67 protein-coding genes, 1 rRNA gene and 1 riboswitch (1 of these 69 running past the window's edge) are annotated in these 55,940 nt (G+C 38.0%); of the genes, 28 read left to right on the forward strand and 40 right to left on the reverse strand.

What is annotated here, in order from left to right; all coding sequences use genetic code 11:
* Positions 1–60: ribosomal RNA gene (locus tag AC4NPH_RS20850) — 16S ribosomal RNA — on the reverse strand; the annotation flags it as partial.
* Between the two features lie 353 nt (positions 61–413).
* Between AC4NPH_RS20850 and AC4NPH_RS20855 the strand changes: the two genes are divergently transcribed.
* The 3 genes from AC4NPH_RS20855 to AC4NPH_RS20865 all read left to right on the forward strand — a co-directional run bounded on the left by AC4NPH_RS20855 (position 414) and on the right by AC4NPH_RS20865 (position 3,228).
* Positions 414–608: a hypothetical protein gene (locus AC4NPH_RS20855; protein WP_013059575.1), complete on the forward strand. Its 195-nt coding sequence runs from the start codon at positions 414–416 to the stop codon at positions 606–608.
* Between the two features lie 236 nt (positions 609–844).
* Positions 845–2,431, forward strand: a complete 1,587-nt coding sequence (locus AC4NPH_RS20860; RefSeq protein WP_013059576.1) for an AMP-binding protein — start codon at positions 845–847, stop codon at positions 2,429–2,431.
* Between the two features lie 119 nt (positions 2,432–2,550).
* Positions 2,551–3,228, forward strand: coding sequence for an MgtC/SapB family protein (locus AC4NPH_RS20865; protein WP_013059577.1), 678 nt, complete (start codon positions 2,551–2,553; stop codon positions 3,226–3,228).
* 26 nt (positions 3,229–3,254) lie between these two features.
* Here the strand turns inward: AC4NPH_RS20865 and AC4NPH_RS20870 are convergent, their stop codons facing one another.
* From AC4NPH_RS20870 to AC4NPH_RS20900, 7 genes are all read right to left on the reverse strand, one after another.
* Positions 3,255–3,863 carry an NAD(P)-binding protein gene (locus tag AC4NPH_RS20870; protein ID WP_013059578.1) on the reverse strand — a complete coding sequence of 203 codons (609 nt, stop codon included), beginning with the start codon at positions 3,861–3,863 and terminating at the stop codon, positions 3,255–3,257.
* Positions 3,844–4,611, reverse strand: a complete 768-nt coding sequence (locus tag AC4NPH_RS20875; RefSeq protein ID WP_098314885.1) for a sirohydrochlorin chelatase — start codon at positions 4,609–4,611, stop codon at positions 3,844–3,846. The genes AC4NPH_RS20870 and AC4NPH_RS20875 overlap by 20 nt, the downstream gene beginning before the upstream one ends.
* A gap of 13 nt (positions 4,612–4,624) precedes the next feature.
* The gene (gene cobA / locus AC4NPH_RS20880; protein ID WP_013059580.1) at positions 4,625–5,404 is read right to left on the reverse strand and encodes a uroporphyrinogen-III C-methyltransferase; all 780 of its coding nucleotides are present in this window, start codon (positions 5,402–5,404) and stop codon (positions 4,625–4,627) included.
* 91 nt (positions 5,405–5,495) lie between these two features.
* Entirely contained in the window at positions 5,496–6,095 is a 600-nt protein-coding gene (cysC, locus tag AC4NPH_RS20885) for an adenylyl-sulfate kinase (RefSeq protein ID WP_013059581.1), read from the reverse strand.
* A gap of 12 nt (positions 6,096–6,107) precedes the next feature.
* Positions 6,108–7,259 carry a sulfate adenylyltransferase gene (gene sat / locus AC4NPH_RS20890; RefSeq protein ID WP_013059582.1) on the reverse strand — a complete coding sequence of 384 codons (1,152 nt, stop codon included), beginning with the start codon at positions 7,257–7,259 and terminating at the stop codon, positions 6,108–6,110.
* Positions 7,260–7,311: 52 nt separating this feature from the next.
* Positions 7,312–8,391: a sulfate permease gene (cysP, locus tag AC4NPH_RS20895; protein WP_013059583.1), complete on the reverse strand. Its 1,080-nt coding sequence runs from the start codon at positions 8,389–8,391 to the stop codon at positions 7,312–7,314.
* A 19-nt stretch (positions 8,392–8,410) separates the two neighbouring features.
* Positions 8,411–9,124, reverse strand: a complete 714-nt coding sequence (locus AC4NPH_RS20900; RefSeq protein ID WP_025601286.1) for a phosphoadenylyl-sulfate reductase — start codon at positions 9,122–9,124, stop codon at positions 8,411–8,413.
* A 254-nt stretch (positions 9,125–9,378) separates the two neighbouring features.
* A riboswitch (SAM riboswitch) is annotated at positions 9,379–9,481 on the reverse strand.
* Between the two features lie 312 nt (positions 9,482–9,793).
* On the opposite strand from AC4NPH_RS20900, the gene cdaS reads away from it, so the two are divergent.
* The 3 genes from cdaS (at position 9,794) to AC4NPH_RS20915 (ending at position 11,757) form a co-directional block, all read left to right on the forward strand.
* A complete protein-coding gene (cdaS, locus tag AC4NPH_RS20905) occupies positions 9,794–10,420 on the forward strand; it encodes a sporulation-specific diadenylate cyclase CdaS (protein WP_013059585.1) in 627 nt (208 codons plus the stop codon).
* 97 nt (positions 10,421–10,517) lie between these two features.
* The gene (locus AC4NPH_RS20910) at positions 10,518–10,901 is read left to right on the forward strand and encodes a VOC family protein (RefSeq protein WP_013059586.1); all 384 of its coding nucleotides are present in this window, start codon (positions 10,518–10,520) and stop codon (positions 10,899–10,901) included.
* Between the two features lie 67 nt (positions 10,902–10,968).
* Positions 10,969–11,757 (forward strand): potassium channel family protein, encoded by a 789-nt coding sequence (locus AC4NPH_RS20915; protein ID WP_013059587.1) that lies wholly within the window; start codon positions 10,969–10,971, stop codon positions 11,755–11,757.
* Between the two features lie 9 nt (positions 11,758–11,766).
* Here the strand turns inward: AC4NPH_RS20915 and AC4NPH_RS20920 are convergent, their stop codons facing one another.
* From AC4NPH_RS20920 to AC4NPH_RS20930, 3 genes are all read right to left on the reverse strand, one after another.
* Positions 11,767–12,171 (reverse strand): YugN-like family protein, encoded by a 405-nt coding sequence (locus AC4NPH_RS20920; RefSeq protein ID WP_013059588.1) that lies wholly within the window; start codon positions 12,169–12,171, stop codon positions 11,767–11,769.
* A 379-nt stretch (positions 12,172–12,550) separates the two neighbouring features.
* The gene (locus tag AC4NPH_RS20925) at positions 12,551–13,900 is read right to left on the reverse strand and encodes a glucose-6-phosphate isomerase (RefSeq protein WP_013059589.1); all 1,350 of its coding nucleotides are present in this window, start codon (positions 13,898–13,900) and stop codon (positions 12,551–12,553) included.
* A 245-nt stretch (positions 13,901–14,145) separates the two neighbouring features.
* On the reverse strand, positions 14,146–14,394 hold the full coding sequence (locus AC4NPH_RS20930) for a hypothetical protein (protein ID WP_231101676.1): 249 nt from the start codon (positions 14,392–14,394) through the stop codon (positions 14,146–14,148).
* Between the two features lie 214 nt (positions 14,395–14,608).
* Between AC4NPH_RS20930 and AC4NPH_RS20935 the strand changes: the two genes are divergently transcribed.
* Genes AC4NPH_RS20935 through mnhG form a run of 7 tightly spaced genes read left to right on the forward strand, consistent with a single transcriptional unit; the run spans position 14,609 to position 20,362 of the window.
* Positions 14,609–17,014, forward strand: a complete 2,406-nt coding sequence (locus AC4NPH_RS20935; protein WP_098314884.1) for a Na+/H+ antiporter subunit A — start codon at positions 14,609–14,611, stop codon at positions 17,012–17,014.
* On the forward strand, positions 17,011–17,433 hold the full coding sequence (locus AC4NPH_RS20940; protein ID WP_013085301.1) for a Na(+)/H(+) antiporter subunit B: 423 nt from the start codon (positions 17,011–17,013) through the stop codon (positions 17,431–17,433). Before AC4NPH_RS20935 ends, AC4NPH_RS20940 begins: the two co-directional genes overlap by 4 nt.
* Positions 17,433–17,774, forward strand: a complete 342-nt coding sequence (locus AC4NPH_RS20945) for a Na(+)/H(+) antiporter subunit C (RefSeq protein WP_013059592.1) — start codon at positions 17,433–17,435, stop codon at positions 17,772–17,774. Before AC4NPH_RS20940 ends, AC4NPH_RS20945 begins: the two co-directional genes overlap by 1 nt.
* Entirely contained in the window at positions 17,764–19,248 is a 1,485-nt protein-coding gene (locus AC4NPH_RS20950; RefSeq protein ID WP_013059593.1) for a Na+/H+ antiporter subunit D, read from the forward strand. Before AC4NPH_RS20945 ends, AC4NPH_RS20950 begins: the two co-directional genes overlap by 11 nt.
* Before the next feature lie 6 nt (positions 19,249–19,254).
* Positions 19,255–19,731 (forward strand): Na+/H+ antiporter subunit E, encoded by a 477-nt coding sequence (locus tag AC4NPH_RS20955; RefSeq protein WP_013059594.1) that lies wholly within the window; start codon positions 19,255–19,257, stop codon positions 19,729–19,731.
* Positions 19,732–20,016 (forward strand): Na(+)/H(+) antiporter subunit F1, encoded by a 285-nt coding sequence (locus AC4NPH_RS20960; protein ID WP_013059595.1) that lies wholly within the window; start codon positions 19,732–19,734, stop codon positions 20,014–20,016. It begins immediately after the preceding gene.
* Positions 20,000–20,362, forward strand: a complete 363-nt coding sequence (gene mnhG, locus AC4NPH_RS20965) for a monovalent cation/H(+) antiporter subunit G (protein WP_013059596.1) — start codon at positions 20,000–20,002, stop codon at positions 20,360–20,362. Before AC4NPH_RS20960 ends, mnhG begins: the two co-directional genes overlap by 17 nt.
* A gap of 44 nt (positions 20,363–20,406) precedes the next feature.
* Here mnhG and AC4NPH_RS20970 read toward each other — a convergent pair whose 3' ends face one another.
* Positions 20,407–21,570: an iron-containing alcohol dehydrogenase gene (locus AC4NPH_RS20970; RefSeq protein WP_013059597.1), complete on the reverse strand. Its 1,164-nt coding sequence runs from the start codon at positions 21,568–21,570 to the stop codon at positions 20,407–20,409.
* 220 nt (positions 21,571–21,790) lie between these two features.
* Here AC4NPH_RS20970 and AC4NPH_RS20975 point away from each other — a divergent pair, with 220 nt between their 5' ends.
* Positions 21,791–22,021 carry a DUF378 domain-containing protein gene (locus AC4NPH_RS20975; RefSeq protein ID WP_013059598.1) on the forward strand — a complete coding sequence of 77 codons (231 nt, stop codon included), beginning with the start codon at positions 21,791–21,793 and terminating at the stop codon, positions 22,019–22,021.
* 36 nt (positions 22,022–22,057) lie between these two features.
* Here AC4NPH_RS20975 and yugI read toward each other — a convergent pair whose 3' ends face one another.
* From yugI to AC4NPH_RS20990, 3 genes are all read right to left on the reverse strand, one after another.
* A complete protein-coding gene (gene yugI, locus AC4NPH_RS20980) occupies positions 22,058–22,459 on the reverse strand; it encodes a S1 domain-containing post-transcriptional regulator GSP13 (protein WP_013059599.1) in 402 nt (133 codons plus the stop codon).
* 207 nt (positions 22,460–22,666) lie between these two features.
* A complete protein-coding gene (locus tag AC4NPH_RS20985) occupies positions 22,667–23,827 on the reverse strand; it encodes an aminotransferase (protein ID WP_013059600.1) in 1,161 nt (386 codons plus the stop codon).
* Positions 23,827–24,327 (reverse strand): Lrp/AsnC family transcriptional regulator, encoded by a 501-nt coding sequence (locus AC4NPH_RS20990; RefSeq protein ID WP_013059601.1) that lies wholly within the window; start codon positions 24,325–24,327, stop codon positions 23,827–23,829. Before AC4NPH_RS20990 ends, AC4NPH_RS20985 begins: the two co-directional genes overlap by 1 nt.
* A 158-nt stretch (positions 24,328–24,485) precedes the next feature.
* Between AC4NPH_RS20990 and AC4NPH_RS20995 the strand changes: the two genes are divergently transcribed.
* Positions 24,486–25,334 (forward strand): alpha/beta fold hydrolase, encoded by an 849-nt coding sequence (locus AC4NPH_RS20995; RefSeq protein ID WP_013059602.1) that lies wholly within the window; start codon positions 24,486–24,488, stop codon positions 25,332–25,334.
* 168 nt (positions 25,335–25,502) lie between these two features.
* Positions 25,503–26,675 carry a MalY/PatB family protein gene (locus tag AC4NPH_RS21000; RefSeq protein ID WP_491938917.1) on the forward strand — a complete coding sequence of 391 codons (1,173 nt, stop codon included), beginning with the start codon at positions 25,503–25,505 and terminating at the stop codon, positions 26,673–26,675.
* A gap of 35 nt (positions 26,676–26,710) precedes the next feature.
* On the opposite strand, the gene AC4NPH_RS21005 is transcribed toward AC4NPH_RS21000, so the two are convergent.
* Positions 26,711–27,235 carry a superoxide dismutase family protein gene (locus tag AC4NPH_RS21005; RefSeq protein WP_013059604.1) on the reverse strand — a complete coding sequence of 175 codons (525 nt, stop codon included), beginning with the start codon at positions 27,233–27,235 and terminating at the stop codon, positions 26,711–26,713.
* A 103-nt stretch (positions 27,236–27,338) separates the two neighbouring features.
* Positions 27,339–27,536, reverse strand: a complete 198-nt coding sequence (locus AC4NPH_RS21010) for a hypothetical protein (protein ID WP_078082210.1) — start codon at positions 27,534–27,536, stop codon at positions 27,339–27,341.
* An 85-nt stretch (positions 27,537–27,621) separates the two neighbouring features.
* Here AC4NPH_RS21010 and kapB point away from each other — a divergent pair, with 85 nt between their 5' ends.
* Positions 27,622–28,002 carry a kinase-associated lipoprotein KapB gene (gene kapB, locus AC4NPH_RS21015; protein ID WP_013059606.1) on the forward strand — a complete coding sequence of 127 codons (381 nt, stop codon included), beginning with the start codon at positions 27,622–27,624 and terminating at the stop codon, positions 28,000–28,002.
* Between the two features lie 36 nt (positions 28,003–28,038).
* Here kapB and kapD read toward each other — a convergent pair whose 3' ends face one another.
* Positions 28,039–28,653 carry a 3'-5' exonuclease KapD gene (kapD, locus tag AC4NPH_RS21020; RefSeq protein ID WP_013059607.1) on the reverse strand — a complete coding sequence of 205 codons (615 nt, stop codon included), beginning with the start codon at positions 28,651–28,653 and terminating at the stop codon, positions 28,039–28,041.
* Positions 28,654–28,997: 344 nt separating this feature from the next.
* Positions 28,998–29,381 carry a hotdog fold thioesterase gene (locus tag AC4NPH_RS21025; protein ID WP_013059608.1) on the reverse strand — a complete coding sequence of 128 codons (384 nt, stop codon included), beginning with the start codon at positions 29,379–29,381 and terminating at the stop codon, positions 28,998–29,000.
* A gap of 106 nt (positions 29,382–29,487) precedes the next feature.
* Between AC4NPH_RS21025 and AC4NPH_RS21030 the strand changes: the two genes are divergently transcribed.
* The 3 genes from AC4NPH_RS21030 to AC4NPH_RS21040 all read left to right on the forward strand — a co-directional run bounded on the left by AC4NPH_RS21030 (position 29,488) and on the right by AC4NPH_RS21040 (position 30,877).
* Positions 29,488–29,856, forward strand: a complete 369-nt coding sequence (locus AC4NPH_RS21030; RefSeq protein ID WP_013059609.1) for a YuzC family spore coat inner layer protein — start codon at positions 29,488–29,490, stop codon at positions 29,854–29,856.
* Between the two features lie 176 nt (positions 29,857–30,032).
* Entirely contained in the window at positions 30,033–30,569 is a 537-nt protein-coding gene (locus AC4NPH_RS21035; RefSeq protein ID WP_013059610.1) for an HD domain-containing protein, read from the forward strand.
* A gap of 116 nt (positions 30,570–30,685) precedes the next feature.
* Positions 30,686–30,877, forward strand: coding sequence for a hypothetical protein (locus AC4NPH_RS21040; RefSeq protein WP_013059611.1), 192 nt, complete (start codon positions 30,686–30,688; stop codon positions 30,875–30,877).
* Positions 30,878–30,928: 51 nt separating this feature from the next.
* Here AC4NPH_RS21040 and AC4NPH_RS21045 read toward each other — a convergent pair whose 3' ends face one another.
* Together AC4NPH_RS21045 and AC4NPH_RS21050 are read right to left on the reverse strand one after the other, a co-directional pair.
* Positions 30,929–32,248 (reverse strand): Na+/H+ antiporter family protein, encoded by a 1,320-nt coding sequence (locus AC4NPH_RS21045; protein ID WP_029319220.1) that lies wholly within the window; start codon positions 32,246–32,248, stop codon positions 30,929–30,931.
* 267 nt (positions 32,249–32,515) lie between these two features.
* Complete coding sequence (locus tag AC4NPH_RS21050) at positions 32,516–34,009, reverse strand: leucyl aminopeptidase (RefSeq protein ID WP_029319223.1); 1,494 nt, start codon at positions 34,007–34,009, stop codon at positions 32,516–32,518.
* A gap of 245 nt (positions 34,010–34,254) precedes the next feature.
* On the opposite strand from AC4NPH_RS21050, the gene AC4NPH_RS21055 reads away from it, so the two are divergent.
* Positions 34,255–34,731, forward strand: coding sequence for a divergent PAP2 family protein (locus AC4NPH_RS21055; RefSeq protein ID WP_013059614.1), 477 nt, complete (start codon positions 34,255–34,257; stop codon positions 34,729–34,731).
* 42 nt (positions 34,732–34,773) lie between these two features.
* Here AC4NPH_RS21055 and spsC read toward each other — a convergent pair whose 3' ends face one another.
* From spsC to AC4NPH_RS21070, 3 genes are all read right to left on the reverse strand, one after another.
* Positions 34,774–35,421 (reverse strand): stationary phase survival protein SpsC, encoded by a 648-nt coding sequence (spsC, locus tag AC4NPH_RS21060; RefSeq protein ID WP_041816630.1) that lies wholly within the window; start codon positions 35,419–35,421, stop codon positions 34,774–34,776.
* 81 nt (positions 35,422–35,502) lie between these two features.
* Entirely contained in the window at positions 35,503–35,826 is a 324-nt protein-coding gene (locus AC4NPH_RS21065) for a YuiB family protein (RefSeq protein WP_013059616.1), read from the reverse strand.
* 122 nt (positions 35,827–35,948) lie between these two features.
* Complete coding sequence (locus AC4NPH_RS21070) at positions 35,949–37,163, reverse strand: NAD(P)/FAD-dependent oxidoreductase (protein ID WP_025752690.1); 1,215 nt, start codon at positions 37,161–37,163, stop codon at positions 35,949–35,951.
* 493 nt (positions 37,164–37,656) lie between these two features.
* On the opposite strand from AC4NPH_RS21070, the gene AC4NPH_RS21075 reads away from it, so the two are divergent.
* Positions 37,657–38,649, forward strand: coding sequence for an NAD(P)/FAD-dependent oxidoreductase (locus tag AC4NPH_RS21075; protein WP_013059618.1), 993 nt, complete (start codon positions 37,657–37,659; stop codon positions 38,647–38,649).
* A gap of 26 nt (positions 38,650–38,675) precedes the next feature.
* Here AC4NPH_RS21075 and AC4NPH_RS21080 read toward each other — a convergent pair whose 3' ends face one another.
* The 4 genes from AC4NPH_RS21080 to AC4NPH_RS21095 form a co-directional block, all read right to left on the reverse strand.
* Entirely contained in the window at positions 38,676–39,194 is a 519-nt protein-coding gene (locus AC4NPH_RS21080) for a hypothetical protein (RefSeq protein WP_013059619.1), read from the reverse strand.
* 149 nt (positions 39,195–39,343) lie between these two features.
* Positions 39,344–39,709, reverse strand: coding sequence for a HesB/IscA family protein (locus AC4NPH_RS21085; protein WP_013059620.1), 366 nt, complete (start codon positions 39,707–39,709; stop codon positions 39,344–39,346).
* Positions 39,710–39,784: 75 nt separating this feature from the next.
* Positions 39,785–40,639 carry a diaminopimelate epimerase gene (gene dapF, locus AC4NPH_RS21090; RefSeq protein WP_013059621.1) on the reverse strand — a complete coding sequence of 285 codons (855 nt, stop codon included), beginning with the start codon at positions 40,637–40,639 and terminating at the stop codon, positions 39,785–39,787.
* 301 nt (positions 40,640–40,940) lie between these two features.
* Positions 40,941–41,180, reverse strand: a complete 240-nt coding sequence (locus tag AC4NPH_RS21095; RefSeq protein WP_013059622.1) for a YuzB family protein — start codon at positions 41,178–41,180, stop codon at positions 40,941–40,943.
* A gap of 382 nt (positions 41,181–41,562) precedes the next feature.
* Between AC4NPH_RS21095 and AC4NPH_RS21100 the strand changes: the two genes are divergently transcribed.
* Positions 41,563–42,627 (forward strand): NAD(P)/FAD-dependent oxidoreductase, encoded by a 1,065-nt coding sequence (locus tag AC4NPH_RS21100; RefSeq protein ID WP_013059623.1) that lies wholly within the window; start codon positions 41,563–41,565, stop codon positions 42,625–42,627.
* 43 nt (positions 42,628–42,670) lie between these two features.
* On the opposite strand, the gene AC4NPH_RS21105 is transcribed toward AC4NPH_RS21100, so the two are convergent.
* Positions 42,671–42,997, reverse strand: coding sequence for a YuzD family protein (locus AC4NPH_RS21105; RefSeq protein WP_013059624.1), 327 nt, complete (start codon positions 42,995–42,997; stop codon positions 42,671–42,673).
* Between the two features lie 193 nt (positions 42,998–43,190).
* On the opposite strand from AC4NPH_RS21105, the gene AC4NPH_RS21110 reads away from it, so the two are divergent.
* The gene (locus AC4NPH_RS21110; RefSeq protein WP_013059625.1) at positions 43,191–43,421 is read left to right on the forward strand and encodes a NifU family protein; all 231 of its coding nucleotides are present in this window, start codon (positions 43,191–43,193) and stop codon (positions 43,419–43,421) included.
* 89 nt (positions 43,422–43,510) lie between these two features.
* Here AC4NPH_RS21110 and thrB read toward each other — a convergent pair whose 3' ends face one another.
* The 5 genes from thrB to yutH all read right to left on the reverse strand — a co-directional run bounded on the left by thrB (position 43,511) and on the right by yutH (position 49,130).
* On the reverse strand, positions 43,511–44,425 hold the full coding sequence (gene thrB / locus AC4NPH_RS21115) for a homoserine kinase (RefSeq protein WP_013059626.1): 915 nt from the start codon (positions 44,423–44,425) through the stop codon (positions 43,511–43,513).
* Entirely contained in the window at positions 44,419–45,480 is a 1,062-nt protein-coding gene (gene thrC, locus AC4NPH_RS21120; protein WP_025752680.1) for a threonine synthase, read from the reverse strand. The genes thrB and thrC overlap by 7 nt, the downstream gene beginning before the upstream one ends.
* Positions 45,480–46,781 (reverse strand): homoserine dehydrogenase, encoded by a 1,302-nt coding sequence (locus AC4NPH_RS21125; RefSeq protein ID WP_013059628.1) that lies wholly within the window; start codon positions 46,779–46,781, stop codon positions 45,480–45,482. Before AC4NPH_RS21125 ends, thrC begins: the two co-directional genes overlap by 1 nt.
* Positions 46,782–47,021: 240 nt before the next feature.
* The gene (locus tag AC4NPH_RS21130; RefSeq protein ID WP_013059629.1) at positions 47,022–48,011 is read right to left on the reverse strand and encodes a 2-hydroxyacid dehydrogenase; all 990 of its coding nucleotides are present in this window, start codon (positions 48,009–48,011) and stop codon (positions 47,022–47,024) included.
* Positions 48,012–48,128: 117 nt separating this feature from the next.
* Positions 48,129–49,130, reverse strand: coding sequence for a spore coat putative kinase YutH (gene yutH, locus AC4NPH_RS21135; RefSeq protein ID WP_013059630.1), 1,002 nt, complete (start codon positions 49,128–49,130; stop codon positions 48,129–48,131).
* A gap of 176 nt (positions 49,131–49,306) precedes the next feature.
* Between yutH and AC4NPH_RS21140 the strand changes: the two genes are divergently transcribed.
* Positions 49,307–49,807 (forward strand): phosphatidylglycerophosphatase A family protein, encoded by a 501-nt coding sequence (locus AC4NPH_RS21140; RefSeq protein WP_013059631.1) that lies wholly within the window; start codon positions 49,307–49,309, stop codon positions 49,805–49,807.
* A 36-nt stretch (positions 49,808–49,843) separates the two neighbouring features.
* Here AC4NPH_RS21140 and AC4NPH_RS21145 read toward each other — a convergent pair whose 3' ends face one another.
* Positions 49,844–50,614 carry a TIGR01457 family HAD-type hydrolase gene (locus AC4NPH_RS21145; protein ID WP_491938920.1) on the reverse strand — a complete coding sequence of 257 codons (771 nt, stop codon included), beginning with the start codon at positions 50,612–50,614 and terminating at the stop codon, positions 49,844–49,846.
* 74 nt (positions 50,615–50,688) lie between these two features.
* Entirely contained in the window at positions 50,689–51,126 is a 438-nt protein-coding gene (locus AC4NPH_RS21150) for a DUF86 domain-containing protein (RefSeq protein ID WP_013059633.1), read from the reverse strand.
* Between the two features lie 161 nt (positions 51,127–51,287).
* On the opposite strand from AC4NPH_RS21150, the gene AC4NPH_RS21155 reads away from it, so the two are divergent.
* Positions 51,288–51,554, forward strand: coding sequence for a DUF3055 domain-containing protein (locus tag AC4NPH_RS21155; protein WP_013059634.1), 267 nt, complete (start codon positions 51,288–51,290; stop codon positions 51,552–51,554).
* 48 nt (positions 51,555–51,602) lie between these two features.
* Here the strand turns inward: AC4NPH_RS21155 and AC4NPH_RS21160 are convergent, their stop codons facing one another.
* Complete coding sequence (locus AC4NPH_RS21160; protein WP_013059635.1) at positions 51,603–51,878, reverse strand: YutD family protein; 276 nt, start codon at positions 51,876–51,878, stop codon at positions 51,603–51,605.
* A gap of 196 nt (positions 51,879–52,074) precedes the next feature.
* Between AC4NPH_RS21160 and AC4NPH_RS21165 the strand changes: the two genes are divergently transcribed.
* A complete protein-coding gene (locus tag AC4NPH_RS21165; protein WP_013059636.1) occupies positions 52,075–52,716 on the forward strand; it encodes a YhcN/YlaJ family sporulation lipoprotein in 642 nt (213 codons plus the stop codon).
* A gap of 38 nt (positions 52,717–52,754) precedes the next feature.
* On the opposite strand, the gene lipA is transcribed toward AC4NPH_RS21165, so the two are convergent.
* Positions 52,755–53,654 (reverse strand): lipoyl synthase, encoded by a 900-nt coding sequence (lipA, locus tag AC4NPH_RS21170; RefSeq protein ID WP_013059637.1) that lies wholly within the window; start codon positions 53,652–53,654, stop codon positions 52,755–52,757.
* A gap of 316 nt (positions 53,655–53,970) precedes the next feature.
* Between lipA and AC4NPH_RS21175 the strand changes: the two genes are divergently transcribed.
* A complete protein-coding gene (locus AC4NPH_RS21175; protein WP_013059638.1) occupies positions 53,971–54,972 on the forward strand; it encodes a M23 family metallopeptidase in 1,002 nt (333 codons plus the stop codon).
* 30 nt (positions 54,973–55,002) lie between these two features.
* Here AC4NPH_RS21175 and AC4NPH_RS21180 read toward each other — a convergent pair whose 3' ends face one another.
* Positions 55,003–55,119, reverse strand: a complete 117-nt coding sequence (locus AC4NPH_RS21180) for a methionine/alanine import family NSS transporter small subunit (protein ID WP_107918137.1) — start codon at positions 55,117–55,119, stop codon at positions 55,003–55,005.
* Positions 55,119–55,940, reverse strand: the 3' portion of a protein-coding gene (locus tag AC4NPH_RS21185; protein WP_013059639.1) for a sodium-dependent transporter. It continues 693 nt past the right edge of the window; the window shows 822 of its 1,515 coding nt (coding positions 694–1,515); the start codon falls outside the window, past its right edge — the gene reads right to left on this strand; its stop codon occupies positions 55,119–55,121. Before AC4NPH_RS21185 ends, AC4NPH_RS21180 begins: the two co-directional genes overlap by 1 nt.

A 55,940-nucleotide genomic window follows, 5' to 3' on the forward strand; every position in this document is an offset into this window, starting at 1 on the left:
TTGCATGTATTAGGCACGCCGCCAGCGTTCATCCTGAGCCAGGATCAAACTCTCCGAAGAAATGTTTGACTTGCTCATTTAAAAAATAAAAATTAACGTTGACGTTTGTCGCTTTGTTCAGTTTTCAAAGTTCAACCGCCGCTCTTAAGCGACTTTACTATCATAACAAGTTGAAACCTAGTTGTCAACAAGTTTTTTTATTTGTTTATCACTTCGATGTTTGCTTTAGCAGTTCATCTTAGCGACATTTAATAATATACCATGCCTTCTTTTATTGTGCAATAGTTTTTCGATATATTTTTAAAAACTATTTTTTTGCAAACGAAACGTTAGCCAATTAATAGATACTAGCATATCTAGAGCCATACTAGCATAATGTCTATTAAATCCTTATCCGCCAAGGAGGCGTTCACTTGGATACCTTAATTGCAGCTGCACTCTATTTGTCCTTTTGTATGTCTATTCTCTTAATTTCACTTGCTTATTGGGAATCAATTCAAATGTCTAATAAAGAAGGCAAAGTCAACGGCCTTTCATTTATTTCACTTTCAACATTCAGCATGATTTTTTGTTTGTTTACTTCATATTTTTATACCATTCTTTATTAACATGCGTTGTCTTCTTATAACAGGGAGACATTTCTTTATTTTATTACAATATTCGCATTCCGTATACTTACTTGTTGAAATCAATGTGATAAATCTAGTTCCTTCCCTTTCCTATATGCAGTGTAAAGTGAAGGAATTTGTCGAATGATTTTTTGGAACACTTCCTTTAAATTTGATAAACTACTTTTAGAAAACGCTTTCATATATACTTTAACATTATTCAAGGAGGAAACCAAATGAAACCATTGCTTGAATTAACGGTTGGAGAACTTTTAAAAGAAAGTACAAAAAAGTTTGGGCATCAAGAAGCGGTTATCTACTCTGAACAAAATATTCGCTATACGTACGCGGAATTTTATCAAGAAACCTCTCGAGTTGCAAAGGCACTTCTAGCCACCGGTCTCAAAAAAGGCGACCATATCGCTATCTGGGCTACCAATGTGCCGGAATGGTTGCTTCTTCAATTCGCAGCAGCTAGAATAGGCGCTGTTTTGGTTACCCTTAATACAAGTTATCAATCCTCTGAATTAGAGTATGTATTGAGTCATTCTGATACAACAGCGCTATTTTTCATTGATGAATTTAAAAGCACTTCTTATACGTCTATTATCACCAGTATTGAACATAATCTTCCCAAACTAAAACATCTTATAAACTTAAGTGGATCAAGCGAACATACATCTTGGAACGAGTTTTTAATGAGTAGCTTAATGGTATCGGATGAGGTTCTCGATAAGCATGAACAATCCCTACATATCCATGATGTTATCAATATGCAATATACTTCCGGAACAACAGGTTTTCCAAAAGGAGTTATGCTCAGTCACCATAATATAGTAAACAACGGCTTTTTAGTTGCTCAGTCTATGAAACTGACTAACGAAGACCGCTTATGCATCCCAGTTCCTTTCTTTCATTGCTTCGGATGTGTGCTGGGTGTTCTAGCATGCGTATCTGTAGGTGCTACTATGCTACCGATTATTGAATTTCAACCTGCCTCTGTTTTACGCACCGTAGAGAACGAAAAATGTACAGCTCTTCACGGTGTACCAACTATGTTTATTGCGGAATTAAATACGCTTGACTTTCATCAATATGATTTATCTACTCTTCGCACAGGAATCATGGCTGGTTCTAATTGTCCAGCAGAAGTAATGAAACGAGTCATACATGACATGGGCATCAATGAAATTACGATCGCCTATGGTCAAACCGAAACATCTCCTGTAATCACCCAAACAACCCCAACTGATTCTATCGAGCGGCGAGTACAAACGGTTGGCAAAGTTCATAATCATGTACAGATTCAAATTATTAATCCAGTTACAGGTAAACCAGCTTCTTTCGGAGAACAAGGAGAACTTTGTGCAAAGGGATATTTAACAATGAAAGGATATTACAAAATGCCGGAAGAAACAGAAAAAACAATTGTAGAAGGTTGGCTACATACAGGAGATTTAGCTACCATCGATAAAGATGGCTATGTAAAAATTACAGGACGTCTAAAAGATATGATTATTAGAGGCGGAGAAAATATTTACCCAAGAGAAATTGAAGAGTTTTTATATAGAATACCCGAGGTAGAAGATGTGCAAATTGTCGGTATTCCTGATCCAAAGTATGGAGAACGAGTTGCTGCATGCATTAAACTCAAGCAACATTCTTTTCTTACCGCTCAGGAAATCAAAGACTTTTGCAAAGGTAAGCTTGCTCATTTCAAAATTCCGGAACATATTTATTTTATAGACGACTTTCCCATGACGGCATCCGGCAAGATTCAAAAATATAAATTAAAAGAAAAGATCGTAGCGCTTTATAAATAATCAGATTTTTTTGAATTTAACCTGTCATTATGAAGAAAAGTTTACTATACTGATACATATCTGTTTTTCTTCTTTCATACAGATATAAACAACAATGTTTATTGAAATAGGTGAAAATAATGGAAAATGAAATGTTGCTCAAATTAGGTATTTCCGCTGTACTTGGTCTTATTATTGGAATTGAAAGGGAACTAAAACGAAAGCCTGTTGGTTTAAAAACATCTCTCGTAATTTCCATTATTAGCTGTTTACTCACGATTGTTTCGATTGAGTCTTCTCAAATCTTTAATAAAGGTGATCACATCACAATGGACCCGCTTCGTCTGGCCGCTCAAATTGTTTCTGGAATTGGTTTTTTAGGGGCCGGTGTCATTTTACGAAAAGAAAATGACAGCATCTCAGGGCTTACAACAGCGGCTATTATCTGGGGAGCAGCAGGTATAGGCATTGCTGTAGGTGCAGGGTTTTATCCTGAAGCTATTACCGGAGTTGTACTGCTCATCATCAGCGTTGAACTTCTTCCCTTCCTCATTACTATTTTGGGGCCTAGGCAACTGCGCGAGAAAGAGCTTATTCTTCAACTCAAGCTGGCGGATAAGCACAATATCTTTGATACAACTAATAGCATTAGAGAAAAGAATATTACAATTAAAAATATTCGAATCAAAGATTTAGACACCAATGAATTGTATATACGAATGAAAGTGTCAGTTAATAACCAGCGCCCTACTACAGAAGTGTATTACGAAATTCAAAAAATCAGCGGTATTCGAAGCATTGAAGTTGAAAATGTATAAATAAAAAACGGCCAATTGGCCGTTTTTTATTTATATTTTTCAATCTGCTGTAAAAATTCCCGCTGTTTTACTAGAGACAGCCGGTATTGATCATTGATAATTTCTGTTAATAACTCATGTTTACGGCTCTTTGACACATTCAATCTGTGGATAAGAACTCTGCATTCATACAAAAACTGTGTATACTGTGTGTAACTCTCATCATAATTTGAGGATAAGTCTTCTTTGATTCGTTTTGTCAACAAAGGACTAGCGCCATCTGTGGATATTGCTAGCGATAATCTCCCTCTAGAAAACTGTGCAGGAATCTGAATATTTCCATCGGAAAAACTGCTGGCCATATTAACCAACTGATCATTTTTAATATGCTGCTTAACAAACTTATTCACAGCTTGATCATTTGTAGCCACAACAATTAAAAAGACATTAAGTAAGTCTTCTTCTCCTACTTTTTTTCTTTTTACACGCAGCTGATCTTTAGCTTCCCACTCATTTATTTCGGCTGAAACAGTTGGAGCAACCACTGTAATGGCTGCTCCTTCTTGTAAAAAACCTTTAATTCTACGAGTTGCGATTGTCCCCCCCCCAACTACTAAGACCGAACGACCCTTTAAATCAAGCATAACGGTATACATCGTATTGATTTCCTTTGCTCGATAATAACGTTTTTACTTGGTGACTTAAAATGTGTGCAAGTCCATCATGATAACCTAGGTAGTTGGCTAAGATAAACTGCTGGGCATCTGTTGATAGCTGCTCCAATTCTTCCTTAATTTCGTTCATTAAAATACCGGTAAACAAAAGGTACGGAAGAACGAATACTTGCTTATACGAAGTTCGTTTAGCAAGGTGCAGGCCTTCTTTTAAAGTAGGAGAAGCTGCAGCTAAATAGCATGTGCTCACTTCTTTAAAAGCACCTTTCCCTTTTAGCAGTTGAGCTATTTCGTTAAAATCTTTTTTTACAGCAGGATCACTGCTTCCTCTGCCGACCAACAATACCATCGAATCTTCATGCTTATCCACATTGGTTTCCTTGATTCTCTCTACCAAGATATCAACAATTCGTTCGTCTACGCCGAACGGTTCTCCGTACAGCACTTCTACCTGGGGATAACGTTCATATACTTTGTGTATTTCTTCGGGTATATCATGCTTTGCATGCGCAGCTGTTAATAACAGAAGAGGCACAATTGCAATACGAGTAGCACCTTGTTCAATACATGCTTCAAATCCTTGTTCAATAGTGGGGGAAGCTAGTTCTAGGAAACAAACTTCTTGAATCGGTACATCTAGATTTTTTTTACATCTTTCAATAAAAGCAACTGCCTGATCAGCGCCTTCTTTTACGCGGCTGCCATGGCAAACATATAAAACTGCATCCATATAATCAACCTCTTTAGTAAGCTTCTTGTGCAAACGAATAGTAATGCTGTCCAGTCTTCTCAAACCAATTTAATCGGTCATGAAAATTCACAACTTCACCAACGATAATCATACTTGGATTTTCAATTTGTTCTTCTTTAACAATATCAACAATTGTACCAAGAGTTCCAGTTACAGTGCGCTGGTCCGCACATGTTCCCCAGTGAATCAATGCAATTGGCGTAGCTGAAGTTTTTCCGTGTTTCATTAACTGTTGGCAAATGTACGGTAAGTTCCGCACCCCCATATAAATTGCAAGAGTATCTACACCTTTGGCTAGGCTATCCCATTTGATTGCATCATGCTCGCTATCTTTACGATGACCTGCTACAAAAGCAAAGCTTGCGCTGTATTCCCGGTGAGTGACAGGGATTCCTGCATAAGCAGCGGCTGCGATGCCTGATGTAATTCCTGGAACAATTTCAAATGAAATGCCCTGCTGCACGAGAGCTTCTGCTTCTTCCCCTCCGCGTCCGAAAACAAATGGATCTCCGCCTTTTAAGCGCGTTACAATTTTTCCTTTTTTAGCGAATTTCACTAAAAAGTTGTTAATTGTTTCTTGCTTGAGGGTATGATAGTTCGGAAGCTTTCCGCAGTAAATGATATCTGCATCACTTTTAGCATACTCCAGCAGGTCCTTATTCACTAAACGATCATATAAGATAACATCTGCTTGCTGAATTGCTTTCAACCCTTTTAATGTAATTAAATCTGGATCTCCCGGTCCTGCACCGACTAGATATACTTTCCCCATGAATGCCTTTCACCCTTCCATCATTTCCACGTCTCCGCAGCGCTCCCACATTTTAATTTGAATTAGAACAGCGGACAAAGTCCGCTGTCATTTAGATAAATTTTCGGTTAGCTAAATATTCAATAACAGTTTGTACACATTCTTCTACAGACTGTGTGCTTGTATTAATTGTTAATTCAGGGTTAGCCGGTGACTCATACGGAGAATCAATTCCTGTAAAATCACGAATTTCTCCGCTTCTTGCTTTTTTGTAAAGGCCTTTTGGATCTCTTTTTTCACATTCTTCTAACGGACACTCCACGTATACTTCCAAAAATTCATTCCCCTCTAAGATCTCACGCACTTGAGCGCGGTCCTCTTGGAATGGAGAGATAAATGCTGTGAGTACCACTTGACCGCTGTCTACAAATAGTTTAGAAACCTCACCGATACGGCGAATATTTTCTGTACGATCTTCAGCAGAAAACCCTAGATTCTTATTTAAGCCGAAACGAACATTGTCACCATCTAATACATAGTTGCGAATATTTTTATCAAAAAGCGCTTTTGCCACTGCGTTTGCTACGGTAGATTTACCTGAACCCGAAAGACCTGTAAACCATAATACAAAACTGTGATGATTATTTTGCTCGCGTCTTTCCTCTTTTGTAATTCCAGCATCATGCCACGTAATGTTTGTTGATTTGTTCACTTCAACCGCTCCTTATTTTGAAGATACTTTTTGTTTTGCTAATCCTTTAATTAACACTTCAATTACTTCTTTACGGCTGAATGTGCTTGGTGGCACTTCTCCGTTACGAAGCATTTCACGTACCTTTGTTCCAGATAGAATCATATGATCTTCTTTGCTGTGAGGGCATGTTTTCGTTGATGCCATCGCTTCACACTTCTTGCAATAGAAGCTGTGTTCAAAGAATAAAGGTGTAATTCCTAATTCATCTGCTGTAAAGTTACTGAAGATTTTTTGTGCGTCATATGTTCCATAGTAGTCACCAACACCAGCGTGGTCACGGCCTACAATGAAATGTGTGCATCCAAAGTTTTTTCGAACCATTGCATGGAAAATAGCTTCTCTAGGTCCAGCATAGCGCATCGCAGCAGGGAAAACTGCTAAAGCTACACGATCGCTAGGATAATAGTTCTCTAAAAGTACTTCATAACTTTCCATACGGATATCTGCTGGGATATCATCTGACTTTGTTTCTCCTACAAGTGGATTTAAAAACAGGCCGTCTACAATTTCTAATGCCGTTTTTTGAATATATTCGTGCGCACGGTGAACAGGGTTACGAGTTTGGAATCCAACAACTGTTTTCCAACCGCGTTCTTCAAATGCTGCTCTTGTTTCAGTAGGATCTAGGTAATACTTTTCAAAACGCGTTTTAGGTGTACGTTCTACAAGTACGATTGGACCTGCTACATATACATTTGGGCGCTCCATCATTTTTTTCACGCCAGGATGAGCAAGTTCTGCCGTGCGGTACACGTTCTCCGCTTCTTTTTCTTTATTTGGCGTATATACTTCAGAAACTTCTAAAACACCATACGTTACGCCGTTTTGAACAAGTTTTACTTTGTCGCCAATGTTTAATTCTTTAGCTTGCTCTTCTGTTACAGGAAGAGTGATAGGAATACTCCATACTGTTCCATCTGCTAAACGCATATTTTCAACAACTGATTGATAATCTTTTTCTCCTAAAAATCCTGTAATTGGGCTGTAAGCACCAATTCCAATTAGTTCTAAATCACTTAGGGCCATGTTATCTACTTCGATTTCTTTTGTTAGTGACGTGTAGTCATATGTTGGTTGATATAAATTAATTAATTCTCCACCGTGTGCTTGAATTGTTGTCATTTTGTAAAATCCTCCTTAAATAATTAACACAATATAATAAAAAGCACTTGAATCACGCAGTCATTTTTTCTTTTTCCGACTGCAAGCTTGCTCTTTTTCTTCTAGTCGCTCTAGCTAAGCTTAGAACACCTGCTGTGGCAATACATCCGCTAGCTAGCACCACAAATGAATATAAGTCGCTTTCAAGTACTAATTTCACAAGAACATATGAGATTACGAGTGAAAATACAGGGGATACCACCCAAACCTTTAACATTTGAATGACCACTTCGCGCTGTTCTTTCGTGAATCCCGTTTTCGCTGCTCCTATTCCAATAATAGAAGACGTAGTGACCTGTGTAAGCGGTACTGGCAAACCAAACAGTGAAGCGACTGTGACAAGAGAAGCACCAGTACCCGAGATAATGCACCCTTCTCCTACAGAATAGCGAGTAATTTTTTTCCCGTTTGTTTCAATAACTCGGCCTCCTAGTAAAAGTGCTCCGAGCGCCACTGCCAATCCTCCTGCTATGACACCCGTTGTGGCATCCATTAATCCAGCTCCTACTAGAGGACCGACAGCATTTGCCACGTTATTCATTCCAGCTGAGAAGGCTTCAAAGAATCCCGTCGCTATAACTAAAATCGTTAAAACTCTTTTCCACTTTCCCTCTGCTTCTTTTTTATGCGCTCTGCGTTTTATCACTTTTCCAATCAAAAAAGCAATGACAAATGAAACTAGTGGAACAATAATCCAAAAAGACATGACAACTAAAAGTTTTTCCACATACAGAGATTGATAAGCTACGCCTACTCCAACAACTGAACCAACCGTTACTTCACTTGTTGATAGAGGAATACCAATTAAATTCGCGAAAAAGAGTGACAGCGTTGCAGCAGCCAGAATGATAATAACTAATTCTACTGATAGCAATTTTTCAGGTATGATACCTGAACTGATGGTTTTTACCACCTCGCCGCCTCCGATAATGGCTCCGAGCACAATACCTACAGCACAGATGAACAGGGCTACTCTTCGCTTTTTAATCGCACCGGAGCCGTATGAAACGCCCATAGCTGCTGCTGCACCGCTTGCCCCAATATTCATTGCAAAAAAAAGCGCAATGATAAAGGCAACATATAAAAGCATCATTTATTCAGCTCTTTCGTATTTAAGATTCGTGTAATCCGCATTCAACTTTTTGTGTACCTGCCCATCTTCCTGAACGTAAATCGTCTACATTGTAGGCAGGTGCGGTACAGGGTTCACAGCCGATACTTGGGTAGCCTTGATCATGAAGTTTGTTATATGGCAAATCATGCTTATACACATAGCGCCAAATTTCCTTCCAAGACCAATGAATTAACGGACAAACTTTCACCTTCTTGAATTTCTCATCCTTATTAAAGTAATTCGTGCTGGCACGAGACTCAGACTGCTCGCGTCTCAAACCAGAAATCCACGCATCATAAGGAGCAAGAGATTCTCTTAATGGAATGATTTTTCGAATTTGACAGCATAAGTTAGGCTGACTCTTCCAAAGCTCATCTCCATGTTTTTCAGCTTGTTCTGCAAGAGTTAAATCCGGTTTTTTCATATGAATACGTAAATCAGGGAAGCGTTCTTTAATTGCATCAATCACTTCATATGTTTCTTTAAAATGAACGCCTGTATCTAAAAAGACAATTTCAGCATCTTTTTTCACTTTTGAAATTAAATCAATTAACACGATCCCTTCGATCCCAAAGCTTGATGCATAGATAATTGAATCTCCGTAGGTATCATACGCCCACTGCAATGCTGAAAGGGCTCCTTTTGTTTCATCTTCACTGTCGAACTCTGGAAACGTATCACTCCAGTTTTCGTACGTATATAAGTCTGCCATTTTCTTCACTCCAATTCTTAGTTATCCGCGTTATCCAATAAAAAAAGACGGTTTTACCCACTAGAATTGGATAAAACCGCCTCTAGTGTGTCTAGTCAGCGAAACTATTTAATTCTTACTTTGCTTCGACATGCCCAAAGATTTGTTTTAAGTCGGGGGTTACAGTCATTGGTGTCCCTCCTCAAATTATCGCTTGCGCTATATCAAAATAAAAAGTCTTCCATATTGAAAGACTGGGTAGGCAATAAATTTTCACCTTATCTTTCAAAATGATACACACTTTGCTGGAATTAGCACCTTGCTAAGCAGGTTGCCGGGGTTCAACGGGCCAGATCCCTCCACCACTCTTGATAAGCATTTTTTAAAAATTTTAGCATATTTAGAATATTTGTCAACATTAAAAATCATATATCCGATAAGAAAACTATACTTTAAATTCACAGAAATATCTATACTTTTATTTAAAACAACATATGTAAATTTAAACCAAATGTGAACATATCAGTTTATAAAACGCTTTCTTTTTCTCCAACTTTTTATATTCTCTTGCTAAATAAAACACAAAACCTCTCTATAAAATTAATAAGGGATTTATAAGCTTTACGGATAATTCACCCACATTAGCACACATTACAGATAACACTGACTGACAGATAGGAGCTATATAAGATGGAGAGACAACCTTTTCAATTAGACGATACAATTAAAAATAATGTGCGAACATATTTACAGCAGATTTCAACTGAAGCCTCTAATTTAATTAAACATTTAGACACGAGTGATCATTGTATACTATGTGATTTTGAGGAGATGCGAAAGTTATTTCAAGATGTTCAAGCTACGGCTGCCTCTTATTACTTGCGTCATTACTTATCGCCTTATACATTTGAATATGCTGCTCTGTCCTTAGCTATTCATAACCTTTCTGAGAAACGTCACGGCGCTTTAATTGTCATTGAACGGGAACAAAATGTAGACCCTCTTATTCAAAAAGGAATGCCTATTCAAGCTCCTGTCAGCGCTACGCTAGTTGAGACGCTGTTCTATCCAGGGACACCCTTACATGACGGAGCCGTCCTAATTAGAAATAATCAGCTTATCTCAGCTGCTAATGTTTTACCTCTCTCGTCTATTATTTCAACGACCAAAAAATTGGGAACACGTCACCGTGCAGCCATTGGAATGTCGGAAAAATCGGATGCATTAATTTTAGTTGTCTCTGAAGAAACAGGCAAAATTTCGTTTGCACTTGATGGAAGCCTCTACCCTATTCACTCCAGCAAAAATATGATTTAAGAGCCCTTTCCTGATAAGCAGCCCTATATTGACTTCTATATCCTTTCTCTTTAATATATTTCATAGTTTTTACATACTATAGATACGGGTGATGCATATGACAATTTTAAAATTTGAACATGTAGGCGTTCAAGTAAAGGATATAGAAGAATCTATTGAGTTCTATACGCAAAAAGTGGGATTAGAGCTCATCGAAAAACTACCACATACCGATCCGTCTTTGAAGCTAGCTTTTCTAGGTTTAGAAGGCAATGTAATTGTAGAGTTAATTCAAGGGTATAACTCAAGCTTACCTAACGAAGGTAAAGTTCATCATTTTGCGCTGGCAGTAGACGGAATTGAAGAGGAGTTTGAGCGTTTAAAATCAGCAGGCGTTTCATTTGTGGAAGAAAACATTGTAACTTTGCCAAATGGAGCAAGATACTTATTTTTCTACGGTCCAGACAAAGAATGGATTGAATATTACGAAGTAAAAAGATAAAGATATCTTATACCTTCAGTGAAAAATGGTCATACTGTGGCTATGACTAATCACTGGAGGTTTTTTTATGATGGAATGGCTATTATTTCGACTTTTTCGTCGTTCTATTTTAGTGCGGCTTCTTTTTATTATCGGCTGCCTTGTTCTGCTTTTCGGCATGCTTATACATTTCCTAGAGCCGCAAACGTTTGGGAATGTGTTTGAAGGAATTTGGTGGGTTATTATTACAATCTCTACTATAGGGTACGGTGATTTTGCTCCGACCACTACGATTGGAAGGTTAGCTGCAATTATTTTAGTCCTGATCGGAACGGGATTTATTACCACTTATTTTGTTACGCTTTCTAAAATTGCTGTTTCCGCTGAGAGCGCTTATTTGGAAGGAAATTTAAAATTTTATGGAAAAGATCACTTCATCGTTGTTGGGTGGAATGAGCGCGCCAAACTCGTGTTAGAGTCTTATCGCGACGCATTTCATAAAGAAGACATTGTTCTTATCGACGACTCTCTGACTAAAAATCCCATGATTTGTGATCGCGTTCATTTTATTAAAGGAAGTCCCTCTCATTATGAAGTATTAGAACTTGCCAACGCTCGGTACGCAAAAAAAGTGCTGATTACTGCCGATCAGCATAAGACAGAAGAATATGCAGACATGAATACTATTGTTACGTTAGTCGCGCTGCAAGGATTGAACCCTTCTATTTACAGCATCGTTGAACTGTTAACAAAAAAGCATATTCAAAATGCACAAAATTTGGGGGTGAATGAAATGATTAAAACAAACGAGTTGATTAGTCAAGTCATGTACGAACATATTTTTGTGAAAAAATCAGAGAGTTTAAAAAAAGAATAGTTCCTTCAATTACTGAAGCAGCGCATCTTCTGCCTCTCTAATTAGCTCTTCTCCTAAGCTGATATACTTTTCTGGAAATGAAGCGTCTGCGTCTTGGGGTTCTGCAAACTGATTAAATGAAGCACTCACATTTCCATTGTGAACATCGTCATCTAGACCAATTTGATATTTATGTGAAAGTAAAAATGGCGTGCCAATCTGTACGGTTGTTCCTTTAGAATCCAGTTCTCCATTCGTAGCTGTAAACGGGATACGTAAAAACTGATAGCCGACTTCATCATTCATCTTATAGTCGAATGAACCATGGTCATAATCCCAATTCCCTCCAATGTTATACCCAAGCGGCTTAAGCGTTTTTTCTAATTCGTAAAGCTTGAATAATGCGCCCTCTAATCTTGAAGATAATTCAATCATGTTATCCCTCCTCTGTTTTAACATGTCCTCTTTCCAGCGTTTTATCCTTTATCTCAAAAGCAAAAAAGAGGTTGAGACATAACTAAATGAATCCAACCTAAAGACGAACAAACTGGATAAAGTAGCTCGTATAAATCGCTTGTGACACCGTGATGTCCGTGCAAGGCTTCGCTTTCCGCGGGCAGGCGCTGAGCCTCCTCGTCGCTTGCGCTTTTCCCCGCAGGAGTCTATGCCTTGCCCTCCAATCAACTGCTAGAAGGACCTAAACAGATGAAACTATATTCACCATAACAAAAAAAACGAACCACTAATCAAACATGTTGATCAATGGTTCGTTTTCCACTTGGGCTAAAATACTTTTGTAACGCCCTCTTTTTACTTACTTCAAACGCTTTTCTAATTCTGCTTTTTTCTCTTCAAAACCAGGTTTTCCAAGAAGAGCAAACATATTTACTTTGTATGCTTCTACTCCCGGCTGATCGAATGGGTTTACGCCTAATAAATAGCCGCTGATTGCACATGCTTTTTCGAAGAAATATACAACATATCCGAACGTATACTCATCTAGCGCAGGAATGTTCACAACTAAGTTTGGAACGCCTCCATCTGTGTGAGCAAGCATTGTACCTTGGAAGGCTTTTTTATTTACAAAGTCAACTGTTTCACCAGCTAAGTAATTTAATCCATCTAAGTCCGCTGCATCTTCTTCAATTGTTAGCTCATGACGAGAATCTTGAACTTGTACAATTGTTTCAAAAATATCACGACGACCTTCTTGTACATATTGACCTAAAGAATGAAGATCGGTTGAGAAGTTAGCAGATGAAGGGTAAATACCTTTTTGATCTTTTCCTTCACTTTCGCCAAATAACTGTTTCCACCATTCAGCAAAGTATTGAAGAGCTGGCTCATAGTTAATCAGCATTTCAATTGTTTTTCCTTTATTATAAAGAACATTACGAGCTACAGCATATTGATAAGCTGGGTTCTCTTCTAGCTCTGATGATGAGAATGCTTCTTGAGCATCAGCTGCCCCTTTCATCATTTGTTCGATATCAAGACCCGCAGCGGCGATTGGTAATAAACCAACTGCTGTTAATACTGAATAACGGCCGCCTACATCGTCTGGAATAACAAATGTTTCATAGCCCTCTTCATCCGCTAATGTTTTTAATGCGCCACGCGCTTTATCTGTTGTTGCATAAATACGCTTGCGTGCTTCTTCTTTGCCATATTTCTCTTCTAATAATTTACGGAAGATACGGAAAGCAATCGCCGGTTCTGTTGTTGTACCAGATTTTGAAATAACATTAATAGAGAAATCTTTATCTTGTAAAACATCCATTAAGTCTTTCATGTATGTTGAGCTGATGTTGTTACCAGCAAAAATAACTTGCGGAGTTTTACGCTGTTCTTTTGATAATGTGTTATAGAATGAATGCTGAAGCATTTCAATAGCAGCACGAGCACCTAAGTAAGATCCTCCAATACCGATAACAATTAATACATCTGAATCAGATTTAATTTTTTCTGCACTTTTTTGAATGCGTGCAAATTCTTCTTTGTCATACTCCGTAGGAAGGTCGACCCATCCTAAAAAGTCGTTTCCAGCACCTGTTTTCTCATGAATTGAATGGTGAGCTACTTTCACGGCATCACGTAAGTATGTAAGTTCATGTTCACCAAAAAATGATAACGCGTTTGAATAATCAAAACGAACATGTGTCATAGTCTGTTCCTCCATTAAAATATCTTTATTTTTCACTTTATCGAAACTGTTAGCTGAATTCAAGTGAATCCACTTACAATTTGACACAATCATTATAGTTTGTTGAAACTGCAATCATTGTATGTACCCTTTTATTTAACGATAAATTCAGTTGTGAAGTCAACTAATGTTCTTTGATTATAGGACGTAATTCATGCACGATTACGCAAATAATAAGCAAATAAAAAACGACTACAGAGTGGTCTTCAATCGTTTTTTATTTGCTTATCGGGTGGTGCAATATAGTTCATTTCACCTATCTTCACATATTGTCTCGGTTTATAAGAGGCTTTTAAAAGGGAAAAGTCTATTGATATGGAATTTTCAGCTTGGTTTTTAGAAGTGAGTAGCATCCTGTTTTCTTCTTTCATTTCCAAATGATTATTCAGCACAAATCCGCCCATACATAATGCGGTAAAAATGAGAAAACTGATGGTTATTTGTTTCCTATACATTTCCATCACCTCACTCTTAGAGTGACAATTTCGAGTGATTTTTATACGTCCAAAAAAATTTTTTTATGTTTTTTTTATGGATTTTGTGACGAGTTTCTATTTATTTAATAAGGTTTGAAAAATCCGCTGATACTAAGAAATAGCATGGATGCATGCATAATTAAATTATTATATAATCGGTTACAGAATTGAATATCACAAGGAGGTTTGTCTTTTGTCGTGGTTGCACTTGGTGATTTTATCGCCTTTTTTATTAGCCTTTTTTGTCCCCCTTCTGCATAGGAATTTCCAGCGTATTCATACAGGGTGGTTCGTTTTACCTCTTCCACTTGTGTTGTTCATTTATTTCACACAATATATCAGTGGTGTTTCTAAGGGGGAAACATATCTACATTCAATGAAATGGATACCTAGTCTGGGCATTAACTTTGATGCCTATGTGGATGGACTTGGTCTTCTGTTTTCTCTATTAATCACCGGAATTGGGACACTTGTTATTCTTTACTCCATTTATTATCTTTCTAAGACAAAAGAAGCACTGCATTCGTTTTATGTCTATTTGCTTCTTTTTATGGGGTCGATGCTAGGAGTTGTATTATCAGACAACCTAATGAGCCTTTACAGCTTTTGGGAATTAACAAGCCTTTCATCTTTTTTATTGATTGGTTATTGGTACAAACGAGAGAAATCTCAATACGGAGCCTTAAAATCTATGCTCATTACCGTATTCGGAGGACTTTCCCTTTTAGCAGGAATTGTGCTTTTATACGTTATGACAGGTACTTTTAGCATACGCGAAATTATCTCAAACGTAGATGTAGTCACATCAAGTCATCTATTCATTCCAGCTCTAGTCCTCATTTTATTAGGGGCCTTTACAAAATCTGCTCAGTTTCCTTTTCATATTTGGCTGCCAGATGCAATGGAAGCTCCAACCCCAGTGAGTGCATACCTTCATTCAGCCACAATGGTAAAAGCAGGAATTTATCTTTTAGCAAGACTCAGCCCTGTTTTCTCTATAAGCGCCACTTGGTTTTTTACTATTTCAATTATAGGACTAATTACACTGTTTTGGGGCTCGTTTTCAGCAGTAAAGCAACAAGACTTGAAAGGGATTTTAGCTTTTTCAACCATTAGTCAGCTCGGGATGATTATGTCACTTATAGGAGTAGGTAGCGCAGCTATTCACTATAATTTTTTAGACGATAATATCTACTTAGTAGCTCTTACTGCAGCGGTTTTCCATTTGATTAACCACGCTACCTTCAAAGGCAGCTTGTTTATGGTAGTAGGCATTGTCGATCATGAAACAGGCACGCGTGACATTAGAAAGTTAGGCGGGTTAATGAGCTTCATGCCTGTGACATTTACCATTGCTATCATCGGGGGATTTTCAATGGCGGGTCTTCCTCCTTTTAATGGATTCTTAAGTAAAGAGATGTTTTTTACAGGCATGGTAAACGTGACAAAAATGGATATGTATAGTATGCAGACGTGGGGAATTTTGCTGCCTATCATCGCTTGGTTAGGAAGTATTTTCACTTTCGTCTATAGTATGATTCTTGTCTTTAAAACCTTTACAGGCAAATACCAGCCCGAAAAACTAGAAAAGAAGCCGCATGAAGCACCAGTAGGGATGCTTATTTCACCTGTTATTTTAGCATCACTGGTTGTTATTTTTGGCTTTGCTCCTAATTTATTAGAATCAACCCTTATTGAGCCAACAATGGCCTCTATCGCACCTAGCCTGCTAGCTGAAGGTAAAGAATATCAAGTGCATATTAAATTTTGGCATGGCTTTACCCCAGAATTATTTATGACGCTAGGGGTCATCATATTTGGTATTTTGTTATTTATGACGATTCAAAAGTGGTCAAAAATTTATACACGATTCCCTTCTTCTTTAACGCTTAATAACGGCTATAATTATGGAATTAAAGGGATAGAAAAAGGGTCAACACGTATCATGAAAACATTAATGACAGGATTTATTAGAGACTATCTTTTAATCATTTTTACTTTCATAGGCATTTTACTTCTCGTGACGCTCTTTTCTCAGAATGCCTTTGCGATTGATTTAAAAGATACTGCTTCTATAGGCGTTTATGAAGCCATATTAGCAGTTGTAATGGTTGCGGCTACTATTACAACTTTATTGGCAAAATCACGCCTCACAGCCATTATTTCGCTCGGAGTTGTCGGGTATACGCTCTCTTTATTTTTCGTATTATTCCGAGCTCCTGACTTAGCTTTGACTCAATTAGTGATTGAAACTGTATCGGTATCCCTGTTTTTACTATGTTTCTACTACTTGCCGGAGTTTCGGAAGCGAAAAGTAAGGGTGAAGTTTCAGCTGCCAAACTTACTGGTTGCTCTTCTTGTAGGAACGACTGTTACACTGCTTGGCATATCAGCAAACAGTACGAAACTATTTGAATCGATTTCACATTACTTTATTGAAAACAGCTATGAAAAAGCAGGCGGCGAAAACATGGTGAACGTAATTCTTGTTGACTTCCGCGGATTTGATACATTATTTGAAATTACCGTACTTTGCATAGCAGCTCTTGCTATCTATGGCATGATTCGTCTTCGGTTAACAAAGGAGGAAGAAGAGTGAAAAAAAATGATTTGATACTACAAACCACAACGAAAGTAGTCACGTTTATTATTATCATTTTTGCCATTCATCTTTTCTTTGCAGGTCATTATACACCGGGGGGAGGGTTTGTTGGGGGACTTACTACCTCAGCAGCCCTTGTATTACTACTGCTGGCTTTCGATATAAAAACCGTATCCAAAGTCATCCCATTTGATTATAAGAAGGTCGCGGCTTCCGGACTGCTGCTAGCTATTTTAACGGGGCTTGGGTCATTTATTTTCAAAGTTCCATTTCTAACTCACACATATAGCTACTTTAACCTTCCCCTTCTCGGGAAAACATCTTTAGCTACCGTTGTACTGTTTGATTTAGGTGTATATCTAGTAGTAGTTGGTGTTACGATGACCATTATTCAAACGATTGGAGAGAGTGAATAGTGGAAATATTAATGTCCATAGTGGCAGGGATTCTATTCACTGCCGCTGTATACCTCATGTTATCCCGCAGTTTACTGCGAATTATTATTGGAACAGGTTTATTAAGCCACGGCGTTCACCTGTTGATTTTAACGATGGGCGGATTAAAAGGGGGGAGTGTTCCCCTTCTGGGAGAAAAGGCTTCTTCTTATACAGATCCTTTACCTCAAGCCCTAATTTTAACTGCCATTGTCATAAGCTTTGGCGTCACTTCTTTTTTCCTTGTACTAGCTTACAGGGCTTATCAAGAACTCGGAACAGACGATATGGACAAGTTAAGGGGAAATGAACATGACGAGTAATTTTGTAATCATCCCACTGCTTATCCCGTTTGTTGTAGGTGTTGTGCTCATTTTTTTCAAAGACAATATTAAACTTCAAAGGATAATCAGTGTTTTATCATTAATCACCACCACTGCTTTTGCTTCCTATTTAGTACAACTGGTTCAATCAAAAGGTGTTTTAACTCACGAGCTTGGGAACTGGAAACCTCCTTTTGGAATTATTCTAGTAGCGGACATGTTCGCGTCCCTTCTCGTACTTACTGCTAGTGTGGTAACACTATGCTGCGTTCTTTTTGCTTTTCATACAATTGGGGAAAAGCGTGAACGTTTTTACTTTTATTCATTTGTGCAATTTTTATTAGTAGGCGTATTCGGCGCCTTCTTAACAGGTGATATCTTTAACTTATTTGTCTTTTTTGAAGTCATGCTTATGTCTTCGTACGCTCTTATTGTAATTGGCGGTACAAAAGCACAGCTTCGAGAGTCACTTAAGTATATTTTAGTCAACGTCATTTCATCCGCTTTGTTTGTCATTGCCGTTGCTTATTTATATGCCGTAACAGGAACTCTCAACATGGCGGACCTTTCACAGCGAATTGCTGAGGCGAACCAGCCGGGAATTTTAACAACCATTGGCATGCTTTTATTTATCGTCTTTGCCTTAAAAGCAGCTTTATTTCCAATGTATTTCTGGCTTCCAGGTTCATATAGTGCGCCTCCACCCGTTATTATCGGGTTGTTTGGTGCTTTGCTCACAAAAGTAGGCGTTTATTCGATTTTCAGGACTTTCACTTTACTGTTTTACCATCATCCTGAATTTACTCATCAAATTATCGGCTACGTTGCGCTTTTGACTATCGTTGTTGGTGCAGTAGGCGCCATTGCTTATTCTGATGTAAATAAAATCTTAATTTATAACATTATTATTGCTGTCGGAGTCATAGTCTACGGAGTGACCTTGACAACAAACGCAGGTTTTGAAGGAGCTATTTATTATTTAATTCACGACATGATTATTAAAGCAGCTCTATTCCTTCTTGCTGGAAGCATCATTCGAATAACTGGAACAACAAAATTAAAGAAAATGGGTGGGTTAATTAAAGACTATCCGCTGCTTGGCTGGATGTTTTTTATCGCTACTATTTCGTTGGCAGGAATTCCTCCCCTAAGCGGCTTTATTGGAAAATTCCTTTTAGTTCAGGGCGGCTTAGAATCAGAGAGCTACACGTTTGTAGGAGTTTTACTAGTTTCAAGCCTGCTTGTTTTATATTCTGCCATTAAGATTTTCATGAGCTGCTTCTGGGGTGAACCTAAGCTTTCTTCTGAGCATGGAAAAGTATCCCTTAAAGGTATTCTATACCCATCCGCTATCTTACTTGCTGTTTCTGTCTTTTTAGGACTAGGTGCAGAAGCTGTTATTCCTTATGTGTCAACAGCCGCTCAAACGCTTATGGATCCTTCAATTTATATCCAATCGGTGTTAAAGGAGTAGATCTGCATGTCATTTCAACTATTATTAAACGTAATCATTGCATTCACATGGATGTTTTTGAGAGGGATTTGGACACTCCCTTCCTTTATTATAGGTTTTTTCTGGGGAGCGGTACTGCTGTTTGTTTTCCGCCGTTTTTTTCACAGGCGTTTTTACTTGCATAAAGTGTATGCGATCATTAAACTGCTGTTTATTTTCATACGAGAATTATTCAAAGCCAATATTGCAGTGACTAAGGACGTATTGCGCCCTAAATTAAATATTCAGCCAGCCATCTTTGCAATGCCAACCCGTCTGGAGAGTGAATGGGAAATTACCATTCTTTCTCTTTTAATTACGCTAACGCCAGGCACACTGGTGATGGATGTGTCAGATGATAATTCTACTATTTATATTCATGCAATCAATACAGACGATATTGATGACATTATTACAGATATTCAGCAAACATTCGAAAAAGCCATTATGGAGGTGAGTCGTTAAATGCTCGATATTTTTTTAAACGTTTCGCTCATTCTCATTTCTGCTTCAACTATTGGATTTGTTTATCGAGTGGTAAAAGGTCCGTCAACTGCTGATCGAGCAATGGCCCTTGATGCTATTGGAATTAACATCATTGCCATCACGGCCATCATCTCGATTATTTTTCGAACGCAGGCTTTTTTCGAAGTCATTTTACTGCTAGGCATCATAGCCTTTGTAGGTACCGTTGCTTTTTCTAAGTTTTTAGAGAAAGGAGAAGTGATTGAATATGAACGTGATCAGTGAAATCATTGTAGGAGCTTTGGTACTAATAGGGTCTCTTCTGACAGTTGTGACCATGATTGGGCTTATTCGCTTGCCTGATACGTATACAAGAAGTCACGCTGCCTCCAAAAGTGCTACCTTAGGCGTCCTGTTTATATTAGTGGGCTGCTTACTCTACTTTTGGATTGACACCGGCCACATTAGTGCACGGTTAATTTTAGCGATTGTCTTTGTGTTTATCACCTCTCCTATTGCTGGGCATTTACTAGGAAGAGCGGCTTATTACAGCGGAGTTCCTCTTTCTGATAAAACCGTTCGGGATGATTTGAAAACCAAACAGCAGAAAAAGCTTACCCATGATGAATAGAAAAAAACGCCGTGCGGTTTGCACGGCGTTTTTTATCGAGAATCTTATAAAGAAGCGCGTAGGATTGCTAGTACATCTTCTCTGTTTAATTTTTTAAATTTACCAAATTCACCTTTAGCCATTGCACGATCAGCCATAAGATCTAATTTGTCTTCACCAATATCATAATCAGCTAAGCGAGTTGGTGCACCTAGGCTTGACCAGAATTCACGAAGCTTATCAACACCTTCAAGTGCTACTTCTTTATCCGTCTTGCCTTCCGTATCTACGTTAAATACGCGTACAGCTACTTGCTTGAAGCGATCTACGTTCTCATCCATTACGTGTTTCATCCAGTTCGGGAATAAAATTGCCAATCCACCTGCATGTGGAATGTCATATACAGCTGATACCGCATGCTCAATATTGTGAGTAGCCCAATCGCCTTGGTGTCCCATTTGTAACATACCGTTTAATGCGATTGTCCCATTGTATAAAATCGTTTCACGTAACTCGTAGTTCTCTAAGTCGTTTAATAATTTTGGTCCCGTTTCAATAACCGTTTGCAGTACTCCTTCACACATGCGATCTTGAAGCGGCGTATTTGTTGCAGCATGGAAATATTGTTCAAATACGTGGCTCATCATGTCGACCATGCCATAAACTGTTTGATTTTTTGGTACAGTAAATGTATTAACGGGATCTAAAATAGAGAATTGAGGGAATGTTGCCGGACTGCCCCAGCCGTATTTTTCTTGTGTTTCCCAATTTGTAATAACAGAACCAGCATTCATTTCTGAACCTGTTGCTGCTAATGTCAGTACTGTTCCAAATGGAAGAGCTTCAGCTGCGAATACGTCGCGGTTAATGATGTCCCATACGTCTCCATCATATTTTGCGCCTGCTGCGATTGCTTTTGTACAATCGATTACGCTTCCTCCACCAACTGCAAGTAAAAATTCAATACCGTTTTCTTTACAAATATCGATTCCTTTGCGAACAGTTGTCAGACGAGGATTCGGCTCTACTCCCGCTAACTCATGTACTTCTGCATTCATGTCATTCAGTACATCCATTACTTGATCGTATAAACCGCTGCGTTTTACGCTTCCTCCGCCGTATACTAATAATATCTTTTTACCAAAGCGCCCTGCTTCTGTTTTTAATTGCTCTAATTGACCTTTACCAAAAATTAATTTTGTAGGATTATAAAATGTAAAATTGTTCACTATAAACTCCTCCTTACGAGCTTGATTACATGCATCATTATGAAGAACAACTTTTTGATTGTAAAGAAAATTGACTTCCTAAAGATTATTCCCTGTTGACTAGACGCTCAGCCCATCCAAATCAACGTTCATTTGTCTGTATCTTCCAAAAGTAAATATGCATATTTCCCTCAAAAAAAAGCAGGCTAATAAGTGAACTACAAAACAAGGAGGGTTCATCATGAGTGGTATTCAACGTATTGCGCTCGTATTAACGATTATTGGAGCAATTAACTGGGGACTTATTGGCTTTTTTCAATTTGATTTAGTAGCAGCAATCTTCGGCGGTCAAACATCTGCTTTCTCCCGCATTATTTATGGATTGGTTGGAATCGCAGGACTGATTAACCTAGGTCTATTATTTAAACCTTCTGCTGAAGTAGAGCGTACAGAACCTAGAACGGAACATTAAAAAAAGAAGGATAGCTAAGCTATCCTTCTTTTTTTCTTATTTCTTAATTAGATCTTCGCGGTTTGATTGCTCAATCCACTCTTCTAATTTTTCTTTTAATGTGTTGAATCCTTGAGTAGATTCAGTGTGAACTGTTGCTTGACCTTGACGCTTTTTAGCAGGTTTTTTAGGTGCAGAAGCTTCAGTTTTTTCTGGAGCTGGCTCAGTAGCACGAATAGATAAACCAATTTTACCAGTTGACTCATCAACAGATAAAACTTTAACGTTTACTTCGTCTCCTACTGATAAATGTTCGTTAATATCTTTAACGAAGCCATGTTTCACTTCTGAGATATGAACTAATCCTTGAGTTTCTTCATTTAATGCAACGAATGCACCGTATGGTTGAATTCCTGTTACTTTACCTTTTGTAACAGTACCGATTTCAAATTTTGACATATAAACACTCCTAGATACCTTATTATTTTCACCATTATAGCCAATTTAAAATTATAGCACAGTTCATAGATTGAATCAAAAAGTAGTTATACTATATTTATTATTTACCAATTTCGTCACAAATATAAACTAACACTACATTTCATCATAGCAAAAAAGATATTATATCAAACCGTCTATACGATATGACATAATATCTTATTTTTATTATAACTTATTTTCAACAAAACGGCTAATCCGTTTTATGGATTCTTCTAATGATTCCATTGAAGAAGCGTATGAACAGCGAATATGTCCCTCTCCGCCTTTTCCAAATACATTGCCTGGCACCACGGCTACTCGCTCTTCAAGCAAAAGCTGCTCAGCGAATTCTTCCGATGACAATCCAGTTTTCTTGATAGACGGGAACACATAAAACGCTCCTCCGGGAGAATGGCATTCCAGACCAATTTGATTTAATGACTTCACCATATAGTTCCGTCTTCTGCGATAGCTTTTTCTCATCTCTTCTACGTCATGCTGCCCATTTTGTAGTGCTTCAATTGCTCCATATTGTGCCATGGTAGGCGCACACATCATTGTATACTGATGAATTTTCAGCATTGCTTTAGCAATCTCAGTTGGTGCACATATGTATCCAAGACGCCATCCAGTCATGGCAAACCCTTTAGAAAAGCCAGAAATAATAATAGTTCGTTCTTTCATTCCTTCTAAAGAAGCAATAGATGTAAATTCTTCATCATATGTTAATTCTGCATAGATTTCATCCGTGATAACAAGCAAGTCATGCTTTATGACAATATCCGCAATAGCCTGCAGCTCTTCTTTAGAGAGTGAGCTTCCTGTTGGATTATTAGGAGAGCATAAAAGAAGGGCTTTCGTGTTGCTTGTAATGACTTCTTCAATCTGTCTAGGCTGCAGTTTAAACTCTGTTTCTGCCGTTGTTTCAATTGCCACAGGAACTCCTCCTGCTAGCGAAATTAACGGACTGTAAGACACAAAATTTGGCTCCACGACAATAATTTCATCTTCAGGGTTAATCAAAGCTCGCATTGTAATATCTAGAGCCTGACTTCCTCCAACGGTCACAATAATATCATCTTTATAATCATACGAGACGTTAAAATTTCTTTTCATATACTTCATAATTTCAAAGCGGAGCTCTAAAAGCCCCGCATTTGCTGTATAAGAGGTATATCCTCTTTCCAACGATAAAATACTCGCTTCTCGAACAGCCCAAGATGTGACAAAATCAGGTTCACCTACTCCAAGAGAGATGACGTTATCCATACTTGCTGCTAAATCAAAAAAGCGGCGAATACCTGAAGGTTTCAGCTGTTGTACAGTTGTTGACAAGCGCTCTTTCATTACGGAGACACCACGATTCTGCGATCTTCATCGCCTTGGTCATAGATGGTACCATCGTGCTTGTATTTTTTCATGATAAAGTGAGTCGTTGTAGATAAAACAGAGTCTAGCGTAGAAAGCTTTTCAGAAACAAAAAACGCTACTTCAGACATTGATTTTTCTTCAATAATAACAGACAAATCATATGCTCCTGACATTAGGTACACGGATTTCACTTCTTGAAAACGATAGATGCGCTCCGCAATCTCGTCAAAGCCTACTCCTCGCTTTGGTGCAACTTTTACATCTATCATAGCCGTGACGCCCTCATGTCCATCTACTCGTCTCCAGTTAATATCAGCTGAATATTGCACAATTACTTTTTCTCTCTCTAGCTTTTTAACAATATTAGAGGTTTCTTCAAATGTTAAATCCACCATTTTTGAAATACTATCTATTGAAATACGGCTATTTTTTTCTAGAATTTCTAAAATTTCTAACTCTTTTTCTTCTAAGAACACCGTGTTCCCCTCCTACAACGATTAAATTTTTTCACTTTTTCCATTATATCAAATTTAAACACATCTTTAATGTGAAATCTATACCGGTAATTGAGTTTCATTTTATAGATTGCTGGAAATTAGGACAGACTAGAAAGAAAAAGATGGAGTGAAACAAATTGACTGAATCTAAAATTACTTGTCACCAGCGTACTTTTAATGGAGTCAATGTTTACTACGAATGCCATAACTATCACCCTGATAAACCAGCCATTGTATTTATTCACGGCTTTTTATCATCGAGTTTTAGCTTTCGACGTTTAATTCCTTTATTTGAAGATACGTTTTCTATCATTACGCTGGACCTTCCGCCATTTGGGCGAAGTGAAAAATCGTTAACCTTTCAATACTCGTATAAAAATTTAGCCAGAATTGTCATCGAGTTGATTGAATATTTAAAGTTGAAAGATGTTGTACTATCGGGACATTCAATGGGAGGACAGGTTTGTTTAAACGTAGCAAAGTTAAAGCCTTCTTGCGTATCAAAACTAGTTCTTCTGTGCAGCTCAGCTTATTTAGGCCCCTCACATTATGGATTGGTCATGTCTTCTTATGTTCCCTTCTTTTATCTGTGGGTAAAAACGTGGCTGTCTCGCAAAGGTGTATTAGGCAACTTGCAAAATGTCGTATTTGATCATAAGTTAATCGACGAAGAAATGATTGATGGCTATACTGAACCATTTTTGGATGACCGTACGTTTATGGCTTTAACAAGAATGATTCGTGATCGAGAAGGAGACCTATCCTCAAAGGATTTGCAGCACATAAAAAAACCCAGTTTACTCATTTGGGGAGAAGAAGACCGGGTTGTTCCTTTGCATCTCGGACGTAAGTTAAAAGATGATTTAACAGACTCTACCTTTATCTCTTTAAAGGAAATTGGACACCTTTTACCAGAAGAGTGTCCCGACATTGTGCAATCTCATATGGTCGATTTCTTGTACGGTGAAAAAGCCCTGTCTCAATAATGACGGGGCGAGTTCGTATATTTCACACGAGGCGCTAACTTTAATAAAAAATTTATTAGTCGTGCTTCAGCAATTTTTTCACTTTCTTTATTGACTTCACAAGTTAACTTCGTTGACAAACGTATTAAAAATAAGCAAACTATTATATTAAAAAAGGGGGTACTTTTATTGTCTACTTATTCTTTTGATCAATTAATTAACCGTACAGGTACGCAGTCCGTAAAGTGGGACAAAACTGATCTTGTTTTTGGAGCAAAAGATGTTCTGCCTTTTTGGGTAGCTGATATGGATTTCCAAGCGCCGCCTAATGTTCTTCAAACCATTAATGAGCGTGTCAAACACGGTATTTTCGGCTACACTTCCCCTACTGAATCTACGGCAAATGCTTTATCATCTTGGGTAGAAAAAAAGCATCAGTGGACCATTGATCATGAATGGATTACATACAGTCCAGGAGTTGTATTTGCCCTGAGTATGGCTATCCAAGCATTTACAGAATCCGGAGATTCAATTTTAATTCAGCCTCCAGTCTATACTCCATTTTTTAACATGATAAAGGTAAATGATCGAGAAGTTGTTGAAAATCCGTTAAAACTTGCGGGCGATAAATACGAAATTGATTTTGCAGATTTAGAGCAAAAATTTGCAGAAGGCGTAAAATTAATGATTCTTTGCAGCCCTCATAATCCAGTAGGACGCGTGTGGACAAAAGAAGAACTGAAGAAGCTTGCCGATCTTTGTGAAAAATACAATGTATTAATTGTTTCAGATGAAATCCATTCTGATCTAATTTACCAGCCTTATAAACACATTCCCATTAGCATGGTGAGTGAAGATGCAGCCAATCGAGCCATTACGTGTATGGCCCCTAGCAAAACATTTAATATACCGGGACTTCAAGCTTCAGCTATTATTATTCCAAACGAGAAACTGCGCACACAGTATGTTCAACAACAGCAAAAACAAGGGTTTTCTAATTTAAACACATTCGGAATAATTGGGTTAGAGGCGGCTTACAGTGAAGGTGAGGAGTGGCTAGAAGCACTGCTTGTATATCTGAAGAAAAATGTAGATCTCGTGACGCGTTTTATAAGTGAAAACTTGCCTGAACTGCGAGTGGTTCAGCCCGAAGGAACTTATTTACTATGGATTGACTGCAACAAGCTGCATTTATCAGAAGAAGAATTACATGAACGCTTATTAGAAAAAGGGAAAATTGCCGTAGAAAAAGGCGAAAAATACAGTTCCACATATGGAAAAGGTTTTATCCGCTTGAACATTGGCTGTTCACATGAACAGCTTCAAGAAGGATTAAATCGCTTAAAAGTAGCTTTAACGTAAAAAACAGCGTTCTTTCGTGAGAAAGAACGCTGTTTTTAATGTTTTTTTGAAATAACTCCGCAGGCGATTCGCTTGCCAGAATTACCTGATGGCTCTGTCATTCCGTCATCACCTTGTTCGGTAATAACAAGGGATGAACCATCCATACGCTTAACGAGCGATGTCTTTCCTTCTTTTAACGTGACTTGAGGAACCATATCTGTTCCTGTATACGTCTGATCGTCTTCTACCACAATATTTTTCATATCGCCTAAATGCGGTCCTTTTGGATTTAACAGTCCGTGTTTCTTTTTATCAGGATCAAGGTGATTGCCCGCACTTTTAAAGTTAGGAGCTTTGCAAATTCCCATTTCATGAATATGTACGCCGTGTTCGCCAGGTGGAAGTCCGCTTAAATTGTACGTAAACTCAATTCCATCGGCCTGTTCTTTCAACTTGACTGTACCGATGCTATCTCCATCTGCGTTATAGACTTTGACTTCTTTATTGGATATTTCTTTTTCCATACACCCCGTTAACAAGAAAAAAGGCACGGTTCCAATGAGTAGTAGTTTTTTCATGTTGCCCTCCAATCGCATATGCACTAGCGAAAGTTTTAGATGTCTTTCCATAGATTGTCCAGCAACATATTATTTTAAACGCTTACATTTTATTTGCATTTCATTACAGTGATTTCTTATTATCCTGTTCTTTTAGCTTTGCTTCTAACTCCTTCGTTTTTTCTTCTTCTTTTTTCGAAATCTTAATGATTAAACGCCATACTGCAACTGCTGCTAGTACAAAAATCGCCATAGTAGCAAAAGCAGGAATATATTCTCTTTTATCTTCCGGAAAATAAAGCAAAAACATTAAATACATCATGTACAACATCCTTTCATAGAAACGGTAGAGGGTTTTGATTTATACTGGTGATAACAAACACTTTACTTAAAGGAGATCTGGCAATATGACATTTACAATTGGTCAAACCGTTACGGCACTTTATAAAACTGGGAAATACATCGGTGAAATTACACAAGTTCGAGACCTGCATTATGTTGTGCGGATTCAAGCTGTGTTAAAGCATCCAGAACAAGGTGACTTACATAACCCTGGACAAGTGGACGTACCTTTTTTTCACGAGCGAAAAGCACTTGCATTTCGAGAGCAGGCCAATATTCCTCAAAAAATGGTTCATCTCTATGAAGACAGCGTTCCCGATTATAAAAATTCACTAAAAAAAGCGCTTGAATTAAAGATAGCTGAACAACAAGCCAAAGATAGCCCTTTTGCTCAAGCAAGTATTGCCTGTTTAGAAGAGTTAAAAAAAGAGTACGGTATTCATTAAGTAAAAAGCCAAATTCACGTAGAAGTGATTTGGCTTTTATAATGCAAATTTATTTAATACTTTTGAAAAATCGATTCGATCTCCTATGGTCGTTGGCTCTGGTTTTTGAAGGTACCGCTTATCTTTTTCTACAAGCTTAAAGATATTGAGTGTGGTCATCGCATCATCAAGCGCGCAGTGGTGCTTTCCAGTTCCTTCTTTACCATACTCTTGCACAGCTTTCCAAAGGCCAGTTTGATTTTGATCTCCAAAAAAGCGCTTATACTCCATTGAAAGATCAATTTCTTTACCTGCAAAAGGAAATGGCACCTTATTTTTTTGACAGCACTGCCTTAATACTTTCATATCCATGTTCCCCCATGTAATAATCGTGCTGTGTTTATACATGCCCAGTCGCTGTACAAGCTGCTCTAGCGTAATGCCTTCATTTACTTGATTTTGTTCGATATGGAGAAATGATTTACAGCGCTCAGTTAATTTTGTAAAGTGTGTAGGCTGTACGTAAGAGGAGAAACGATCAATGATTTCTTGATTTTTAACAAACACCAAACCAACTTCAATGATTTCCGGAAAAAAGCCTTTTGGAAAACCCTTATACTCTGGCATTGTAAATTCAAAATCAATGAATAAATACTGAGAGTTCTTATCCAATATTATCACCCCTTTGTAAAATAAACCGCCCTACTATATTAATGCTATTATAGCACGATTGAACAATCGGAAGGTCTATTTTCTGTTCTTATTTTTAATATTATGAATATTCTAGTTGCTGAATAAAAAGAATACTTTACTACTACTATATTCTAGAGCATGTCTCTATGCGCAGGGTAACTGTCACGAATAGACATAATTTCGCTTATTTTTTTACCTATTTTTTCACTTTTTTATGTATCCGCTCTTCCAAATTCTCTTTAAACTCTAACATGAGTGTGTGAGGTGGCTCCTTCTCACTCCAAAAGCATACCTCACACCTTCTAGACTAAGCATTCTTATGTTTAAGCTTTAGGTAGAATAGCAAGCGTACATCTGGATATACAGATTAAATTCTCTTCTTCATCTTGAATTTTCACTTCCCAAACCGCTGTTTTTTTTCCTTTATGTAAAGGAACGCCTATAGCTGTAACGATTCCGTCTTTTTTCCCTTTGATATGATTGGCATTAATTTCTAAACCTACGCAGATTTCTTTTTCGAGATCTACACTTTTAATGGCACCTAGACTAGCCACAGTTTCAGCTAACGCCACCGATGCTCCTCCGTGTAAAAGCCCGAATGGCTGACGCGTTCGCTCATCAACAGGCATCGTCGCTTCGACTCTTTGTTCACTCGCACTAATAATCTCAATTCCTAATGCTTCTAACAGCGTATCTTTTGTTTTCATATCCATACCTCCCTTTGTATCTAGTATACAATAACGGTTTTGCTACAACATATACGAACCCTCTACATATACATAATAAAAATCCGTTTTCTAGGAGGATTCTTATATGAAATCATTTGCTCCCTTGTCTTACTATTGGCCACCGTACTACATGCCTCACCCTTATACATACAGGGTACCTAACTTACCTGAGGCGGACATCGCGACATTTCAGCAATCTCTTAAAGTTATTCCCTCTACCATGCAAAGCGCTACTATATTTATTCAAAGAGCTAATACTTCGCCAAATTTAATAAAAAAAATAAAAGCTGCTGCTCAAGAATCCAAAATGAGTGAAGTAAAAAGACTCATTCTTTCCACTGGTGTTAAGACAAAAATCGATGTTTTTTATACTCCAGACTATATTAAAATTACGTTTATTCATCCCGATAACCAATTTGACTGCTGTCACGTATCGTTAAATATTAGATGGTAAAATACAAGGAAAAAAGTCTTATTTTCTTCAAAAAAAGATGTACATGTTGTTTCGTTCCGAATATTATAATATATGCCATTTTTGTATGTAAAAACAAATTACACGATAATTGTATTTAGGATACAAATATGATATTGTATTTGGAAATATATTTTTTCTTTAGGAGGGATGACATGATGAGACATGTTACGCTAGTAGAAATTTTCACGCATCCTATCGCTCAAAAATATTTAACTCGATCTGGCGTTGCGCATGCTGTATCCGTCGCCTATCATGCGTTTCGTCTATCCGTACAGCATAATGTAAACCCCGATTTAGCTACAAAAGCAGCGCTGCTTCATGATATTGGCCACTACGAATGGTACACAAATGGTCAGTGGGATTATGAGAAGTATCGTCAAAATGATATTCACGCTATTAAAGGGGCTGAACGTGCACATAAATTACTCATTCGTTTAGGTGAGGAACCTCAGGCGGCAAAAGAAATTGCTTTAGCTATTTTACTACACACAGACTCATATTTGCCTGAAGGAACAATTCAACAACGCCCTCTTCAAAAAGTAGTCAAACTAGCTGATGAAGCTGATGAAGAGCCAGGCGGCAAACACCATTACCGTGAAATGGAATATAATCTGGCTGTAAAGAAAATTAAGGAGCTTGATAAGAAAGTGCTTGAACTTCTACATTCCAACCAATTTAAACAGTTAGGCTGACAGGATTAACTCCTTTCATAAGAGTTAATCCTTTTTATTATTTCTCCTCATAATTCCCTGCAAATTACTCATACTACTTATTGATTCTCATTTTTTGTTAGTTAGGAGGAAGAAGAATGTCTAAAAACGCTAGAGGTTACGTGCAAGATTCTTGCACATCATTAAATCAGGCAAAAGCAAGCCTTGAACAAGCTCTTCAAACAGTAGAGAAAGATTCAAATCGTGAACGTATTGAACAATCTCTTCAGGCTGTAGAGCAAGCATTAGGAGCTTGTGACAGCACTGCTTCTACTCTTTCTCAAGCATGAAAAAAGCAGCCGGTTTTGATCGGCTGCTTTTTTTCATTATAGGGCCTCTATTTACAAGATAACCGAGGCAATCCACCCAAAAATAATAAGTGGAATGTTATAGTGAAGAAAAGTTGGTACACACGTATCCCAAATATGATCATGCTGACGATCGACTGCTAATCCAGATGTGGGTCCAAGCGTACTGTCTGAAGCTGGTGAACCAGCGTCTCCAAGCGCTCCCGCTGTACCAACAATACAAATCGTTGCCATTGGACTCATACCAAGTTCTAAGCAAAGAGGAACAAAAATCGTCGCGATAATTGGAATGGTAGAGAAAGAAGAACCAATGCCCATTGTCACTAAAAGCCCGATGACAAGCATAAGAAATGCACCTAGCATTTGGTTGCCGCCAATAAGAGCAACAGAGCCTTTTACAAGCGCTTCTACATCTCCAGTTTCTTGAAGAACTTTTGCAAAACCAGAGGCAGACAGCATAACAAATCCGATGAAAGCCATCATTCTCATTCCGTTCGTTAATACTGGATCTGCTTCATTCCACTTCAAAGCCCCGCTGAAGTAAACGACAACAATCCCTGCAAGCGCTCCGAAAATCATAGAATCTACTAAGAGCTGCACAGTTAAAGCCGCTACAATCGCAAGTAAAGCTACAATAATTCCTCTTGTTGTGTAACCTGTACGCTCCTCTGTGCCTTGGTCAATGTCAATGTCTTCATAAGTGCGCGGCTTGCGGTACGAAATAAACACAGCAAACAATAAGCCCACTACCATTCCTAAAGCTGGAAGAGCCATCGCCGTGGTAATATCTCCTTTATCAATTGTTAATCCACTTTCTTTGATGTTAGTAAATAAAATGTCGTGATAAATCTTACCGAATCCTGCCGGCAAATACATATAAGGTGTAACCAATCCAAATGTAATAACGGTTGCGACTAATCGGCGATCGATTTTTAACTGATTAAATACTTTCAATAGAGGTGGAATTAAAAGCGGAATAAATGCAATGTGAACCGGAATAACGTTTTGAGAAAAACATGAAATAATAAGGATGATCAATAAAATCAGTACTTTTGACAGTGACTTCTTTTTCGTTTCTCCTTCTTTCCCTACTATTTTTAACGCTAGCTGAACAACGGCATCAGGCAGCCCTGTCCGCGAAACAGCCATTGCAAATCCTCCAAGCAAAGCATAGCTTAATGCAACAGAAGCACTGTTTCCAAGACCATCTGTGTATATACTTACTGTATCTGTGAGGCTGATACCGCCAACAAGTCCTCCAATTAGCGCTCCGACTGCTAAAGAAAAGACAACGTTGATACGCAATAAGCTCAAAATCAGCATCACGAGCACAGCTATTAATACTGCATTCATTTTGAAACCTCCATTTTTCTTTTCACTTTATCTCATTAAAACATTAGAGAGATAAACAACATGTTCATTATATTAGGTATAGAAAAAAAGTCAATCATCTTACTAAATAAACGTTTGTTTAACTTCTCTACACCCTTAACAATATAAGGATTTTTCTAAGTAATCTTTTCTTACTAAAAAGAAAAAACATTATGTAAACATATTAAAAAAGAAGCATCATCGATGCTTCTTTTTACGTTTCTTTCTATCACTGCTATACTTTTTTCATTAATTGGCTTCAAATGAACAAACCATTGTAGCTAGTGTTCGCACCATCACGCCTGTTGCACCTGAAGGTCCTAACTCATGAGAAGCAGCGGATGTTGCAGTTCCAGCAATATCCAAGTGAACCCATGGTGTTTGCTCTGCAAACTCACCAATAAAAGTTCCTGCCATAATTGCGTGCCCCTCTCGTCCAGGAGAGTTATTTAAATCTGCTACCTTACTTCCCCGAACACGCTTTTTGTCTCGTTCTGTAATAGGCAGCTCCCAAATCGGTTCGCCTGTCTCAATGCTCGCTTTCGCTATTTGCTGCAATAAAGCAGAATCATTCGTCATTGCCCCAGTTGTATGTGTACCAAGAGCTACAATTACACCACCCGTTAATGTCGCCACGTCTACTAAATAATTTGCTCCGTGGTGTTTGGCATAGGAGATACCATCAGCTAACGCTAAACGCCCTTCAGCATCTGTATTCAGTACTTCTATTGTCTTTCCATTCATTGCTGTAATTACGTCATCTGGCTTAAAAGCACGCGCGCTAATAACGTTGTCAGTTGATGGAATGACAGCTACTACGTTTTGATGAGGTTTTAATTCTCCAATTGCTTCCATTGCACCAAGAACAGATGCAGCTCCGCCCATATCTGTTTTCATACCTACAATCCCGTCTTTAGATTTAATAGAGTAACCACCTGTGTCAAAGGTAATCCCTTTTCCTACCAACCCAATAACGTCTTCCCATTTTTCTTTTCCTTGATATTTCAGGACAATCATTTTAGGAGGCTCTGCGGAACCTTGATTAACTGCTAACAGTGCGCCCATTCCCAATGTTTCCATCTCTTCTTTTTCTAAAATTTCATATTCAAAACCATATGTATGTGCCATTTCTACTGCATAATTAGCTAAATCTGTAGCCGTTAGCATATTGCTTGGTAAGTTAACAAGGGTGCGCGCTGAGTTTGTTGCTTTTCCATACGTATATCCAACCAAAGCAGATTGTACAACGTCTTTGTAAAAAGAAAACAGTTCAATTTTCTCAAGCTGCTTGTCAGGTTCGTTTGATTTCTTTTTGTAGTTTTCAAACTCGTACATAGCAAGCTGTTGAGCTTCTCCTAATAAAGCTGCAGTTTCTTGCTCTGACCACACTCCTGTATCAAATGTAGAAAGGGCGACCGATGCGTTTGAAATCTTCGCTTCTTTTAACTTTTTAAATAACAGTCCAAAGCTCTCTTTGAGTCCATTTTTAGTTAGCGCTTGCTTTCGTCCGAGTCCCACAAAATAAAGACGTTTTGCTCCTAATTTTCCTAGTGTATGAATCGTTGATGTACGTTTTTCTTGTACACGTATATCCCCTTCTTTAATCAAATGAATGAGCTGTCCACCTAAAGCTTCATCAATTTCTTTTAGAAGGCCTTCAAATTGTTGGTTTTGATTAAATAACCCGATTACGAGCGCTTCTGTTTGATGATCAACACCAAATGTTTCTACATGCGAAAACATAAAATTCCTCCCTTTTACGTATAGAGATTTTATTTTTATTTATCATCTGCTTTGTTTAATCTATTCAGCAAGTGGAATATATATCATATTCACCACTGTTTTCATCTATATACATATGATAGCAGAAATACAATTTTTAATCACAGTTCAAAAACCTTAGTTTCACACATATACTTTCATCTACCGCTTTTTTCATCATACGGGTTTAGCTTTTCAGACATTTTAAGTTGAGGGAGGACGTCTCAATGGATTTATTCTCAAATTTTCCACTTTGGAGTTCATTAATCGCTATTTTCTTTGCTCAATTTATTAAGATTCCCCTTTCTTTTGTAGCTACTAAGAAAATAGACGGCAGCTTATTTTTTAGTACGGGAGGCATGCCAAGCTCTCACTCCGCAGCAGTAACTTCCTTAGCAACTGCCATTGGGCTAGCAGAAGGTCTTAAATCCCCCATTTTTGCTCTCTCCGCTATTTTTGCCATTATTGTCATGTTCGATGCTAAAGGAGTAAGAAGACATGCAGGAGAGCAAGCAACGGTTTTAAATCGTTTGGTTGAAGACTTTCAGCGCGCGGTAAAAGAGGCAAAGCTGTGGACGACCAATGAAGAAGACGAAAAACAAGTGAAGCTAAAAGAGCTGCTTGGACATAAGCCTATTGAAGTTTTCTTTGGGGCCTTAACAGGGATAGCAGTTGCTTTTGTAACGTATTATGTATGGCCATAAAACATAAGAAAACACATGAAGAATTCTTCATGTGTTTCTCGTTTATTTTACCTGCTGGCGAAAAACCTGCATCGACTTCTTTTCATTCAGCATTGTTAACTCTTCTTCAGTTAAGCGGCCGTCCCCTGATTTCACTACATAGACGTTTAATTCTTTTTTACCCCATATGTTGTACACATCGGAAACAGTCTCAAAATATAAATCAAGATGATTGCCTTTAATAGCCCCACCTTTATCTGCTACCACTCCATAGCCATAGCCCGGAATAAACAAGATCGTGCCGATTGGAAATATGGTTAAATCAGCAGCGATGGTTGAATACAAGTCACGTTTTACTTTAACGCCCGAATATGTAATACCATACCCTGGATGATTGGGATTTTTCCCAGTTGATTCGTAACCAGCTGTGTAACCCGTAGCCAATACATTCTTAGTTGGATAACGCGACCAATCAAATGCTTCTTCAATCGTCAGACGCTCTTTGTCATTGCTAGCCGCTTCAGCTCTTAGTGGTTTTAGAAATGATGGCAAGAGCCTTTCATTCATTAGAGGATGCCCTGTACGGTTTATAAAAGGCATATATTTGATGACTGTGGTTATTGGGACGCCAGTAATTGCTTCATATGTTGTAAACAGCGCTCCGACCAGTAGTAGGCACATAATGAATCGCTTTGCTATTTTTCCAATCATTGTGATTTCCACAACTCCTCTCACGAATCTATTTGTTTCCAACATAAAAACAAATTATTCGTTTGCGAGAAGAATTTACATTTAAAACATTTGGTACCCTCTTGTGCGTAAAGATTTAATGGTAATGCCTGAAGCTAGTGCACCTATAAAACCAGCCATTAAAATCGCAATGTCAGCTGTAGCTAAAGAGAGCACTTTTGTCCCTAGCTGCTGAAAGGAGTGAGCGGGATGTTGAATGTAATCAACCGCTCTTACATCATCAATAATAAAAATAAAAATCACGGGATAAATAATGGCCATAATCCAAGACATGCGAAGCAGCATATTCAATAAGAAACCGATTCCAAAAAACAAAACAAAAAACAACAAGATGGAGATAATTAGTACAGGCACACTCATTTCCATTGCTTTTCGCCTCCGTTACTCTTTATACTCTCAGTTTACTTAAGAGTAATGAAGGCGTCAATCACAGAAAAGTAAGTTAATACCAAAAAAGCAAAAGGCTTAAAGACCTTTTGCTTTTTGTTTTAAAAGAAATTAAATTTTCCTTTTTTCAATACAAGACCTGCTCCGCCTTGAAGGAAAAGCGAGCGATTATCAACAACTTTTTTCATAAAAGATGCGCTTGAACCAAATAGTTTTCGACCATATACAACGCCAATTGCGTCATCATGCCCTAACGAACATACCGTTCCTTTAATATCTGGTTTGAACTCGCTTAATTCTTTTTGACCTTTCATCAAACGGCTAATATTTTCAGCGCAGGTACCGCCTTGCTGCATAGCAATTTGAGCTGTTGGCGGATAAGGACGTTCTGTTTCAGGGTTAATCATTAGTGAACAATCTCCAATAACAAACACATCTTCATGCCCTGGTGCCAGCAAGCTATTGCTTACTTTTACACGCCCGCGCATGTTTTCAAATCCAGCTTTTTCAATCACGTGACTGCCTCGAACACCCGCAGCCCATACAACTGTTGCTGATTTGATTTCTTCTACTTGGTCATCTTTTGATACAATAATCCCTTCTTCTGTACACTCTTTAATCGCTGTTCCGATCTTGAACTCGATTCCTTTTCGTTCTAGTTGTGTTACCGCATATTCTACAAGTTCTGGATCAAAACCTGGCAAAGCCGTAGGCGCTGCTTCTACACAAATAACGCGTACTTTTTCACGCGGAATATCAAACTCTTTGCAAAGCTGAGGGACTCGATTTGCTAATTCTCCCACAAATTCAATGCCGGTAAAGCCAGCACCCCCAACAATAATTGTCAGAAGTTCGTCTCTTTTTTCCACTTCATTGTTGTACGTCGCAAACACATAATCAATATGCTCACGAATTTGACGTGCTGCATTAATGCTCGTAATGGTAAATGCATGTTCTTTTAAACCTTTAATTCCGAAAGTTTCTGCTTCATACCCTAAAGCAACAACTAAATAATCGTACGTTAGCTCACTGTTTTCAAGAAGAACACGCTTTTCATCTAACTTAATATCTACGACCGTGTCTTTGATAAATGTAACCTTATTTGTGTTAATTAAATTTTTAACAGGAACACGAGAGCGATCTTGATGAATTGTACCTGCTGATACTTCATGAAGCCATGTGGTTTCGTAATGGTAATCGTTTTTATTTACCAAAACAATTTCCGCATCACTAGCACCCAGTTTCTTTTGTAAATTAACAATTGTCATAATGCCGCCATACCCGGCACCCAAAATGACGATTTTAGGCTTTTTCATAGGAATGTCATCCACCTTTTTTAGTTATAGTCACAAGTATGTCTTACAAATATAATGATAAGAGCAATTTTATTTGGTTTGCTTTTTTATGTTAGTTTGAGCAAGAACGATCATCGCTATCCATTTATTATTCATATAAGAAAAATAATGTGAATCACTTCACGTTCTTTTTTAAAAAAATACATTTTTTCTGTTTCAAAAAAATGTAAGCATAAGTCCTAGCTTGATTTACACAAACATCTTATGCTTTTTTAATCGGTTTTTCAACCCTTCACTTTGTATTTACAAGCTTTTAAATTTTCAATTACTTTCCTGTATACCCAGTTTTATATTTGACCAAAACGTGTGGTTATGTTAATGATTACAAATACTGATCTTTAAGTTGAGAAAGTTTCTCAAACATTCCAGCGTGTTTTAATGATATTTTATAATTTACTATGCTATCATAAAGTAGAATATGCATTGGCACAGAACAATCTAGAGGTGATTATAAATGAAAGAAGATAAACAAGTATATGATATTACCATCATCGGAGGCGGCCCTACAGGCTTATTTACAGCATTTTATGGCGGTATGCGTCAAGCGAGCGTAAAAATTATTGAAAGCTTGCCACAGCTTGGTGGGCAGCTTTCTGCTTTATATCCTGAAAAATATATTTATGACGTAGCTGGTTTTCCAAAAGTACGGGCTCAAGAATTAGTCAATAACCTAAAAGAGCAAATGGATCAATTTAAACCTGCAGTTGCGCTAGAGCAAGCCGTAGAAAAGGTAGAAAAACAAGCGGACGGTGTATTTCGATTAACTACTAATTCTGAAGTCCACTATTCAAAAACAATTATTATTACGGCTGGAAACGGTGCATTTAAGCCCCGTAAAATCGAGCTAGAAAACGCAGAACAGTTCGAGCAAACGAACCTTCATTATTTTGTGGATGATATGAATAAATTCAAAGGCCGCAAAGTACTAGTATGCGGGGGCGGGGATTCTGCTGTAGACTGGTCTCTTATGTTAGAGCCGATCGCAGAAAAAGTAACGTTAACGCATCGCCGAGACAAGTTCCGCGCTCATGAACACAGCGTAGAAAACTTGCATAATTCATCAGTTGATATTAAAACGCCTTATGTACCGGTTGAATTTATTGGCGATGACCGTATTACACAAGTTGTGTTAGAAAACACAAAAGGTGAAGAAAAGACAGTAGTAGACGTAGATGATGTTATTGTAAACTTTGGATTTGTTTCTTCTCTAGGTCCAATTAAAGAATGGGACTTAGATTTAGAGAAAAATGCAATTGTTGTTAACTCAAAGCAAGAAACAAACATTCCTGGCATCTATGCAGCAGGTGATGTCTGCACATATGATGGAAAAGTAAAACTCATCGTGGCAGGATTTGGCGAAGGTCCGACTGCTGTTAATAACGCTAAAGCATACATTGATCCAAAGGCTCGCTTACAGCCTATGCACAGTACGTCAATGTTCTCATAAAAAAAGCAGGCTCTCGCCTGCTTTTTTCATTGCTGGATTGGTGTAACCATTCGATGAATGATTTCACTCATCATTTCCGCATCACTGCTTATTAAACAGATTTCATAAAAGGAATGGTTTCCTTCTTGACTAGTTACGCTCATCCTGTAGGCCTTCAAACCTTCGAGCTTGCTTAAATATTTTACTACCTCTGATTGACCGGCAATACGTTCAATCAGCAGAATATGCTCTCCTTCAACTGCTCCGTAGCTTTCAGCCAGAGAGGCGTTAGCATTTTCATAATAGCGAATGTAAGGTTCAGAATGGTTAAGAGGCGCAGAGGACGAGTTTTGATAACAGGCTTCACCTGAGGAAAAAGGCAAATGTTGAACAAATAAATGCGATTCACTGAAGTGAATACTTTTTGCATCCTTAGACTCCATTTTCCTACTTTCAAGTTTTAACCAGTTTATAAACCCCTTCCATAGAATAGGCAGGGTGTTTTTTTTGCGAAAACTTCCGTAACCTCCTACTTGTTCCGCGTCGTAACGAGTCGCATCTATCAAATCCGTTCATCTCCTCTTTTTTATTGAGTATAAAAAAGACTGATTATTCAGTCAACATGTTTGGCAGATGATGTAACATACAAAAATTTCTCATTAAAAAAGCTTTCTTCACCAGATGAGGTGAAGAAAGCTTCTTTATAAAAATATATTTAGCACTCTTCAGGAGCACCTGCGTTGCTTGCTGTACGGAAAGAAGAGCCGCAGCCGCATGCTGCAATGGCGTTTGGGTTATCAATTGTAAACCCTCCGCCTAGCATAGATTGCTTGTAATCAATTTTTACATCTTTTAAAATTGGAGCACTTTCGCTATCTACAAGAATCTTAATGCCATGTTGTTCAAACAGCGTATCGTTTTCATTTACTTCGTGAGCAAAACCCATACCGTAAGAAAGACCTGAACAGCCTCCTCCATTTACATTAACACGTAAATAAGCATTTTCTTCTTCATGTTCTTTCATCATATCTTTTATTTGAAAGCTTGCAGCTTCTGTAATTGTTAGGATATCTTGACTCATTTTTAAACAGACCTCCTTTTTTGTTTAGTATACGACGAAATGGCTGTGACGACAAATCGTCTGCTTCTTCATTTTTTAATAATAATACGTGCCGTCACAAATCACATTGGCTGGACCTGTCATTAATACATTGCCTTTATTTTGCCAAACAATCGTTAAATCTCCTCCAGCGAGGTGTACGACAGTAGGAGCATCTTTTTTCGTCTTCTCATTTAACACAGACGAAACAACAGCAGCGCATGCTCCTGTCCCACATGCTTGAGTGATACCCGAACCTCTTTCCCATACACGAAAGTTCAGCTCTCTTTCGTTCACTACCTCGACAAATTCAACGTTCACTCCTTCTGGAAAACGCGAATCTTTTTCAACCACGGGTCCTAATGTAGTAAGAGGCGCTTGTTCAATATCATTTACGTAAAAGACGACGTGAGGATTTCCCATTGATACAGCCGTCCCTTTTAACCGTTCTTTTCCAAATTCCATCTCTTCATTAACGACCTGGTCTTGGCTTGCTCCCGTCATTGGAATTTGTTCTCTAGCTAAAATAGGCGCTCCCATATCGATTGTCACTTCTGGAACTTCATTTCCCTGCGGATGCACCGTTGCTTCTACAACTCCAGAAAGCGTTTCGATAAAAAATCTTTCGCTTGTTACTAAATTATGTTCATATGCATATTTAGCTACACATCTTAAACCGTTTCCGCAGTTTTTTGCTTCCGAGCCGTCATTATTAAATACGCGCATTTTTACATCTGCACGTTCAGATGGACAAATAAGAATCATTCCATCCGATCCAATTCCCGTATAAACATTTGAGACTTTTACAGCAAGCGGTGCTAACTCTTGCTCTTCTATATGTTCTTCAAACATATTTACGTAGATATAGTTGTTGCCAAGTGCATGCATTTTTGTAAACTGAAATTTTTTCATATTATCACCCATTATTTTTTTATGTAGCTCTAGTATAAAGTGATTCTCTTTTGTACACAATAATATTATCCCCCGTTTTTTTAGCTCCTTAATCATAAAGATTAAGGGGTTTTTTATTTTGTCCTCCTTTGGAGTATTAAAAAACAAAAGAAGCATTATGATTGTAAAGAGGATGGTTAAAGCGCAGATATTTGCGCAAAAACGCATAAAAAAGCACGGCAAGACAGCCGTGCTTACATCATCTATTCTATTAGCCTCATGTCCCTCTTCTGATAAAAAGAGATACGACAGCGGGGATAGTTTAAAACATTGGGTTTTCTTCTAAATGAATGTAAATATTATCTACTAACTGTTCAGGTGTTTCCGCTGTAACAATCTCTCCGTTTACCAAGGCAAATAAAGATTGTGAACATTTCCCGCAATAACCTAAACATCCGTATTCAATAATATCTAGATTTGGATCTTTTTCAAGCTTTTCTAAAGCTGTTTGAGAACCACTGGCTAAATTGCTAACGCAAAATTCAATAATTGGCTGTATCACGTTTTTCACCTCTCTACTATTAGTTTATCCTATCTCCTTTCATTTCCAACGTCAACTTTGGAAATTCACGTTCATTTTGCGCACGCTTCTTAGCTTCACAGACTTTTTCAACAAAACGTATAAATAAAGCTTTATTACAGGGATAGCTTGAAATTATGTTGAAACATATTGTGGTTTTTTATTAATTTAGTTATACTTTTATGTATAGAAAACCAAACGAGGTTATATTAAATTATTATTTAAGTAAAATATGTTATCTTATATAGCCTTTCATATCTTTTTGGCAACCATCCTTATTAACGGTAATTTGTACTCTCCTATTCTTAAAAGCAAGAATAATAGAGAGAAAACAAAAATGCATGAAGCTAAAGGGGAAATTCACATGAAGAACCTTGTCATACTGGGCGGCGGATACGGTGGTATGCGCGTTTTGCAGCGCCTTTTTCCGAATCAATTGCCTAACGATGTAGAAGTAACGCTTATTGACAAAGCACCTTATCACTCACTAAAAACTGAATTCTATGCACTTGCAGCTGGAACAATCTCTGATCAGCATGTTCGTGTTGCTTTTCCTGAACACCCTCGCTTAAAAATTCGCTACGGCTGTGTAAAACGCATAGACCTGGAAGAGAAATGCGTCTATGTGGATGATCAAATGATCGCTTACGATGACCTGATTGTAGGACTCGGATGCGAAGATAAATATCATGGAGTTCCCGGAGCTCTTGAGCATACATACAGCATTCAATCCATTGATGCTTCACGAGCAACTTATCAGACATTAAACAACTTGCCGGCCCACGCTACTGTTTCAATTGTAGGAGCTGGATTAAGCGGAGTAGAACTAGCAAGCGAGCTAAGAGAAAGCCGCCCGGATTTAAAAATCATCTTATTTGACCGCGGTAAATTAATTTTATCTGCTTTCCCAGAACGTTTAAGTAATTACGTTCAAACTTGGTTTACTTCAAACGGTGTTGAAATCGTAAATAGTGCTAATATTACAAAAGTAGAACCGAACATTCTTTATAATCATGATGAGCCCATTCAAAGCGATGCAATCGTGTGGACAGCAGGTATCCAGCCAAATAAAGTGGTACGCGATTTAGACGTAGAAAAAGATCCTCAAGGACGCGTCGTATTAACGAAATACCATAACTTGCCTGACGATGAAAATGTCTACATTTTAGGTGATTGTGCAAGCCTACCGCATGCACCAAGTGCTCAGCTTGCAGAAGGTCAGGCTGAACAAATTGTGCAAGTACTTCTTCACCGCTGGAAAGGCGAAGCGCTTCCAGATGAATTGCCAACTATTAAATTAAAAGGCATACTTGGTTCATTAGGCAAAAAGCATGGATTTGGCTTAGTTGCCGAACGTCCAATTACAGGACGCGTAGCTCGATTATTAAAATCAGGTATTCTTTGGATGTATAAACACCACAGTGGATAAAATAAAAGCCGTTAGATGACTGACAATCTAACGGCTTTTTTCATTATGATGCGCAGAAACCATACTTCTCCATTTCCTCAAATACGCGCTTTAATTTCGGATTGCCTTCCCCAACAATTTCTCCATTAATAACCACTACAGGATAGAATAAATCTTCTTCAATCACACGCTTGGCAAAGGCTGCTTTTTCCGGATCCGTATGCGGCTCGTTTATATCTACATATGTGATAGCAAACGGTTGGTTCGGATATTTGCGAGAAATCGCTGCCTCTAGCCAATCATAGGTGTCTTTTGAAGACGGCAGATTAACACAGCTTGCACAAACAATTTCAGCTCCATAAATACACACTTCTACCTCAGTTGATTGCATAGCACATCCCCCTTGAATCTTTACATACAAACTGTACGATTATTCACACTTTTACTTCATTATGAATACTATTTTACACAAAACTGATTCATTGCACATCTTTTTCTTTTAAGGTAACATTACGATGTATACTCCGATAGATTTTTCATGAAAGACCGTTTATAATAAGAGTAGAAGAAAGGAGTCGATAGTTATGTCAGAAATGCACGAGCAAGTTCAAGAAGTATTAGAAAAACTTCGTCCGTTTTTACTTCGCGACGGTGGAGACTGTGAGCTAGTAGACGTAGAGGATGGTATTGTAAAGTTACGTCTTTTAGGCGCTTGCGGAAGCTGCCCAAGTTCAACAATCACGCTAAAAGCTGGTATCGAACGTGCCCTTTTAGAAGAAGTACCTGGTGTAGTTGAAGTAGAACAAGTATTCTAATCTCTTTGATTTTATTATAAAAGCAACCTCCCATTTTATTGGGGCTTGCGAATGAAAAATCCTCATTCAAATGAATGAGGATTTTTTTATTAACTCGTTGTGACTTCAGCTTCTACAAATACACCTTTGCGATCAATTTGTAAAACATCTATTTCGCAGTTCGGCAGTAAAGCATACATATGTTCAGCAATCGCTTTTCCTTTTCCTTTTGGTGCTAAACATAATACACTCGGACCGGCTCCGCTTAGTGACACACCGTATGCGCCCAGAGCTTTTGCTTCTTTTCGCACAAGAGAAAGCTCTGGCACGAGCCTCATACGATAAGGTTCGTGATATAAATCTTTCTCCATAAATTCGCCTACCAGAGGTAAATCTTTATTTAACAGGGCCGCTACTAGCATGTTCCCTATTGCCCCAGCTTCTACTGCGTGGCGATAATTAATATCCGAAGGCAGCACATCACGAGCATCGGTTGTTTTTAATTCATATTCTGGAATAGCCATCACGATATCGACATCAAATTCAGGTATTTGAGCAATATATGTTTCATTTTCATGATGGTAACCAACAACGATTCCGCCGTAAATAGACGGGCTGACGTTATCGGGATGTCCTTCCATTAAGCTGCTGATGCGAAGCTTTTCTCTTTTTGATAAACGCAAGTCACACAGTACATTAGCCAGCTCGATTCCAGCTACGATAGCCGATGCGCTGCTTCCAAGTCCCCTTGCTAATGGAATGTTGCTCCAAACAGAGACCTTCGCACTTGGAAGATCAATGTTAAATTGACGAGCCACGTCTTGTGCCACTTCATACATTAAGTTATCTGTACCTGTAGGAATACTTTGCACTTCTTTCGTTTCAGGGATAAAAATCCATTCCTCATGACGCTCTACTGTTAATCTTAAGTAACGAGATAAAGCCACTCCAATGGAATCAAATCCTGGCCCTAAATTAGCAGAGCTAGCTGGGACCGTAATGACAAAACGCTCATTTTCTAGCATGAAGCAACGACACCTTGGATATACTCAAATACCTTTTCTTCATCATTTGGTAAAACCACTGGCTTTACATTATGAGCATCGATTGCTACGTTTGGATCTTTTAATCCGTTACCTGTTAATACAGCTACAACCGTTGAACCCTTTGCAATTTTACCAGAAGCTACATCTTTAAACACACCAGCTATTGAAGCGCAAGAACCTGGCTCTGCAAATACACCTTCTTTGCGTGCAATTGTACGATATGCTTCTAAGATTTGTTCATCTGTTACTTCATCAATTTTTCCGTTTGATTCTTTTGCTGCGTTTACAGCATAATCCCAGCTTGCTGGATTTCCGATTCGAATAGCCGTTGCAATTGTTTCTGGATTTTCGATAACTTGATTACGCACGATCGCGGCTGCACCTTCTGCTTCAAACCCGTGCATGTGAGGAAGAGACGTTTGGTGACGCTCACTGTATTCTTTGAATCCTTTCCAGTAAGCTGTAATATTCCCTGCATTCCCCACTGGGATAGCTAAAACGTCAGGCGCTTTTCCAAGCTGTTCACAAATCTCGAAAGAAGCTGTTTTTTGCCCTTCAATACGATATGGGTTTACAGAGTTTACAAGTGCAACCGGTGATGTTTCACTCAGCTTACGAACCATAGAAAGCGCTTGGTCAAAGTTTCCTTCAATTGCTACAATTTCTGCACCATACATAACAGCTTGAGCTAATTTCCCCATCGCAATTTTTCCATTTGGAATAACAACGATACAGCGCATGCCAGCGCGTGATGCATAAGCTGCTGCAGCTGCGGATGTGTTACCTGTAGATGCACAAATAACCGTATTACTTCCTTCTTCTTTGGCTTTTGCTACAGCCATTACCATTCCGCGGTCTTTAAATGACCCCGTTGGATTTAACCCTTCTACTTTCACATGTAAATCAATGCCTAGCTCTTTTGATAAATGAGCGAGATGAATTAAAGGTGTATTTCCTTCATGTAGTGTAAGCATAGGTGTTTTCTCTGTTACAGGTAAAAACTCTTTATATTCAGCTAATAGACCTTTCCACATCATACTGTGCCAACTCCCTCTACGCGGTAACTGCTTTTTACATTTTCTACAATTGGTAAATCCCGAAGCTGCTGAAGGATTTCCTCATAATCTTTTTGAGATGTTTTGTGTGTAACAACAACAATCTCAGCTAATTCGCTTCCTTTCACAGGAAGTTGAATAATTTTTTCGAAGCTCACGCCACGCTCTGAAAATAGTGTTGTTAATTTTGCAAATGCTCCAACTTGATCTTTAACATGAATACGTAAGAAATGCTTCGAGAACATTTCATCTTCTGCTTTTAACTGTTTTGGATACTGAGGCGTTACCGCACTTTTACCATTCACACCTAAACGCATGTTTTTCATAACACCTACTAAATCTGATACGACAGCAGTGGCAGTTGGCAGGCTTCCTGCCCCCGGTCCATAAAACATCGTTTCTCCAACAGCTTCTCCGTATACATATACAGCATTGTACTCATCGCTTACTGAAGCAAGAGGATGTGTGTCTGCTAAAAGAGTTGGCTGAACACTAACTTCTACATTGTCGCCGTCACGATGTGCATATCCAATCAGTTTCATCGTATAGCCTAATTGTTTACTATATTGCAAGTCTTCTTCCGTTACTTCTGTAATACCTTGAACACGAACATCGTCCAAGTCAATTTTCATTGAAAATCCTAGTGTAGCCAAGATTGCCATTTTGCGAGCAGCATCTAAACCACCTACGTCAGAAGTGGGATCCGCTTCAGCATATCCTAAATCCTGCGCTTCTTTTAACACTTCATCATAAGCGCTTCCTTCTTTTGTCATTTTCGTTAAAATGAAGTTTGTTGTACCATTTACAATTCCCATCATTTTGGTAATACGATCAGATGCTAATCCATCTGCTAATCCACGAAGAATTGGAATACCGCCTGCTACACTTGCTTCATAAAATAAATCACAGTTATTTTCAGAAGCTACTGTTAACAATTCTGAGCCGTAAACTGCCATCAAATCTTTGTTTGCCGTTACAACATGCTTTTTATTACGAAGGGCTGTTAAGATATAATCTCTTGTTTCTTCAACGCCACCCATTACTTCAATGACAACGTCAATCTCCGCGTTATGTAAAACGTCTTCAACATTCGTTGTTAATTTATCTTCACTGATTTCTACGTCACGTTTCTTATCAATATCTTTAACTACTACTTTTTTAACTTCTACAGGACACCCGACTTGATGACTTAATTTATCCTGATGATTTTCAATAATTTTGACTACTCCGCTTCCTACCGTTCCTAACCCTAATAATCCTACTGAAATACTTTTTGTCATATTCCTCACCTCTGTGTTCTTTCTACGTATACATTTGTTCTCTTATAGAGGACATTATAGACCTTATTTTTCTTTTTTACAAGGTTTACTTGCCATCTTTTCTCGTAAACTCGTTAAAAAAATTGGTATATAAAGATAAATGTAAATTTTTAAAATATTTCATTTTATTATCATAACATGGCTCTCACTGTTTTTTAATAAAAAAAGACAATTTCACCGAAATGAAATTGCCTTTTTCTGTTATGATTTTTTCGCAAACGCTTCTTTATTTACAATTGTAATGGGAGACTCATTTGTAAGTACTGCTTTAATGTTTTTAACACATAAAGAAATCATTTCCGTGCGCGTTTCGATACTCGCACTGCCGATATGAGGAAGAGCTACAACATTAGGCAATTGAAGAAGAGGGTGAGAAGCAGAAATAGGCTCTTGATCGAATACATCCAAGCCAGCTCCAGCAATTTCCCCGGATTGAACCGCATGTAACAATGCTTGCTCATCAACCACTGCTCCTCTTGAAGCATTAATAAAAATCGCAGTTGTTTTCATCTGTTCAAATGCTGAAGCATTAAATAAATGTTTGGTTTCGTCCGTTAACGGTGTCAAACAAACAACAAAATCAGATCGTTCAAGCAGCTCATTTAACTCACAGTAAACTGCATTGAGCTTTTTTTCTGCTTGAAGGTTGCGGCTTCGATTGTGGTACAAGATTTCCATATCAAAACCTGTAGCACGTTTCCCAAGCGTCTCTCCAATTTTCCCCATTCCAACAATACCTAATGTTTTATGATGAACATCTCTACCCGCTAACAAAAATGGACTCCAGCTTTTCCACTGATTTTCTTTCACATATCCAGCAGCTTCTACTAAACGTCTAGCTACACTCATTAATAAACCAAACGTTAAATCTGCTGTTGTATCAGATAAAACATCGGGGGTATTAGAAACGATAATTCCTCGTTCAGTTGCCGCTTCTACGTCAATATTATCAAATCCGACCGCCAAGTTAGCTACAAGCTTTAAATGAGGAGCTTGGGTAAGCAATTCACTGTCAATACGATCTGAAAGCATTGTTAATAGAGCATGTGCGTGCTTAGCTTTTTCACAAAGCAGCTCATGAGGGACTGCCTCATCTTCTTTATCCCACATTTCCACATTCGCTACTGCCTTTAAAGGTTCGATTAATTCATTCGGTATTTTTCTCGTAATAAATACAAACGGCTTGTCCATATGTACGTCACCTCTTTATCCTTTTTAAACTGCATGCACAAAAACAAAATAGAAAAACAGGTTTGGATTATCCAACACCTATTTTTCTATTTTATCATATTCTATAGTAATCGCTTTTTAATGAATCCATGTTAATTCAGGAATGTGATAACGAGACGTTGAGATACCCACCGACTGGTAAAAGCGCTTCAGAAAAGCTTCGTAGTGAGAAGAATGAGCTAATACTCCTTCCAGCTTCTCATAATACTTTTGTTTTTGCCGCTCATCTTGTACACTGTAATACCCTTCAATGACCTCAAAATAATGAACGGGAAAAAGAAGTCTAGCATATAACAGTCTCCATGAAAAAGAAGAAAGCGGATTTACCTTTTCGTATTCACTTAAAAACTGATGCATGTGCCTTTCATCGACAGCGTATGTTAATAAATATTGTTCCCTTATATATTCAGCTATATCTCTGCTCGGATGATCAAAGACCCAATCTGCTGGGAGCTTGTAAACGTAGTCTTCCCCCCATGTTTTTTGCCCGAACCGATGATGACAAATCGTCGCAGCGTCAACTGAACGAGGCAAATCGTCAATTTCCGTGTCTACTAGGTATTGAATAGCATTTTCCGTTAATCCTAGGTAATAAGGAAAAGTTTCTAAAAAACGTTTTTCCATCTCTTGATTAGGCAAAGCACGTAATCTTCCATACCAAAATTGCTCCATCTGGTCGAGACGCTTCTCCCACATGGACTTCCATTGCCCTAGCCGGTTTGCTTTTTCCACTTCATAAGGAAATAGCCTCCCTTTTTGATGAAAAACAGCTAGCTCGTGCCCAGGTGAAAAGTTGGGGTTTTTCTCTTCCGCAAGACAGCGGCAAATGATAAATTTTTCAGTTTCAGTTTCTGTAATCATTTCACCATTCAAATTAGGCATAAATGTTGCCACATGGCGATCACCTTGGCCCATCAGAAATTGACTCATTTGATATAGTTCATTTAACTCGTCTTGTTCCATTTGCTTTACATTAATGATTGTATATAAAATATCTCGATACTGGAAACCTTCAAATTTACCAACGGGCATAAATTCATTTGGACGTAATCCGTAATGCTCATAAATGGTTTGTATCATTTTAATCCCTCTCTTCATTCATTCAAGAAATTATATGATGGAAAACAACATTACTTGTCATAATATTTACGGAGGAATGAATAGATTAGAAATACACCATTTATAGTTATTTACTCCGGGTTAGTAGTATGAAACAACTTTAGACTTAAAAATATATAGAAAACAGGTGATGATACTTGGAGAAAAAACATACACAAAGTGAGTTAGAAAAAAAAGCAAGAGAATGGTTAATAGAACGCGGCGTGGCTCTTACAGACATTGCTGAACTGGTCTATTACTTGCAAAAAAAGTATCACCCAAACTTAACAATTGAAGACTGTTTATATAACGTTGAGCGCGTCATTTCTAAACGAGAAGTTCAAAATGCTATTTTAACGGGTATTCAACTAGATGTCCTCACAGAAAAAAAAGTGATTGAGCCGCCTCTGTTGGATATTCTTGAGAAAGACGAAGGTTTATACGGTATCGACGAGATTTTAGCATTATCGATTGTAAATGTGTACGGATCAATCGGCTTTACCAATTACGGGTATATTGATAAACAAAAGCCGGGTATTCTAGAACGATTAAACGATAAATCGACTGGAGAGTGCCACACTTTCTTAGATGATTTAGTAGGCGCAATTGCCGCTGCTGCTTCTAGCCGGTTAGCGCACCGGGCTGCCAGTCAAGAATAGGTTAAAAAACAAAAAAAGCTGTCAATTGACAGCTTTTTAAATTCTCTCCATCCACTCTTTTAGTGAATCTACCGTATAAGTTGGCTTTTTCTCATATCCTTCTAGTAACTCTCTTGTTGTTACCCCTGTATGGACTAATAATGCATCTAAGCCTGCATTCATCCCTGCTAAAATATCTGTATCATAGTAATCACCAATCATGATTGTTTCTTCTTTTGGCGTACCGATGACTTCAAGGGCTTGCTCCATAATAATACTTTCTGGTTTGCCAATAAATACTGGATTTGTTTGAGTAGAAACCGTAATAACGGACGTGATAGATCCATTACCAGGCAGTAAGCCTCTTTCAGTAGGAATCGCAATATCTCCGTTCGTTGAAACAAAAAAGGCGCCGTTTCGAACGTTTAAACATGCTTTTGCTAATTTTTCATATGTAATTTCCTGATCCAAACCAACAACTACGAAATCCGTATCTTCCTCTTCAATGGTAAATCCTTTTTCAAGCAGCGCATGTCGGATTCCTTCTCCACCAATTACATAAGCTGAAGCGTTTGCTTTGCGTTCGTGTAAATAATTAGCTGTTGCCTGGCTCGTTGTAAAAACTTGCTCTTCTGTTGCAGGAATGCCAAATGCCTCTAGCTTTTCAGCTACTTTATCAGGCGTTTTTGTAGAGTTGTTTGTTACAAATAAATAAGGAATTCCTTTTTCCTTTAATTTAATAACAAAATCACGCGCCTCGGCAATTAGCTCTGTTCCTTTGTACATTGTTCCGTCTAAATCAATCAAATATCCTTTATATTCCTTCATGTTGTGTGATCTCCTTTCAAGTCTCATACTTGAAATCATAGCTTATTTTTTATACAACTACAACTTGCTTGCCTTTAGTTACGAAAAGCAGACACAGGCCCTAACTCTGTCTCTAGATATGTCCTTACGCGCTCTGAAAATGCTGCCAGTACGTCTTTATGCTGCATCACTTTTTGATAAATATCCTGATGATTAACATCCACATATTCTTGAACAAGGGTTTTACGCAATTGAACGATCTCTTTTAATGGCGTTTCTTCCTCTTTTTTAACCACTTTCTCATCAACTAAAATGTCAATGATATCGTCGTAACTGCCTGGATCTCTCATAATAAACCCATCAATCATTGCATTTCCTACATCTAAAACGTTTTCAATTAAAAGGTGTACAATTCTCTCTAATGCCTTTTTCTCTATTTCTGTGTTCCAGCTCGAATGCTCAGCAAACAAGCGAACGTGTTCATCAAAAAAAACAAGCGTGGCTTCTATTTTTTCACGATCTACAAAGTACATATTATTTCCTCCCTAGTTGTCAGCTCTCTATAAATCTTTTTCATAAACAAACGGGGTTCCTGTTCTATTTTATCATGACCCATTATCCATTTGATAAATTCATTTTTGTTTTTGACCTTATTTGATATGATACAAATACAACCTATGAAAGGAGTATACCTATGAGCGAACGCTTTTATCTATATGACGATGTTGTATCTACAAAGACCCGATTTGTCAGCTTTATGGGCGAAAACCAACGATTTGATTTAGCTATTATCCAAACCGACCGTTATTATGGCAAACAAGTTGTTCTTGATATTCAAGGAGGACGCTTTGCCATCATTGGACAAGATGACCTTGAAGAACCAAACTATCTTGAAGAAGTATTTAAATTAAACAGTGAAGACGGTCAGGAACTTCGCGAATTTTTATATGAAATCATCTAAAAAAAAAGGCAGCATGAAGGACAATTAGTGTCTTCGGCTTGCCTTTTTTTACTTATGGACTTTTTTTAAGACAAAATACGCACAGCCAAAATTACAATATTCATGTAAATAGTCTTGAAGCGTACTAATCTTCGTATCATACGTTGCCTTTTGATTTCGGTCATCAAAAAAGCCTCGCAGCCGAAGCTGATTGTATCCCCAATCTCCCACAATATAGTCATAGCGGCTCAGCACGTCAATAAAGCGACCTCTAAACGCCTCTTCATTAAATGCCTCGCGCTCATCTTTTAATACTTCATAACAAATATTATTGATACAGACCATTGCTCACACCTCTTCTCTTAAAATTTACCATACCATAATTATGATGATGAAACCATCAATTAACATGAAATTTTTCACGTATAAGCAGCACTCTAATCCTGTAGGAGTTTTATCGGTATACCTACTGATCTTTTATGCTCCACATGAAGGTTCGCCGGTTTACCTGGCGTACGATATTTAACTACAGGAGGTGGAAATGGTGAAGAAATCTATTCTTGGAATCGCTTTGATAACAAGTATTTTAACCATTGGCTGTCAAAATAAAAACACAGCTGAAAATGAAAATTTATCACCAAACAACCCAGATGCCATTAATGTAAACGAGCCTAATCATTATTATAATCCAAATAATAATAGCGGCACAAATTATGGATATGTTCGATACACTAAAAACACAAATGAACAAAATTCCAATATGAACCAAGTAGGAACATTTAATCGAGAAGAAGCAGCCGACAATATTAGTAAACTGAGCACCGCTATACCAAATATTAAGCAAGCCGCTACGCTAGTAACCGATAAAGATGTGCTTGTTGCTTATAAAACAGATGCTAAAAACCGGAATAACGCAGCCGATCAGGTAAAACGTACAGCTATGTCTGTAGTTCCTCGTTATTATCATGTATACGTCTCAGATAATCCGAAACAGATGGACCAAATCGAAAATATCAGTGAAATGAATACGCAAACGAATGATGCTAGAAAACGAATCGATGCTGTTATTCAACAAATGCTGAAATCTCCCCAAGGGCGTAAAATGAACGGCGGAGAAGATGCAAATGGAAGAGAGAAAAACGAATTGAATGAACCGATGACGGACAAAGATATGGTGGAATAAACAAAAAAGGTGATGAGCATATCATCACCTTTTTTACCTTATTTGCTTTCTTGCGCTTTGTTTTTTGCAGCAGCGTTAACTTGCTCATCTGCATGGTAAGAAGAACGTACAAGAGGACCTGCTTCAACATGGCTGAATCCTTTTGATAATGCAATTTCTTTTAGCTCTTCGAACTCATTTGGATGGTAATATTTTTGAACTTTTATGTGCTTTTTAGTTGGCTGTAGATATTGGCCTAGCGTCATAATATCTACATTATTCGCACGCAAATCATCCATCGTTTCAATAATTTCTTCTTTTGTTTCTCCTAGACCAAGCATGATACTTGATTTCGTAGGGATATCCGGCTGCATTTCTTTTGCACGGCGAAGGAACTCAAGAGAACGCTCATATTTAGCACGAGCACGAACACGAGGTGTAAGGCTGCGTACTGTTTCAATATTATGATTTAAAATATCAGGACGTGCGTCCATTACAATACGTAAGTTCTCTTCCACACCGCCCATATCAGAAGGCAATACTTCAATTGTTGTGAATGGATTTTTACGACGAATCGCACGAATTGTTTCAGCTAATACGCTTGCTCCTCCGTCTTTTAAATCATCGCGAGCTACTACTGTAATAACCGCATGTTTTAAGTTCATTAGCTGAACAGAATCCGCTACGCGTTCTGGCTCTTCTAAATCTAATTCTGTTGGTAAACCTGTCTTAACCGCGCAAAAACGACAGGCACGTGTACATACTTCTCCTAAAATCATAAAAGTTGCCGTACGACGAACAGCCCAACACTCATGAATATTCGGACATCTTGCTTCTTCACAAACTGTATGAAGGTTTTTCTCACGCATCATTTTCTTTAAGCCTGTGTAATTTTCGTTTGTGTTTAGCTTAATCTTCAGCCACTCGGGTTTGCGGACATGCTCTTCTTTTGTTGCCATATTATCAACTCCACCAATCTAGAAAATGTCTATAACCTATATGCTTAATTTTAACTACATATTAAAAACATAACTATATGTCACTTTATCATAAAAAAGTGAGATTCGACAAGTTGTCTGCTCTTTATTTTCCTCAGTTTTCTTCTATTTCCCATTCAAATGTGTGCGTTTTCATCCTCCGTATAATTTCCATTTATCTTCTGAATAAAATTCTTTAAAAAAGTTTTGAAGCGATTTCCATTAATTAATATTTATGAAATCTTTTTTCTCGCTGCAAACTAGTATTACACACTATTTTTAGAAAGGGGGAAACACGATGCGCAAAACGATTATCTTACTTTTTATGTTCATGTCTATATTCACAGGATGGCACCACGTAACAGCTGAATCATCAGCAGATCAAGAAAAAATACTTATTCAAAAGAGATTAGAGCTGTATAAACAAATGGAAGCCGCTACTACGATTCCTTGGTATTACTTTGCAGGGATTGACCAGTATGAACGAAATATTCGACGCTCCCATAAAGATATTCCAAGAGAAAAAGGCTCGATCGCCATTTACTATCCTCCAGAAAAATGGTCAGGTTCTTTAAATCCGAATTTGGAAGATACAAACCCACTTACTATTTCTCTGCTCGGGGGAATGGGCAAAGATGGGAACGGAGACAAAAAAGCAGACCAATTTAATGATGAAGATATGCTTTTTACAATGGCAGATTATATTCGGACGTTCGGGGTGTCCGAAGACTATATTAAAATTGCGCTTTGGAACTATTATCACCGGGCTAAAGCAGTTGATATTATTTTAGGGAATGCCAAAATTTTTCGCCATTACGGTCGCATTGATTTAAAAGGTTCTTCATTTCCGGTGCCTCTCCGTGCGAACTACAGTTACAGGAGTACATGGGGAGATGCGCGCGGCTGGGGTGGCAAACGAATTCATGAAGGAACAGACATTTTTGCAGATTACGGAGTTCCAGTAAAATCCCCTTGCTATGGCATTATTGAGCTTAAAGGATGGAATAAATATGGAGGCTGGCGAATCGGTATTCGTGACCTTCATAATAACTATCACTATTTAGCTCATTTAAGCGGATTTGCAAAAAATTTAAAAGTAGGACAAATTGTAGAACCAGGAACACTCATTGGCGGAGTAGGAAGTTCCGGTTATGGACCTCCTGGAACTTCTGGGAAATTCCCTCCTCACTTGCACTATGGAATGTATAAAGATAACGGCAAAAATGAGTGGTCGTTTGACCCATATCCTCAGTTAAGAACGTGGGAACGAAATGATCGTTTAGAACTAAAGAAAAAATAAAAAAACAGGAAGCTGATGCTTCCTGTTTTTTTATCCTGATGCTTTACTTTCTTTTGCTTTTTTCACAGCATGAGCAATACTTGCGGCCAAGCCGCCCCATATGATGACCATCCCTACAACCATCATTGTCATTGAACTTCCATCCATTATTTAGAAACCCCCTTCTCTTTAACTGACAAACGAAGCGTCCCATCTTCCCATCGTGCAAAAGAAAAAGCAATTCCCAAAATAACAGCAAGAGCTGCCACACCCCAACCAAAAGGACCTACAAAAGTCGTTGCATACTGTTCGTAATTTTCCGAAATATTTTTCCGGAAGTTATCAAACATCATGTATCCAAGTACAAGTGGTGTAACTACTCCTAAACATATTTTCCACCATGAACCGATTCGGATATCAGAAACTTCGTTTGCATGCTGCTGAAGGCTGCTCAACTGCTTAAATACCCAAGCAACTAATACAACTTCTACTAAGCCTGCTAGAGCAACTCCGAAGTTATTAATAAAATAGTCGACCACATCTAAGAAATAAAGTCCTCCTTGTGTTGCAAATAATAGCGAGCAAATTGAAGCGATTCCTCCACCTATTAATACAGATTTTGTACGTGAGATAGTAAATTTATCTTGAATGCCTGCTACGAAGGTTTCAATAATTGAAATAAGTGACGTTAATCCTGCTAATGTTAAGGAAGCAAAGAATAACATTCCAAACAGCTGTTTAAACGCTGGAAATTCATTAATAATTTGCGGGAAAACTACAAAGGCTAGTCCTACCCCTCCCTGAACTACTTTATCGATTGGGATACCTTGCTGAGTAGCCATAAAACCTAGTGCGCTAAACACACCGATTCCTGCTAGTAATTCAAACGCTGAATTACCAAATCCAGTAATAAACGCATTATTAGTTAAATCAGATTTCTTTGGAAGGTAACTGGAATAAGTGATCATAATAGCAAAACCAACAGATAA

This window comes from Priestia sp. MDV22-iso46, from assembly GCF_058629175.1.

Bases quoted from the DNA above. Each gene is read 5' to 3' on its own strand.
- AC4NPH_RS20860 (WP_013059576.1), top strand. From the start codon at position 845: ATGAAACCATTGCTTGAATTAACGGTTGGAGAACTTTTAAAAGAAAGT.
- AC4NPH_RS20865 (WP_013059577.1), top strand. From the start codon at position 2,551: ATGGAAAATGAAATGTTGCTCAAATTAGGTATTTCCGCTGTACTTGGT.
- AC4NPH_RS20870 (WP_013059578.1), bottom strand. From the start codon at position 3,863: ATGTATACCGTTATGCTTGATTTAAAGGGTCGTTCGGTCTTAGTAGTT.
- AC4NPH_RS20875 (WP_098314885.1), bottom strand. From the start codon at position 4,611: ATGGATGCAGTTTTATATGTTTGCCATGGCAGCCGCGTAAAAGAAGGC.
- cobA (WP_013059580.1), bottom strand. From the start codon at position 5,404: ATGGGGAAAGTATATCTAGTCGGTGCAGGACCGGGAGATCCAGATTTA.
- sat (WP_013059582.1), bottom strand. From the start codon at position 7,259: ATGACAACAATTCAAGCACACGGTGGAGAATTAATTAATTTATATCAA.
- cysP (WP_013059583.1), bottom strand. From the start codon at position 8,391: ATGATGCTTTTATATGTTGCCTTTATCATTGCGCTTTTTTTTGCAATG.
- AC4NPH_RS20900 (WP_025601286.1), bottom strand. From the start codon at position 9,124: ATGGCAGACTTATATACGTACGAAAACTGGAGTGATACGTTTCCAGAG.
- cdaS (WP_013059585.1), top strand. From the start codon at position 9,794: ATGGAGAGACAACCTTTTCAATTAGACGATACAATTAAAAATAATGTG.
- AC4NPH_RS20910 (WP_013059586.1), top strand. From the start codon at position 10,518: ATGACAATTTTAAAATTTGAACATGTAGGCGTTCAAGTAAAGGATATA.
- AC4NPH_RS20915 (WP_013059587.1), top strand. From the start codon at position 10,969: ATGATGGAATGGCTATTATTTCGACTTTTTCGTCGTTCTATTTTAGTG.
- AC4NPH_RS20920 (WP_013059588.1), bottom strand. From the start codon at position 12,171: ATGATTGAATTATCTTCAAGATTAGAGGGCGCATTATTCAAGCTTTAC.
- AC4NPH_RS20925 (WP_013059589.1), bottom strand. From the start codon at position 13,900: ATGACACATGTTCGTTTTGATTATTCAAACGCGTTATCATTTTTTGGT.
- AC4NPH_RS20930 (WP_231101676.1), bottom strand. From the start codon at position 14,394: ATGTATAGGAAACAAATAACCATCAGTTTTCTCATTTTTACCGCATTA.
- AC4NPH_RS20950 (WP_013059593.1), top strand. From the start codon at position 17,764: ATGACGAGTAATTTTGTAATCATCCCACTGCTTATCCCGTTTGTTGTA.
- AC4NPH_RS20955 (WP_013059594.1), top strand. From the start codon at position 19,255: ATGTCATTTCAACTATTATTAAACGTAATCATTGCATTCACATGGATG.
- AC4NPH_RS20960 (WP_013059595.1), top strand. From the start codon at position 19,732: ATGCTCGATATTTTTTTAAACGTTTCGCTCATTCTCATTTCTGCTTCA.
- mnhG (WP_013059596.1), top strand. From the start codon at position 20,000: ATGAACGTGATCAGTGAAATCATTGTAGGAGCTTTGGTACTAATAGGG.
- AC4NPH_RS20975 (WP_013059598.1), top strand. From the start codon at position 21,791: ATGAGTGGTATTCAACGTATTGCGCTCGTATTAACGATTATTGGAGCA.
- yugI (WP_013059599.1), bottom strand. From the start codon at position 22,459: ATGTCAAAATTTGAAATCGGTACTGTTACAAAAGGTAAAGTAACAGGA.
- AC4NPH_RS20985 (WP_013059600.1), bottom strand. From the start codon at position 23,827: ATGAAAGAGCGCTTGTCAACAACTGTACAACAGCTGAAACCTTCAGGT.
- AC4NPH_RS21005 (WP_013059604.1), bottom strand. From the start codon at position 27,235: ATGAAAAAACTACTACTCATTGGAACCGTGCCTTTTTTCTTGTTAACG.
- AC4NPH_RS21010 (WP_078082210.1), bottom strand. From the start codon at position 27,536: ATGATGTATTTAATGTTTTTGCTTTATTTTCCGGAAGATAAAAGAGAA.
- kapB (WP_013059606.1), top strand. From the start codon at position 27,622: ATGACATTTACAATTGGTCAAACCGTTACGGCACTTTATAAAACTGGG.
- AC4NPH_RS21025 (WP_013059608.1), bottom strand. From the start codon at position 29,381: ATGAAAACAAAAGATACGCTGTTAGAAGCATTAGGAATTGAGATTATT.
- AC4NPH_RS21030 (WP_013059609.1), top strand. From the start codon at position 29,488: ATGAAATCATTTGCTCCCTTGTCTTACTATTGGCCACCGTACTACATG.
- AC4NPH_RS21035 (WP_013059610.1), top strand. From the start codon at position 30,033: ATGAGACATGTTACGCTAGTAGAAATTTTCACGCATCCTATCGCTCAA.
- AC4NPH_RS21040 (WP_013059611.1), top strand. From the start codon at position 30,686: ATGTCTAAAAACGCTAGAGGTTACGTGCAAGATTCTTGCACATCATTA.
- AC4NPH_RS21045 (WP_029319220.1), bottom strand. From the start codon at position 32,248: ATGAATGCAGTATTAATAGCTGTGCTCGTGATGCTGATTTTGAGCTTA.
- AC4NPH_RS21050 (WP_029319223.1), bottom strand. From the start codon at position 34,009: ATGTTTTCGCATGTAGAAACATTTGGTGTTGATCATCAAACAGAAGCG.
- AC4NPH_RS21055 (WP_013059614.1), top strand. From the start codon at position 34,255: ATGGATTTATTCTCAAATTTTCCACTTTGGAGTTCATTAATCGCTATT.
- spsC (WP_041816630.1), bottom strand. From the start codon at position 35,421: ATGATTGGAAAAATAGCAAAGCGATTCATTATGTGCCTACTACTGGTC.
- AC4NPH_RS21065 (WP_013059616.1), bottom strand. From the start codon at position 35,826: ATGGAAATGAGTGTGCCTGTACTAATTATCTCCATCTTGTTGTTTTTT.
- AC4NPH_RS21070 (WP_025752690.1), bottom strand. From the start codon at position 37,163: ATGAAAAAGCCTAAAATCGTCATTTTGGGTGCCGGGTATGGCGGCATT.
- AC4NPH_RS21075 (WP_013059618.1), top strand. From the start codon at position 37,657: ATGAAAGAAGATAAACAAGTATATGATATTACCATCATCGGAGGCGGC.
- AC4NPH_RS21085 (WP_013059620.1), bottom strand. From the start codon at position 39,709: ATGAGTCAAGATATCCTAACAATTACAGAAGCTGCAAGCTTTCAAATA.
- dapF (WP_013059621.1), bottom strand. From the start codon at position 40,639: ATGAAAAAATTTCAGTTTACAAAAATGCATGCACTTGGCAACAACTAT.
- AC4NPH_RS21100 (WP_013059623.1), top strand. From the start codon at position 41,563: ATGAAGAACCTTGTCATACTGGGCGGCGGATACGGTGGTATGCGCGTT.
- AC4NPH_RS21105 (WP_013059624.1), bottom strand. From the start codon at position 42,997: ATGCAATCAACTGAGGTAGAAGTGTGTATTTATGGAGCTGAAATTGTT.
- AC4NPH_RS21110 (WP_013059625.1), top strand. From the start codon at position 43,191: ATGTCAGAAATGCACGAGCAAGTTCAAGAAGTATTAGAAAAACTTCGT.
- thrB (WP_013059626.1), bottom strand. From the start codon at position 44,425: ATGCTAGAAAATGAGCGTTTTGTCATTACGGTCCCAGCTAGCTCTGCT.
- thrC (WP_025752680.1), bottom strand. From the start codon at position 45,480: ATGTGGAAAGGTCTATTAGCTGAATATAAAGAGTTTTTACCTGTAACA.
- AC4NPH_RS21125 (WP_013059628.1), bottom strand. From the start codon at position 46,781: ATGACAAAAAGTATTTCAGTAGGATTATTAGGGTTAGGAACGGTAGGA.
- AC4NPH_RS21130 (WP_013059629.1), bottom strand. From the start codon at position 48,011: ATGGACAAGCCGTTTGTATTTATTACGAGAAAAATACCGAATGAATTA.
- yutH (WP_013059630.1), bottom strand. From the start codon at position 49,130: ATGATACAAACCATTTATGAGCATTACGGATTACGTCCAAATGAATTT.
- AC4NPH_RS21145 (WP_491938920.1), bottom strand. From the start codon at position 50,614: ATGAAGGAATATAAAGGATATTTGATTGATTTAGACGGAACAATGTAC.
- AC4NPH_RS21150 (WP_013059633.1), bottom strand. From the start codon at position 51,126: ATGTACTTTGTAGATCGTGAAAAAATAGAAGCCACGCTTGTTTTTTTT.
- AC4NPH_RS21155 (WP_013059634.1), top strand. From the start codon at position 51,288: ATGAGCGAACGCTTTTATCTATATGACGATGTTGTATCTACAAAGACC.
- AC4NPH_RS21160 (WP_013059635.1), bottom strand. From the start codon at position 51,878: ATGGTCTGTATCAATAATATTTGTTATGAAGTATTAAAAGATGAGCGC.
- AC4NPH_RS21165 (WP_013059636.1), top strand. From the start codon at position 52,075: ATGGTGAAGAAATCTATTCTTGGAATCGCTTTGATAACAAGTATTTTA.
- lipA (WP_013059637.1), bottom strand. From the start codon at position 53,654: ATGGCAACAAAAGAAGAGCATGTCCGCAAACCCGAGTGGCTGAAGATT.
- AC4NPH_RS21175 (WP_013059638.1), top strand. From the start codon at position 53,971: ATGCGCAAAACGATTATCTTACTTTTTATGTTCATGTCTATATTCACA.
- AC4NPH_RS21180 (WP_107918137.1), bottom strand. From the start codon at position 55,119: ATGGATGGAAGTTCAATGACAATGATGGTTGTAGGGATGGTCATCATA.